The organism is Paraburkholderia sp. BL10I2N1, assembly GCF_004361815.1.
Taxonomy (GTDB): Bacteria; Pseudomonadota; Gammaproteobacteria; order Burkholderiales; family Burkholderiaceae; genus Paraburkholderia.
On record NZ_SNWA01000001.1, the window covers coordinates 2053011 to 2110681 of the forward strand.

52 protein-coding genes and 2 pseudogenes (2 of these 54 cut by a window edge) are annotated in these 57671 nt (G+C 62.7%); 21 read left to right on the forward strand and 33 right to left on the reverse strand.

The features are described 5' to 3' along the window. From B0G77_RS09595 to B0G77_RS09605, 3 genes are all read right to left on the reverse strand, one after another. Window positions 1–1178: the 5' portion of an EAL domain-containing protein gene (locus B0G77_RS09595; RefSeq protein ID WP_133661932.1), read on the reverse strand. It extends 97 nt beyond the left edge of the window; the window shows 1178 of its 1275 coding nt (coding positions 1–1178); its start codon is at window positions 1176–1178; its stop codon lies beyond the left edge, outside the window. A gap of 233 nt (window positions 1179–1411) precedes the next feature. Continuing rightward, window positions 1412–2848, reverse strand: coding sequence for a multidrug transporter subunit MdtD (gene mdtD / locus B0G77_RS09600; RefSeq protein ID WP_133661933.1), 1437 nt, complete (start codon window positions 2846–2848; stop codon window positions 1412–1414). Window positions 2849–2989: 141 nt separating this feature from the next. Then, window positions 2990–4396, reverse strand: coding sequence for a PLP-dependent aminotransferase family protein (locus B0G77_RS09605; RefSeq protein ID WP_133661934.1), 1407 nt, complete (start codon window positions 4394–4396; stop codon window positions 2990–2992). Between the two features lie 144 nt (window positions 4397–4540). Between B0G77_RS09605 and B0G77_RS09610 the strand changes: the two genes are divergently transcribed. Then, entirely contained in the window at window positions 4541–4858 is a 318-nt protein-coding gene (locus tag B0G77_RS09610) for a DUF2917 domain-containing protein (RefSeq protein ID WP_133661935.1), read from the forward strand. A gap of 147 nt (window positions 4859–5005) precedes the next feature. Continuing rightward, complete coding sequence (locus B0G77_RS09615; RefSeq protein ID WP_133661936.1) at window positions 5006–6433, forward strand: CoA transferase; 1428 nt, start codon at window positions 5006–5008, stop codon at window positions 6431–6433. A 16-nt stretch (window positions 6434–6449) separates the two neighbouring features. On the opposite strand, the gene B0G77_RS09620 is transcribed toward B0G77_RS09615, so the two are convergent. Continuing rightward, complete coding sequence (locus B0G77_RS09620; RefSeq protein WP_133661937.1) at window positions 6450–7196, reverse strand: GntR family transcriptional regulator; 747 nt, start codon at window positions 7194–7196, stop codon at window positions 6450–6452. A 250-nt stretch (window positions 7197–7446) separates the two neighbouring features. On the opposite strand from B0G77_RS09620, the gene B0G77_RS09625 reads away from it, so the two are divergent. Next, a complete protein-coding gene (locus B0G77_RS09625) occupies window positions 7447–8292 on the forward strand; it encodes an aldo/keto reductase (protein ID WP_133661938.1) in 846 nt (281 codons plus the stop codon). 27 nt (window positions 8293–8319) lie between these two features. Here B0G77_RS09625 and B0G77_RS09630 read toward each other — a convergent pair whose 3' ends face one another. Both B0G77_RS09630 and B0G77_RS43795 read right to left on the reverse strand, forming a co-directional pair. After that, window positions 8320–8790, reverse strand: coding sequence for a hypothetical protein (locus B0G77_RS09630; protein ID WP_133661939.1), 471 nt, complete (start codon window positions 8788–8790; stop codon window positions 8320–8322). Between the two features lie 10 nt (window positions 8791–8800). Further along, entirely contained in the window at window positions 8801–9466 is a 666-nt protein-coding gene (locus B0G77_RS43795; RefSeq protein WP_208116412.1) for a hypothetical protein, read from the reverse strand. A 275-nt stretch (window positions 9467–9741) separates the two neighbouring features. On the opposite strand from B0G77_RS43795, the gene B0G77_RS09640 reads away from it, so the two are divergent. Further along, a complete protein-coding gene (locus tag B0G77_RS09640) occupies window positions 9742–10086 on the forward strand; it encodes a hypothetical protein (RefSeq protein WP_133661940.1) in 345 nt (114 codons plus the stop codon). Window positions 10087–10712: 626 nt separating this feature from the next. Here B0G77_RS09640 and B0G77_RS09645 read toward each other — a convergent pair. The 10 genes from B0G77_RS09645 to B0G77_RS09690 all read right to left on the reverse strand — a co-directional run bounded on the left by B0G77_RS09645 (window position 10713) and on the right by B0G77_RS09690 (window position 22800). Then, a complete protein-coding gene (locus B0G77_RS09645; protein WP_133661941.1) occupies window positions 10713–12821 on the reverse strand; it encodes an ABC transporter ATP-binding protein in 2109 nt (702 codons plus the stop codon). After that, entirely contained in the window at window positions 12818–13717 is a 900-nt protein-coding gene (locus tag B0G77_RS09650; protein ID WP_243750959.1) for an ABC transporter permease, read from the reverse strand. The genes B0G77_RS09645 and B0G77_RS09650 overlap by 4 nt, the downstream gene beginning before the upstream one ends. Beyond that, the gene (locus B0G77_RS09655) at window positions 13714–14724 is read right to left on the reverse strand and encodes an ABC transporter permease (RefSeq protein WP_133661942.1); all 1011 of its coding nucleotides are present in this window, start codon (window positions 14722–14724) and stop codon (window positions 13714–13716) included. Before B0G77_RS09655 ends, B0G77_RS09650 begins: the two co-directional genes overlap by 4 nt. Window positions 14725–14790: 66 nt before the next feature. After that, window positions 14791–16461 (reverse strand): ABC transporter substrate-binding protein, encoded by a 1671-nt coding sequence (locus tag B0G77_RS09660; RefSeq protein WP_133661943.1) that lies wholly within the window; start codon window positions 16459–16461, stop codon window positions 14791–14793. A 319-nt stretch (window positions 16462–16780) separates the two neighbouring features. Continuing rightward, window positions 16781–17797, reverse strand: a complete 1017-nt coding sequence (locus B0G77_RS09665; protein WP_133661944.1) for a HoxN/HupN/NixA family nickel/cobalt transporter — start codon at window positions 17795–17797, stop codon at window positions 16781–16783. Window positions 17798–17812: 15 nt separating this feature from the next. Then, window positions 17813–18325 (reverse strand): cupin domain-containing protein, encoded by a 513-nt coding sequence (locus B0G77_RS09670; RefSeq protein WP_133661945.1) that lies wholly within the window; start codon window positions 18323–18325, stop codon window positions 17813–17815. A gap of 167 nt (window positions 18326–18492) precedes the next feature. Next, window positions 18493–20598: an elongation factor G gene (gene fusA, locus B0G77_RS09675; protein WP_133661946.1), complete on the reverse strand. Its 2106-nt coding sequence runs from the start codon at window positions 20596–20598 to the stop codon at window positions 18493–18495. A gap of 410 nt (window positions 20599–21008) precedes the next feature. Continuing rightward, window positions 21009–21515 carry a DUF192 domain-containing protein gene (locus tag B0G77_RS09680; protein ID WP_133661947.1) on the reverse strand — a complete coding sequence of 169 codons (507 nt, stop codon included), beginning with the start codon at window positions 21513–21515 and terminating at the stop codon, window positions 21009–21011. A gap of 145 nt (window positions 21516–21660) precedes the next feature. Beyond that, window positions 21661–21855: a hypothetical protein gene (locus B0G77_RS09685; protein WP_133661948.1), complete on the reverse strand. Its 195-nt coding sequence runs from the start codon at window positions 21853–21855 to the stop codon at window positions 21661–21663. Window positions 21856–22230: 375 nt separating this feature from the next. Next, the gene (locus tag B0G77_RS09690) at window positions 22231–22800 is read right to left on the reverse strand and encodes a pseudouridine synthase (RefSeq protein ID WP_133661949.1); all 570 of its coding nucleotides are present in this window, start codon (window positions 22798–22800) and stop codon (window positions 22231–22233) included. Between the two features lie 336 nt (window positions 22801–23136). Here B0G77_RS09690 and icd point away from each other — a divergent pair, with 336 nt between their 5' ends. Continuing rightward, complete coding sequence (icd, locus tag B0G77_RS09695) at window positions 23137–24393, forward strand: NADP-dependent isocitrate dehydrogenase (RefSeq protein WP_133661950.1); 1257 nt, start codon at window positions 23137–23139, stop codon at window positions 24391–24393. Window positions 24394–24694: 301 nt separating this feature from the next. Further along, the gene (locus B0G77_RS09700; RefSeq protein WP_133661951.1) at window positions 24695–26308 is read left to right on the forward strand and encodes a multicopper oxidase family protein; all 1614 of its coding nucleotides are present in this window, start codon (window positions 24695–24697) and stop codon (window positions 26306–26308) included. Between the two features lie 152 nt (window positions 26309–26460). On the opposite strand, the gene cspD is transcribed toward B0G77_RS09700, so the two are convergent. Beyond that, window positions 26461–26667 carry a cold shock domain-containing protein CspD gene (gene cspD / locus B0G77_RS09705; protein WP_017776809.1) on the reverse strand — a complete coding sequence of 69 codons (207 nt, stop codon included), beginning with the start codon at window positions 26665–26667 and terminating at the stop codon, window positions 26461–26463. 547 nt (window positions 26668–27214) lie between these two features. On the opposite strand from cspD, the gene clpS reads away from it, so the two are divergent. Next, window positions 27215–27529 (forward strand): ATP-dependent Clp protease adapter ClpS, encoded by a 315-nt coding sequence (gene clpS / locus B0G77_RS09710; protein ID WP_008919570.1) that lies wholly within the window; start codon window positions 27215–27217, stop codon window positions 27527–27529. Continuing rightward, window positions 27526–29823 carry an ATP-dependent Clp protease ATP-binding subunit ClpA gene (clpA, locus tag B0G77_RS09715; RefSeq protein WP_133661952.1) on the forward strand — a complete coding sequence of 766 codons (2298 nt, stop codon included), beginning with the start codon at window positions 27526–27528 and terminating at the stop codon, window positions 29821–29823. The genes clpS and clpA overlap by 4 nt, the downstream gene beginning before the upstream one ends. 91 nt (window positions 29824–29914) lie before the next feature. Here clpA and dut read toward each other — a convergent pair whose 3' ends face one another. From dut to B0G77_RS09745, 6 genes are all read right to left on the reverse strand, one after another. Beyond that, window positions 29915–30361, reverse strand: coding sequence for a dUTP diphosphatase (gene dut, locus B0G77_RS09720; protein WP_133661953.1), 447 nt, complete (start codon window positions 30359–30361; stop codon window positions 29915–29917). 28 nt (window positions 30362–30389) lie between these two features. Continuing rightward, window positions 30390–31391 (reverse strand): LLM class flavin-dependent oxidoreductase, encoded by a 1002-nt coding sequence (locus B0G77_RS09725; protein WP_133661954.1) that lies wholly within the window; start codon window positions 31389–31391, stop codon window positions 30390–30392. Between the two features lie 48 nt (window positions 31392–31439). Then, window positions 31440–32654, reverse strand: a complete 1215-nt coding sequence (coaBC, locus tag B0G77_RS09730) for a bifunctional phosphopantothenoylcysteine decarboxylase/phosphopantothenate--cysteine ligase CoaBC (RefSeq protein ID WP_133661955.1) — start codon at window positions 32652–32654, stop codon at window positions 31440–31442. A gap of 69 nt (window positions 32655–32723) precedes the next feature. Continuing rightward, window positions 32724–33224: a signal peptidase II gene (gene lspA, locus B0G77_RS09735; RefSeq protein WP_133661956.1), complete on the reverse strand. Its 501-nt coding sequence runs from the start codon at window positions 33222–33224 to the stop codon at window positions 32724–32726. Then, on the reverse strand, window positions 33224–36061 hold the full coding sequence (gene ileS / locus B0G77_RS09740) for an isoleucine--tRNA ligase (protein ID WP_133661957.1): 2838 nt from the start codon (window positions 36059–36061) through the stop codon (window positions 33224–33226). Before ileS ends, lspA begins: the two co-directional genes overlap by 1 nt. A 161-nt stretch (window positions 36062–36222) precedes the next feature. Beyond that, the gene (locus B0G77_RS09745) at window positions 36223–37218 is read right to left on the reverse strand and encodes a bifunctional riboflavin kinase/FAD synthetase (protein WP_133664085.1); all 996 of its coding nucleotides are present in this window, start codon (window positions 37216–37218) and stop codon (window positions 36223–36225) included. A 126-nt stretch (window positions 37219–37344) separates the two neighbouring features. Between B0G77_RS09745 and purN the strand changes: the two genes are divergently transcribed. The 7 genes from purN to B0G77_RS09780 all read left to right on the forward strand — a co-directional run bounded on the left by purN (window position 37345) and on the right by B0G77_RS09780 (window position 44705). Further along, window positions 37345–37998 carry a phosphoribosylglycinamide formyltransferase gene (gene purN / locus B0G77_RS09750; protein ID WP_133661958.1) on the forward strand — a complete coding sequence of 218 codons (654 nt, stop codon included), beginning with the start codon at window positions 37345–37347 and terminating at the stop codon, window positions 37996–37998. Further along, a complete protein-coding gene (locus B0G77_RS09755; RefSeq protein ID WP_133661959.1) occupies window positions 37995–39272 on the forward strand; it encodes an RsmB/NOP family class I SAM-dependent RNA methyltransferase in 1278 nt (425 codons plus the stop codon). Before purN ends, B0G77_RS09755 begins: the two co-directional genes overlap by 4 nt. 61 nt (window positions 39273–39333) lie before the next feature. Then, window positions 39334–40689, forward strand: a complete 1356-nt coding sequence (locus B0G77_RS09760; RefSeq protein WP_133661960.1) for a mechanosensitive ion channel domain-containing protein — start codon at window positions 39334–39336, stop codon at window positions 40687–40689. A gap of 217 nt (window positions 40690–40906) precedes the next feature. After that, the gene (locus B0G77_RS09765) at window positions 40907–42103 is read left to right on the forward strand and encodes a fatty acid desaturase (protein WP_133661961.1); all 1197 of its coding nucleotides are present in this window, start codon (window positions 40907–40909) and stop codon (window positions 42101–42103) included. Window positions 42104–42223: 120 nt separating this feature from the next. After that, window positions 42224–43360, forward strand: a complete 1137-nt coding sequence (nadA, locus tag B0G77_RS09770; RefSeq protein WP_133661962.1) for a quinolinate synthase NadA — start codon at window positions 42224–42226, stop codon at window positions 43358–43360. Beyond that, complete coding sequence (nadC, locus tag B0G77_RS09775) at window positions 43360–44259, forward strand: carboxylating nicotinate-nucleotide diphosphorylase (RefSeq protein ID WP_133661963.1); 900 nt, start codon at window positions 43360–43362, stop codon at window positions 44257–44259. The genes nadA and nadC overlap by 1 nt, the downstream gene beginning before the upstream one ends. 92 nt (window positions 44260–44351) lie before the next feature. Continuing rightward, window positions 44352–44705, forward strand: a complete 354-nt coding sequence (locus B0G77_RS09780; RefSeq protein WP_133661964.1) for a helix-turn-helix domain-containing protein — start codon at window positions 44352–44354, stop codon at window positions 44703–44705. Window positions 44706–44967: 262 nt separating this feature from the next. On the opposite strand, the gene B0G77_RS09785 is transcribed toward B0G77_RS09780, so the two are convergent. Together B0G77_RS09785 and B0G77_RS09790 are read right to left on the reverse strand one after the other, a co-directional pair. After that, window positions 44968–45867: an integrase core domain-containing protein gene (locus B0G77_RS09785; protein WP_133661607.1), complete on the reverse strand. Its 900-nt coding sequence runs from the start codon at window positions 45865–45867 to the stop codon at window positions 44968–44970. Then, complete coding sequence (locus tag B0G77_RS09790) at window positions 45864–46253, reverse strand: transposase (RefSeq protein ID WP_133661608.1); 390 nt, start codon at window positions 46251–46253, stop codon at window positions 45864–45866. Before B0G77_RS09790 ends, B0G77_RS09785 begins: the two co-directional genes overlap by 4 nt. Window positions 46254–46314: 61 nt before the next feature. On the opposite strand from B0G77_RS09790, the pseudogene B0G77_RS44150 reads away from it, so the two are divergent. After that, window positions 46315–46797: pseudogene (locus B0G77_RS44150) on the forward strand (IS3 family transposase); the annotation flags it as partial. Here B0G77_RS44150 and B0G77_RS09800 read toward each other — a convergent pair. From B0G77_RS09800 to B0G77_RS09815, 4 genes are all read right to left on the reverse strand, one after another. Then, window positions 46773–48854: a recombinase family protein gene (locus B0G77_RS09800; protein WP_133660309.1), complete on the reverse strand. Its 2082-nt coding sequence runs from the start codon at window positions 48852–48854 to the stop codon at window positions 46773–46775. The pseudogene B0G77_RS44150 and the gene B0G77_RS09800 overlap by 25 nt on opposite strands. Then, window positions 48851–49144, reverse strand: a complete 294-nt coding sequence (locus B0G77_RS09805; protein ID WP_133660308.1) for a hypothetical protein — start codon at window positions 49142–49144, stop codon at window positions 48851–48853. Before B0G77_RS09805 ends, B0G77_RS09800 begins: the two co-directional genes overlap by 4 nt. Window positions 49145–49155: 11 nt before the next feature. Next, the gene (locus B0G77_RS09810; protein WP_133660307.1) at window positions 49156–49617 is read right to left on the reverse strand and encodes a helix-turn-helix domain-containing protein; all 462 of its coding nucleotides are present in this window, start codon (window positions 49615–49617) and stop codon (window positions 49156–49158) included. 209 nt (window positions 49618–49826) lie between these two features. Beyond that, entirely contained in the window at window positions 49827–50096 is a 270-nt protein-coding gene (locus B0G77_RS09815; protein WP_133660306.1) for a DUF5372 family protein, read from the reverse strand. A 17-nt stretch (window positions 50097–50113) separates the two neighbouring features. On the opposite strand from B0G77_RS09815, the pseudogene B0G77_RS09820 reads away from it, so the two are divergent. Beyond that, a pseudogene (locus tag B0G77_RS09820) lies at window positions 50114–50308 on the forward strand (IS3 family transposase); the annotation flags it as partial. Between the two features lie 63 nt (window positions 50309–50371). On the opposite strand, the gene nadB reads toward B0G77_RS09820, so the two are convergent. The 4 genes from nadB to radC all read right to left on the reverse strand — a co-directional run bounded on the left by nadB (window position 50372) and on the right by radC (window position 53601). Continuing rightward, complete coding sequence (gene nadB / locus B0G77_RS09825) at window positions 50372–51970, reverse strand: L-aspartate oxidase (RefSeq protein ID WP_133661966.1); 1599 nt, start codon at window positions 51968–51970, stop codon at window positions 50372–50374. A 208-nt stretch (window positions 51971–52178) separates the two neighbouring features. Then, window positions 52179–52346, reverse strand: a complete 168-nt coding sequence (gene rpmG, locus B0G77_RS09830) for a 50S ribosomal protein L33 (protein ID WP_121281636.1) — start codon at window positions 52344–52346, stop codon at window positions 52179–52181. A 10-nt stretch (window positions 52347–52356) separates the two neighbouring features. Beyond that, window positions 52357–52590, reverse strand: a complete 234-nt coding sequence (gene rpmB, locus B0G77_RS09835) for a 50S ribosomal protein L28 (RefSeq protein ID WP_007586227.1) — start codon at window positions 52588–52590, stop codon at window positions 52357–52359. A 267-nt stretch (window positions 52591–52857) separates the two neighbouring features. Continuing rightward, the gene (gene radC, locus B0G77_RS09840) at window positions 52858–53601 is read right to left on the reverse strand and encodes a DNA repair protein RadC (protein WP_133661967.1); all 744 of its coding nucleotides are present in this window, start codon (window positions 53599–53601) and stop codon (window positions 52858–52860) included. 180 nt (window positions 53602–53781) lie between these two features. Between radC and B0G77_RS09845 the strand changes: the two genes are divergently transcribed. The 4 genes from B0G77_RS09845 to B0G77_RS09860 form a co-directional block, all read left to right on the forward strand. Further along, complete coding sequence (locus tag B0G77_RS09845; protein WP_133661968.1) at window positions 53782–54237, forward strand: peptidylprolyl isomerase; 456 nt, start codon at window positions 53782–53784, stop codon at window positions 54235–54237. 2 nt (window positions 54238–54239) lie between these two features. After that, window positions 54240–55199 (forward strand): 4-hydroxy-3-methylbut-2-enyl diphosphate reductase, encoded by a 960-nt coding sequence (gene ispH, locus B0G77_RS09850; protein WP_133661969.1) that lies wholly within the window; start codon window positions 54240–54242, stop codon window positions 55197–55199. 553 nt (window positions 55200–55752) lie between these two features. After that, window positions 55753–56952 carry a branched-chain amino acid ABC transporter substrate-binding protein gene (locus B0G77_RS09855; protein ID WP_133661970.1) on the forward strand — a complete coding sequence of 400 codons (1200 nt, stop codon included), beginning with the start codon at window positions 55753–55755 and terminating at the stop codon, window positions 56950–56952. Window positions 56953–57180: 228 nt separating this feature from the next. After that, on the forward strand, window positions 57181–57671 hold the 5' portion of the coding sequence (locus B0G77_RS09860) for a branched-chain amino acid ABC transporter permease (protein WP_133661971.1). Its footprint extends 460 nt past the window's final position; only the first 491 of its 951 coding nucleotides appear in the window; its start codon is at window positions 57181–57183; its stop codon lies off the right edge, out of view.

A 57671-nucleotide genomic window follows, 5' to 3' on the forward strand; every position in this document is an offset into this window, starting at 1 on the left:
TGCGCCTCGTTGATCGACAGATACGGCGGCGTCAGATGTACCCGGCCGGGCGCGCGCATGGCCCCGATGAAATAGGGCCGGCGCTCCCAGCTTGCCCCTTCCGAATGCAGCAGCGGACGGAAACGCTTCGCGCGTTGTGAAGCGCGGCCCGGCGGCAGCACGTTGTCGCCGATCTGACGGCCTGAGCCGTCTAGCAGGAAGCAGCGCGCGGTTTCGCCGAGCGCGAGGAGCGGTGCGGTGGCCTGCGCCACCGTCTGCCCGGAGACGAGTTCGGCGCTTGCCTGCTCGAGCGCCGCTACGTACGGTGCGAGACGCCGCACCTGGGCCCGCTCGCGGGCGGCCACCCGTTCGCGCAACGCGGCCGACAATGCATCCATCAGCCCCGCAGCCACCTGCGGCTTCACCGGTTCGACGCTCGGCCCTGCGAAATAGGCGCCCTGCACGAAATCGACGTTGCATTCGAGCGCGATCAGCGCATCGCGTTCGGTCGACAGGCCGCCCATCAGAACCAGTTGCCCGGATTCATGCAGGAGCGACACGAGGCCAGGCAATACGCGTTCGATATGCGAGTGTTCGCTCGCCTGCGCGAGGATGCATCGATCGAGCGTGACGATGTCGGGACGCAGTTGCCACACGCGGTCGATGTTCGAATGCTTCACGCCGAAACCGTCTAGCGCGATCAGGAACCCCGCTTTACGCAGCGTGTCGATGATCTCGGCAAAGCGCGTGGTCTCGCCGCCTGCCTGCTCCGACACTTCCAGCACCACACGCTGCGGCGGAAGCCCCAGCGCTTTCAGGCCGGCAAGCAGCGCATCGCCGTAAACCGTATCCATCAGGGCAGCCGGGTGCAGGCTCAGGAAGAGCCACTCGTCATGGCTGTCGAATGCATTGAAGTTGCCGAGGTGTAGCGATTCGGCGAGCCGGCCGAGTTCGAGCAGATCCCCGCGCCGCGCCGCCTGCGTGAAAACCTCGTGCGACGGTACCTGGCTGCCATGTTCGTCGCGCGCGCGCAGCGACGCGTGATAGCCGATAGCGCGCCGGTGCGATACCGAGAACACTGGCTGAAACACGCTGAAGACTGTGTAGCCGCCGTACAGGACGGTGCGCCGGGTGCCTTCGTCGCCCGCCATGGGGCGCGGCGGCTGGAAACCGGGAGGATCGAGTTCGAGCATGCTCATCATGTCAGTCGTGTGATGGTCAGCACGCTGCGCGCAGCACGCCGAAAGTTCAAGTTTACAGGATTGATGAGCAAGAAACATGCGCGCGAAAGTGCGCTCATGCTCCCCAACTTCTGACAAAACGGGCGTTGATTCACGCTTTGCGATGGCGCGACGCACATCAATGGTGCGTCCCGCGCCCGGTCGCGGGCAGCGAATCGTGCCGCCGCGCGCGGCCGGCGGGAACGGGGCGCTCAGGTCCGCTCGGAAGGATCGGTCTTTTTGGCGGGGCGTCGGATGTCCGCCGAAAGCTGCGCGAAGATCCACGACGACCCGGCCGTGACGATGCCGACACACAGGAACGTTGCGTGGAAAGCGGGCAGCGAGTTGACCGCGGTGACACGCGGAAGCAGACCGGTGAACGTTGCGAGCAGCGCACCGGCGACGGTCACTCCGAGACTCATCGACAGCATCTGCACGAGCGAAAAGAGGCTGTTGCCGCTGCTTGCGCCGCCGGTGCCGAGGTCCTTGAGCGTGAGCGTATTCATCGCGGTGAACTGCATCGAGTTCACACCGCCGAAGGACGCGAGTTGCACGACACGAAGCCAGAGCGGCTGGCCTGCGCTCGTCAGCGAGAAGCTCGCCATCGCGAGGCCGACCATTACCGTATTCGTCACCAGCACGGGGCGATAGCCGTACTTCATGATCAGTTTCGTCACGAGGCGTTTCGACGACATGCCTGCCGCTGCCACCGGCAGCATCATCAGGCCGGCTTCGAACGCGGTGTAGCCGAGGCTCACCTGCAGCAGGAGCGGAATCAGATAGGGCATGGCGCCGCTGCCGATCCGCGCAAACAGGTTGCCGAGCAGGCCGACGCTGAAGGTGTGGATCTTGAAGAGATCGAGTGAAAAGATCGGTTGCGGCGCGCGCACTGCGTGCAGTCCATAGGCGACGAAGGCGGCCAGGCTCAGGATCAGCAACACCAGAACCGTAGCGTGCCCGATGCCGAATTCGGTGCGGCCGTCGAGCGCGAACGAAATGGCGACCATGCCGACGACCAGCAACAGATAGCCCTTGAGGTCGAATTTCGCGGTATCGGGATTGCGGCTGTCCGGCATGAAGATGAACGTCGCGATGCAGCCGACGATGCCGACCGGCACGTTGATCAGGAAGATCCAGTGCCATGACGCAATCTTGACGAGCCAGCCGCCAAGCGTCGGTCCGATGAGCGGCCCGATGAGTCCAGGGATCGCCACGAACGACAGCGCGGGCAGATACCGTTCGGCCGGAAAGGTGCGCAGCACGGCGAGGCGCCCGACCGGCAGCAACATTGCGCCGCCGACGCCCTGCACGATGCGCCACACGACCAGCTGGTTCAGCGAATGCGCGTTCGCACACAGCAGCGAACCGACGGCGAACACCAGGATCGCGCTGAAGAACACGCGCCGCGTACCGAGCCTGTCCGCGAGCCAGCCTGACACCGGAATCATCACGGCCATCGTCAGCGAGTACGCGATCACGACGGATTGCATCCGCAGCGGCAGTTCGCCGAGACTCCTCGCAATCGCGGGCAACGCGGTGTTGACGATGGTCGAATCGAGCGTTTGCATGAAGAAGCCGGTGGCGACGAGCCACAGCATCACGGTCAGGGACTTCTGGGAGGGGGTGTTCGCAATCTGGGCAGTGGACATGGAGAGCAGGGGCGGCGCGGGCGGTGCGCAGTGGGGCGGGCCGGGCAGCCGCCATTTTAGGGGAAGCAGGCCGCCCATGCGGATCCAGCAGATCCGGCAGCCAATGCCGGTGGCCGGACCGCGTCCAGCCAGCCAGTCTCTTCAAGCGGGAAGGCGCGCTGCGGCGTCGAAAAACGCCCGCGCACGCGGGTCGTTGGTGAAAGCCGCGTTGACGCGGATCCACGGGCTCATTTCCGCGTTGGGCCGGAAATAGCTGCCCGGCGCGACGGTCACGCCGAGCGGCGCTCCGCATTCGACGAGGCGCGCCGCGTCTTCGACGTGCGGCACACGCGCCCAGACGAACTTGCCGCCCAGTGGCTTTTCGAACACTTCCCAGCCGCTGTCTTCGAGGGTCTGGACGGTCAGGCCGAGCGCGTCGCGCATGCGGCGGCGCAGCCGTTCGAGATACTTCCTGTACATGCCGCGTTCGAGCAGCGCAACCGCGACCGCTTCCGCAAACCGCGAGCCGCCGATGCTCGTCAGCATCTTCACGTCGGCAAGGTCCTTGACGATGGCCGGACTCGCGATGAGATAGCCGATCCGTAGCGACGACGATAGCGTCTTCGACAGGCCGCCCACGTACACCACGTGTTCGAGCTGGTCGAGCGTCGCGAGGCGGTCGGTGGGCTCGGCCTGGAAGTCGGCGTAAATGTCGTCTTCGATGATCGTGAACTGGTGTTCGCGGGCGAGTTGCAGGAGCCGGAACGCGACCGGTGGCGCGATCGTCGTGCCGGTCGGATTGTGGAAGACCGTGTTGATGAAGAAGAGCCGTGGCCTGTGCTCCTTCAGTTGCGCCTGCATGGCGTCGAGGTCGGGGCCGTTGCGCGTCCTTGGAATGCCGATGAGACGCACCCCATGCAGTTTCAGCAGGCCGTTCAGGTTGTAGTACCCCGGATCTTCAACGAACACCGTGTCGCCGGCCTTGAGCATGTAGCGCATCAACAGGTCGAGTGCCTGGCTTGCGCCGTTCGTAATCAGGATCTGCGACGCGTCGGCCTCGATGCCGAGCTGCGCGACGCGGCTTTGCAGATGGTCGCGCAAGGTTGCATTGCCGAGCGGCGTCGCGTAATCGATCAGGCTTGAACTGTCGACCCGCGATACATGACGGATCGCCTGGCCGATGCTGTCCATGTCGCGCCACGCTTCGGGGATGAAGCCGCTGCCGAGCTTGAGCGACTCGCCCGGATGGTTGAACTGTTGAAGGATGTGGACCGATTCTTCGTCGGCCCGCCGCGGGTCCGAAGTGCCCTCGCCGGCGAGCGCCCCACGCGGACGTTCGCTCACGTAGAAACCCGAACCGTGGCGCGAATCGATATAGCCGAGCGACACGAGGCGATCGTACGCCTCGATCACCGGAAAACGGCTGATCGCGTAGTCGGCGGCGAACTGGCGGATCGACGGCAGTTTTGCGCCCGGATGGGCCGCCCGGGAACGGATCCACGTCTGCACGCCGGTGACGATCTGCTCGGTTAGGGGGACACCGTTGTCGCGGTTCAGTTCGAGTTTCATACGGCCTCCGTCTTCGGTGTGCCGGTCACTGTCTGGTTTTTCGACTGTACAGTTTCAATGAAACTGTACAGAACTGTGCATGGGTTTCCGGTCCCCGCGCCGCAATAATGACTCAACCATCAAGCCGTTTCAAGGAGCACTGCGATGCGCGAAATCCGTACTTTCGAACTGGAACATGGCGAGCCGGCGGCCGCGTGGCGCGTCGCTCAACCGCTCGTCCTGAAAGTGATGGCCGGCGAGATCTGGCTCACGCTCGATGGCGACTCCGAAGACTACTGGCTGTCTGCGGGCGATACCTTCGAGTTGCCGCGCGGCGCCCGCGCGTGGGTTAGCGCAGGGCAGGGCGCGGCACGGCTCGCGCTGGCCGTTGCCGGCTGCAGGCAGCAGGTGCGGACGATGGCTACGTCGGCTTCGCGGCTCTTCTGGCGCGACTGGCTGCCGCGCTGGCTGACGGCAGCCTGATCGCGCCGGGGCGTGCGTTCAGCGTGCCATCGTGCGCCGCATGCAGGGTGAGAATCGAACGGTTGCAGGGCACCCGTCGATCGTTTTGTGGTCGAATCGGGATACACAGACTCGCCATGGCGTCCGTCGCTGGCGCCTGCCAGGTTCATGACACCTCAACTTGCACTCAGGCATATCTGGTCGATCGCGGGATGCGATCTCGCGGCGCTCGACGCCGTGTCGATCGAAGGATCGGATCCCGCGCTCCCGTCGGTCTATCGCGTCGGCACGCTCGCGGCCTCAACGATCGCAGCGACGGCGCTCGCCGCTGCCGAATGTTTTCGTCTGCGCACAGGTCGTCGGCAACGCGTCGATGTCGCCGTGCGGCGAGCGCTTGTGGCGTTTCGCAGCGAGCGCTACCTGCGTGTAAACGAGGGTCCCGCTCCTGAGTTGCGCAGTCCTGTCACGGGCTTCTATGCGACCCGCGATGGTCGCTGGATACAGCTGCATACGAACTTTCAGCATCATCTCGATGGCGTGCTGAGGGTGCTCGGCTGCGCGAACGATCCCGCAGCCGTCGCCGCAGCGATTCGCGGCTGGGATGGCGCGACGCTCGATCAAACGCTTGCTGATGCGGGCCTGTGTGCCGCGCTGATCCGTGCGCCGCACGAGTGGGGAGCGCTGGATCAGGCGAAGGCTGTCGCGGCGTTGCCGCTCTTCGAGATCGAACGGATCGGCGACGCCCCGCCCGAATCCCCGGGACGTGGCGACGCCGCGCGGCCGCTTGCCGGTACACGGGTGCTCGACCTGTCGCGGATCATCGCGGGACCTGTGGCGGGGCGCGCACTCGCGCAGCATGGTGCGCAGGTACTGCTTGTGAATGGTCCGCATCTGCCGAACATCGCGCCGCTCGTCATCGATAACGGGCGCGGCAAACGCTCCGCGACCCTCGATCTTCGCGACGAAGCCGCGCGCGAGCAACTACGTGCACTGGTGTCGCACGATGCGGACGTGTTTCTGCAGGCCTATCGCCCGGGTTCGCTCGCGGCGCGCGGCTTTGCGCCGGAACAGCTGGCGCGGTTGCGACCCGGCATCGTGTGCGTGTCGATTTCGGCGTACGGACATACCGGACCGTGGGCCATGCGGCGCGGCTTCGACAGCCTCGTGCAGTCGGCGAGCGGGATTGCGTGGACGGAAAGCCGGGCGGCGGCTGCGGGTGATGAATCGGCGGCACAAGGGCAGAGTGACAGGCCAAAGCACCTGCCCTGTCAGGCGCTCGATCACGCCACCGGCTACCTGGCCGCCTTCGGTGCGATGGCGGCCCTCGCGCGCCGGGCGACCGAGGGCGGCAGCTGGCATGTGAGCATGTCGTTAGCGCAGACCGGTCGCTGGTTGCAGTCGTTCGGACAGGTCGACGACGGGTGGCGCACGCCCGACGTCACCTTCGATGACGTGCAGGACTGTCTGGAAACCGTCGAGTCGCCATTCGGCCGGATTCGCGCAGCGACACCCGCAGAACGGATGTCGGAGACGCAGCCGTTTTACGCGAGGCCGCCGGTGCCAATCGGCACCGATGAGGCGCGCTGGGAACCGTGACGCGCCGCACATTTGCCTACTTGCGAAGCTCCGCCACGAAGTCGTAGTAGTCGTTGCGGCAGTAGGTATCAGTGAGTTCGATCGCGCGCTGGTCGGCCGTATAGCCGACGCGCGTGATCAGCAGCAGCGCCTCGTTCCGCGCGATGCTCATCTGCTGGGCGATTTCGTCGCTTGCGTTGACTGCGCGGAAATGCTGCAGCGCCCGCACGATCGACAGTCCGCGCTGGTCGAGATAGCTGTACAGCGAATCACCAATCGCCTGCGGATCGGGAATCACCGAGGACGGAAATGTCGAGTTCTCGACGGCCATCACGATTCCGTCCGCGAGCCGCAGCCGCCGCAGACGTGTCACCGCCGCGGCCGGCGACAATCCCAGCTGGATCACCTCATCGCGATTCGCCGGCTGGATTTCGCGCGACAGCCACTTCGAACTTGGCGTGAAGCCGCGCCGCCTCAGCATTTCGCTAAAGCTTGATAGTCGCGACAGGGGATCCTCATAACGCGGCGTGATAAAGCTGCCCGCGCCTTGCGTGCGCCGGATCAGTCCCTGCTCGACGAGCAGCGCAATGGCTTTGCGTGCGGTGATCCGCGAGACGCCCAGCGCCTCTGACAGGACACGCTCGGACGGCAGGGCTTCGCCCGCGTTCCAGCGGTTTTCGTGGATGGCGTGACCGAGTTTGCGGGCAAGTTGCAGGTAGAGCGGCGTGTCGTTTTCCGGGTCCGGGCGCAGGTCGCGCCAGCGGTCTTCCGAGGCAGAGTTCATGTGACGGACGCAAGAAGGGCAAGCGGCAATTCTATGTCATTGGCGCGTTGCGTTATAGCGGGCTTTTGCCTGGCAGTGAGTAGAAGCGTACGCGAGCGGATAAACTCGATCGTCCATCGCGCGGACTGGCGGTATGTGCGGGGCGGAGCGCCCGCACCGGTTGGTGGGCATTCGTAGACATGCACATACCTGACCGGACGCATCCCATCCACCCGATACGCGATTTGAAACCCAAGCAGAAGGAGTCTTCATGACGACCGATACCGCCAGCGTGAGCCTGCCTGACGGCGAGCGCATTCCGAAACTGGGACAGGGCACATGGGAGATGGGCGAGCAGCCGTCCCGGCGCACCGCCGAGATCGCCGCGCTGCGCGAAGGCATCGAACTCGGCATGACGCTGATCGATACCGCCGAGATGTATGGCGAAGGCGCCACGGAGACGCTTCTGGGCGAAGCCTTGCAAGGCATGCGTGACGACGTGTTTCTCGTCAGCAAGGTCTATCCACACAACGCGAGCCGACGCGGCGTGCAGGCCGCGTGCGAGCAGAGCCTGAAGCGTCTGAAGACCGACCGGCTCGATCTGTATCTGCTGCACTGGCGCGGCTCGGTGCCGCTCGCCGAGACCGTCGAAGGGTTCGAGGCGCTCCGTCGTGCAGGCAAGATCCGTCACTGGGGCGTCAGCAACTTCGACACTGACGATATGGAAGAACTCTTCTCGGTGCCGGGGGGCGACGCATGCGCCACGAACCAGATCCTGTACAACGTCGCGCGGCGCGGACCGGAGTTCGAACTGCTGCCGTGGCTGGCCGCTCGCAACCTGCCTGCGATGGCCTATAGCCCCATCGATCACGCGCGTTTGCCGAGGCGCTCGCCACTTGACGATATCGCCGGCGCCCGGGGCGTCTCCGTGTTTCAGGTGGCGCTTGCATGGGTGCTGCGGCGGCCAGAGGTGTTCGCGATTCCGAAGTCAGGGCGCATCGAGCATGTGCGCGCCAACCGTCGCGCACTCGATCTGCAACTCACCGCCGATGAATACGCCGCCGTCGACGCCCACTTCAGACCGCCACGCAGCAGGCGGCCGCTCGAGATGCTGTGAGCGGCGCGAGTTGACGAGCGATGGGTATCAGCTGCAGGCGTGATGCGAATGAACGGAGCCGAGTACGGCGACTTCCGCAGGCGTGCGCCTGAGCGCATCTTCGCTGACCTGACTGGCATCGCCGAGGAATTGATCGACGATTGTCGCGACCGGCGTGTCGTGCAGACAAAGCGACACGCGTTGCGTTTCGTTGGCGGGCAATGCGGTGCGCTGTCCAAGGAACAGGACGCCGTACTGATAGCCATGAATGATGCCGCGGATCTCGCCGACGCATTGACCTTGCGCGACGTTGTCGGATTTTTGCCGGCAGAGCTGGGTCAGCGAATACGCGGAGAAGGAGGGGTCGACTGGCGCGGCAGCTGACTGTGCGGGTGTCTGGGGCTGCGCTGTGGATTGTGCCGGGTTTTGTGCCTGACTCAGTGAAGCGAAGCCAAGCATGGCGGCCATCAACAGGCCGGACGCAGTACGTGCCGCGAAGTGGGGGACGTGTCGTTGCATAGGGTTGGCCTCATGCCAGATATTGAACTCGATATGAGGCAAATGGCGCAGTTTGGTTCCGGCACGCACGAGGTGCGCCGTCGACCATGGCGATGCTAAAGGAAGAGATAAGTCTGGATGATCCGGGCCCGGCGGTGACGCTCAGACCGGGGGATCTGATCGTCACCGCCCACTCAGGCTCGGACCGATAAGGCTGTTGGATCGTTTCGGAACAGGGAACGGTGCGGGGGCGCCGTTCCCTGGCTGCGGGTCTAACGTCCGCTGCCACCGCCGTGACCACCGCTGCCGGAGCCTCCGCCGAAGCCTCCGCCAAAACCGCCACCGTTCCCGAAACCACCGCCGAAGCCTCCAAAGCCGCCGCCGAAGCCGCCGCCCTTGCCCGCGCCACCGCTCGGGCCGCCGCTGCCGCAGCCGCAACCGCTAGTGCCACCACCACTACCGCCGCTGCTGCCGCTGCTGCCGCTGCTGCCGCTGCTGCCGCTGCTTCCGCCACCACCACCACCACCACCACCGCCACCACCACCGCCACTGCTTCCGCCACCGCCACCACCACCACCGCCACCACCGCCGCCACCACCACCGCCACCACCACCACCACCACCACCACCGCCACCACCACCACCACCACCACCACCACCACCACCACCACCACCACCACCACCACCACCACCACCACCCTTAGCACCGCTGTTACCCGAAGAACCACCGCCCGAGCCGTTCGCAGAGCCACTGCTCGAGTTGGCTGCCGAAGCGCCGCCACCTCCCGTGCTATTTCCGCTTGCGCTATTGCTGCCGCCACCACCGCTCGATGCCGCTCTGCCGCTCCCGCTGCTCCCGCTGCTCCCGCCGCGTCCGCTGTTGGCCAGCTTTCTGTCGCATTCGCCGACCGAATCGCCACGACATTCCTTGATCTGAAAAACGACCGCTGCATCGTCAGCCGCTGTTGTTGTCATGTCTGACGATGACCCCATTGCAGGCGATTCCCCCTGCGCGAGCACCGTGGCAGTTGCGCCGCCGCTTGAAGGCAGCGGCGCATCTGCATTCACGCTGCTTCCCGAAAAGGAAGCGCTGGCTGTTGCGCTATTCACCGGTTGCCGGGCGCCGGACGTGTTCCTGGTCGTCCCGCCTGTTGCCGGTGAAGTCGTCGCCTGCCCGCTGCTCGCCGGTAGCGGCGCATCGGCCGCGATGATCCACGTCGGAATCACGTCGGTCATCGCCGCGCCGTGCGCAGGCACCGCCAGTAAAGCCCCCGCGCCAGCAACACACGCTGCAGCACCCCGTAACAACACATCGTAGTACTTATCGAATTTGGTGTTATTCATTGCTTGTCTCCCGACGAAACGGCGGCTCCTCGTTTGCCGTCATTTCCTCTGGTCACTTCGCGTGCGACGGGCCTGTCATTGCGCGAGCCTCGTCGCTCCCCGGGGTCGGTCTGCACGCCGCACGTCTCGCATCGCTGCCGCGAGATGCGTAGAGCGTTCTCTTTAGCCTTCGTTCGTCGTCCATCGAATGAACGTGGATAACTCCGACCGCGTGCATCCAGTCCATGCGGCGGACCTCCCCGTCCGCCACCTGCGCTGTCTGCCGCATGCGACCGTGAAGGTCGCGCCCGGTTATCAGCGCGTGTCGACTGAGCCTCAAAGTCGCCCTGTCGATCATCGTTGGCCGGATGCCCGCATGATTCTTAGCGATATCCATGCCATTGCCCGCAAACCCATGTCCGAGGCAGGATCTGGCTCGCGTGTCTGACGCAGGCCTGGCGGAATCGGGTAAAAACGTTTCTGAGCTGAAACGCACGCGGTGCGGGCCATCGCGCAACGTGTCATCGATGTATCGCGACGTATCGAAGTTCAGGCGGCGCGGTGTGCATCCGCGATCGAAAAGGGTTCGCCCGAAACGGATCCGCAGGCGAAGATTGCAGCTCAAGCGTCGCGGCGAGGGGCTTGTAGCGCGCGAAGTTCTTCAAGAGGGATGTGGCAGCGGATCCGATGGCCGTTACCCGCGTCCTGCATCGGCGGGTCCTGCTGCTCGCAGATCGCGCCGATCCTGCGCGGGCAGCGGGTATGAAACACACATCCCGATGGCGGCGAGGCGGCGGATGGCATTTCGCCCTCAAGGCGTATGCGTTGCGTGCTGCGGGCCTTCGAATCGAGCGTTGGCACAGAGGAGAGCAGCGCTTCGGTGTAAGGATGATGAGGCACGTCGAAGACGTCCGCGGCGGAGCCGATTTCCATCAGGCGTCCGAGGTAGAGCACGGCGATGCGATCTGACAGGTAGCGCACGACGTGCAGGTCATGTGAGATGAACACATAGCTCACGCCGTGTTCGCGTTGCAGGTCGGCGAGCAGGTTCAGGATCGCAGCCTGCACCGAGACGTCGAGCGCCGACGTCGGCTCATCGCAGACGACGACGCGCGGGTCGCCCGCAAACGCGCGGGCAATGGCGACGCGCTGCTTGAGACCGCCTGACAGTTGCCGCGTGCGTACGCCGAGGTAGCGCTCGGGCAGGCGTACGGCTGCCGTCAGCGCGCTCAGTCGCGCATCGTGAGCCTGGCCGCGCAGCGCACCGAGCCTCGACAGCGCGCGACCGATCAGATGCTTCACCGAATGCGCGCGATTGAGCGCCGAGTCGGGATTCTGGAACACGATCTGCAGCGACTTCACCTGCTCGTCGTTGCGTCGCGTGACGCGTGCCGGCAGCGGTGTGCCGTCGAGTTCGATGACGCTGCCTTCGTCCGGCGTAGTGAGGCCGAGCAGGAGTCGCGCGAGCGTTGTCTTGCCGCTGCCCGATTCACCTACGAGGCCAAGCGTCTCGCCCTTCGCGAGTTCAAGCGAGACGTCGTCGACAGCGCGCAGCGCGGTGCCGGAAACATGAAACGTCTTCGACACGTTTTCCGCCCGCAGCACCCGGATATTGCGCCCGGCGTCGTGCGCACGGTCGTCATCGGTATCGCGCATGGAGGACGGCGCTGCGTCATCCGCGAGACGCGGCAACGTGGCGGCCCGCTCGTGATAGTGACAACGCGACATGTGCTCGCCGGTCGCCCCGCTCAGGCGGAACGGCGGCGGCGCGTCGCGTCGGCAGCGATCGTCGGCGAGACGGCAGCGATCGGCGTAGATGCAGCCCTGCGTCACCGAGCCCGGCAGCGGCAGATGTCCCGCGATCGTATCGAGCCGGTCCGTGTCCTTCCTGCGTCCGGTGGTCGGCAGGCAACGCAGCAGGCCAACCGTATACGGATGACGCGGTTGCGAAAAGACATCGCGCGTAGTGCCTTCTTCAACCAGTTTGCCCGCATAGAGCACGCCCACCCGCTCGCACATCCGGCCGATCACCGCGAGGTTGTGGCTGATGAACAGCACGGAGGTGCCGAGCTCCGCACGCAGTTGCGAGACGAGGTCGAGCACGTCCGCTTCGACGGTCGCATCGAGCCCGGTCGTCGGTTCGTCAAGGATCAACAGCGCGGGATTCGACGCGAGCGCCATCGCGATCACCACGCGCTGCTGCATGCCGCCCGACAGCTGATGCGGATAGCTGTCCATCACCCGCTCGGGCGACGCGATGCGCACACGGCGCAGCATCTCCAAAGTGCGCTGCAGCGCGTCCACGCGCGAAGCGCCCGCTGTCTCGAAGGCTTCGGCGACCTGGCGCGCGATCGTCATCGAAGGATTGAGCGCGCGTGAAGGGTCCTGATAGACCATCGAGATCGACTTCGCGCGCATCATGCGCAGCGCTTCGGCATCGAGCGCGTGCACGTCCTGCCCCGCAATCGTGATGCGCCCGGCCTTCACCTTGCCGTTGCGCGGCAGATAGCGCAGCGCGGCCATCGCGACCGTCGACTTGCCGCAGCCCGATTCGCCGACGAGGCCGTACGCCTCGCCGCGCCGTACGCGAAATGACACGTCCTGCAGCACCTCGCGGTCGCGTCCGCGGATGCGATACGTGACGGTGAGGCCGACCACCGTCAGTGCATCGGTGCGCTCGCTCTTCGACACGTCGAATGCGGGGAACGAGGCGGGCGGCGAGCCGTTCATCGGTCGAGTACTCCTTGCACGCTGTCCGCAATCAGGTTCACGCCGACGACGAGCGAGGCGATCGCCGCCGCATCGAAGACGACCGTCCACCACGCTCCACCCGCCATCAGCGTGTACGACTCCGACAGGGCGAGACCCCAGTCGGCCGAAGGCGGCTGGATACCGAAGCCGAGAAACGACAGCGTCGCCACCGCGAAGATCGCGTAGCCGAGCCGCACGTTCGCTTCGACGATGATCGGCGGCAGCACGTTTGGCAGGATTTCCGCAAACATGATGTACGGTGCGCGTTCGCCGCGCAGCTGCGCCGCGGCGACATAGTCGAGGTGGCGTTCGGCCAGCACGGCGGCGCGCACGGTGCGCGCGGTGATCGGCGTGAAGGTGATGCCGATCACAAGAATCACCGTAAAATTCGACGTGCCGACGGCCGCGAGCGCCAGCAGTGCGACGATCACGAGCGGCAGCGCGAGCACGGCATCGATGGCACGGCCGACGATGTTGTCGACCCAGCCTTCGAAGTAGCCGACGAGAAGACCGAGCACAGTGCCCGCGAATGTGCCGAGCAGGGTGGCGAGCGGCGCGATGGTGAGAATGTCGCGCGCGCCGACGATCACGCGCGAGAACACGTCGCGGCCAAGCTGATCCGTGCCGAACCAGTGCACGTGATCGGGCGACGTCAACGAGTTGAGCGGGTCGGATGCATAGGGATCGTGCGGCGCGATCCACGGCCCGGCGATTGCGCACACGGCCCAGCCCAGCAGGATCAACACGCCGACGATGAACGTCGGCGAGCGCAGCAGCACGCGCAGCTGATCGAAGCGCGGCTCCTGGCTGCGCGGTGGAACAGGTGTCACAGGCGGAACCGGGGGGATCGGCGTATCCGGCGCAACGCTGCTCATTCAGCCCCCTTCACGCGCAGGCGCGGGTTCAGCAGCACATGCAGGGCGTCGGCGACGAGATTCGCAACCGTGTACACGACGCCGACCGTCAACACGCCCGCTTCGAGCATCGGAAAATCCTTGGCCTTCGCGGCGTTATAGATCAGCGAACCGATGCCCTGATAGTGGAACAGCGTCTCGACGACCACGAGACCGCCGATCATGTAGCCGAACTGCGTGGCGGCCACGGTGATCGTCGGCAGCAGCGCGTTGCGCAGCACGTGCCGCCAGATCACGATGTGTCGCGGCAGGCCCTTGAGGATCGCCGTGCGCGTGTAGTCGGCATCGAGCGCCTCGACGGTGCCCGCACGCGCCATCCGTGCGATGTAGCCGAAGAACACCAGCACGAGCGGCAGCACCGGCAGGACTAGATGCTTCAGTTGTTCCAGCGCACCGGCATCGGGGGGATACGAGGCTTCGATCGGCAGCCAGCGCAGCCAGATGCCGAAGATCAGGATCAGCACGATCGACGACACGAATTCCGGGACCACTGTCGCCGACAGGCCCGTGATGCTGATAGTCCGGTCGAGCCAGCGTCCGGCATGCATCGCGGCCCACACGCCGCCAGCGATACCCAGCGGCACCACGACGATGAACGCAAGGAAGCCGAGTTTCGCGGAACGGCCGAGCGCCTCGACGATGAATGGAGCGACGGGTGTGCGAAACGCGTAGGACATGCCCATGTCGCCGCGCATGAAATGCGTGATCCACCCGATGTATTGCGTAAGCAGGGGCCGGTCCGCGCCGAGCTGATGATTGAGCGCGGCGACTGCGCGCGCATCGGCCAGCGGCCCGAGCACGGCGCGGCCGATGTCGCCCGGCAACAGCTGGCCGCCCGCGAACACGATCACCGACAGCAGCCACAGCGTGACCAGCGAAAGCATCACGCGCGTCGCAAGAAAGCGCGTGACCCGGCCTGCGTTGCCGCTGGCGGCGCGGGGGGCGGAAGGGGAAACCATCGTCGACATCGAATGCTCGCGTAAGGTCCTGGCGCCGGATGCGATAGCGGTTCAGCCGGTCAGAGCGTTGGCCGTTCAACCCGTCAGCACCGCGCGATCGAAATATAACTGCGCGATCGCGGTAAAACGGACGCCGCTCAGCACACTGCGCGTGGCGATCAGCTGGTCGTAGAAGTACGGGATGATCAACGGTGTCTCGTCGAGCAGCAGCGTCTGGATCTGTCCGGAGATCCTTTTCTGCGACGCGACGTCGACGGCCGCGACAAAATCCGCGACGAGCTTGTCGTACTGCGGATTCTTGAAGTGCGCGGCGTTCCATGTGCCGCTGCTCGTGAGCGGGGCATTGAGGAACACGTTCGGCACGCCGCGATGGCCGTAGTCGGTGATGCCAAGTGGCGAGTCGAGCCAGTCGGATTTCCCGGGCGTGCCCGCGCCGTAGTAAAGCGACTGGCTTTCGACCTTCAGATTGATCCGCACACCGATCGCCTTCGCCGCGTTCTGCACGACAACGGCGAGATCGGAAATCTCCATGTACTTCTCGGTGGTCAGCGTGACGTCGAAGCCGTTGGCGACGCCCGCCTGCGCGAGCAGTTGCTTCGCCTTCGCGACGTCGATCCTGCGCTGCGGCACGCTCATATCCGACGATGGAAAAACCGGTGCGAACGGACTGTCATTGCCCAGCACGGCACGACCCTTGAAGAGGCCCCGCACCATCACATCGCGATCGAGCGACAGCGCGAGCGCCCGGCGCACGCGCTTGTCCCTGAAAAGCGGATTGTCATTGCGCATGTGGATCTGCCGATGCGCGCTCGACTTCACGCCGATCACCTTGAACTCGGGATTGTTCAGGATGCCGGAGCCTCCCTGCACGGTGAATGTGCCCATCACGTCGGCCTGATGTCCCTGGAGCGCGAGGATCTGGGCCTGTTCGTCGGCATAAAACGAGAACTGCACGCGTTGCGGCAGCGCCTTCTCGCCCCAGTAATCCGGATTGCGCACGAACGAGACGCCGACCTTCGGCTGGAACTGCTCGAGCTTGAACGGACCCGTGCCGATGAAGGTTTTCTCGTAGTTGCCTGCATAGTTCGCAGGCAGGATCACCGCGTTGTAATTGTCCGAGGAAACGTAGTACGGGAAGTTGCCGTTCGGTGCGTCGAGGTGGAACGCGACCGTGTAATCGTCGACGACCTTCGTGCCGCCCTTCGACAGCACGCCCTTTAGCACGGAAAGCGCAGCCGAGCCGCTTGCCGGATCGGCGAGGCGGTCGAAGGTGGCGGCGACGTCTTTTGCGGTGAACGGCTGGCCGTCGCTGAATTTTACGTTCTGGCGCAGCTTGAAGGTCCACACGTCGCCCGTCGGGTTGGGCTGCCAGGACAGCGCGAGAGCGGGTTGCAGCTGCGAATGCGCATCGTCGTTGACGAGGAATTCGCCGGTCTGGTTGAGCAGGGCAAGGCCAGCCGCATCGGTGACGGTGAGCGGGTCGACGGCGCCGCCCGGTGTCAGATGGGCCACGCGGATCGTTGCGTTAGCACCCTTGGTCGCGCCTTGCGCCTGCGCGCGCGGCGCATTCAGGATGCCGCCGCCCGCGAGCGCCAGGCCAATCACGCTCGCGTAGCGCAGCAGCTCGCGGCGCGACAGGCGGCCGGCAAGGAATTCGTCGATGGCGTGATTGCCAAGGCAGTCCGCGCTACGGCGTGCAGTTTCGAGGGCGAGAAGGGTCGATTGGCGATCCGCGGGATTCTTCATCGAGTGGCGTTCCGTTTCGTTCTAATGGGTGATGCGCGAGGGGCGCGGCAGGGCGAGCGGTATTGCGACGACGAATGCGGTTTCAGTGTAAGCGATTGCTTCGGGATTCGGAACGCTGCGCCAGCCGCAAGTGCGTTCCGGGCAAGGAAAATGGGCAAGGTGTGTCGCGACGACAACGCCCGCTGCGCCGTGGCGCCGCAAGCGCTGTTCGCGCGGCCGCCAGGGATGACGCATCAGCGTCGCAAGCGCTGCACGGGCAGCGACTGTCCACCCTTCCTGCGGGCGGGACTGGCACGGCGATCGCTGCTTGCGGCACGGCTCAGCGCGCGGGCGCGGCCGGCCGGCGCCAGCGATGAAACAGCACCGAGCCGATCCAGCACGCCATGAAGAGCGCGACGATTCCGTAGCCCAGCGTGCCGAAACGCTCGTTGATGACGGCTGCGGCGTCCCACGGGCCACCCGTCAGGCCGAATCTGTCCGACAGCAGTCCAAGCGCCTCGACGCCACCGATCACAATCGCCACCACCGCCGATACGAACGTAATGCTCGCGTTGTAGTAGAGCTTGCGGCGTGGATCGTCCATCGCCCACCCGTATGCGTGGACCATCAGCACGTTGTCGGTGGAGTCGACGAGCGTCATGCCCGCCGTGAACAGCGCGGGAAACACAAGAATCGAGTATAGCGGCAGGCCTTTGCCGGCTTCCGCGGCGGCGATGGAGAGGAGGCCGATTTCGGTCGCCGTGTCGAAGCCGAGCCCGAACAGCACGCCGACCGGATACATATGCCAGCTCTTCGTCACGAGCCGGAACAGCGGCCGAAGTGCGCGCGAGAAGAGCCCGGCGGGCGCCGGCGCGGACATTTCGTCCGGCAACGTACCGCCGCGCTGCACATGCCGGTGGTGACGCCAGAGATCACGCAGGATCACGAGGTTGACACCGGCGAGCACGAGCAGAAATACCGCCGACACCACCGTGCCGATTGTGCCGCCGACCGCCTTGAGACTCTCGGAGCGGCCATGCAGCTTGAGCGCCGTCAACGCGATGCCGATGGTCGCGGCGATCACGATGGTCGAGTGCCCGAGCGAAAACGAAAGGCCCACCGTCAGAGGACGTTTGCCTTCCTGCATCAGCTTGCGCGTGACCGTGTCGATTGCCGCGATGTGGTCCGCATCCACCGCATGACGCAAACCGAAGCCATACGCGAGCAACGCCGTGCCGAGCAGCAGCGGATAGTGGCGAAACGCGATCAGCGCCCATGCCCACGCAGCCAGGTTAGCGGCGATGAGCACGATGTAGAGCGAGATGAGGCGAGGGCGCAGGGCAGGGGGCGGCGTCATGGAGAGCGATGGGCGTTAGTGATCGCGCGGATGCTTGTGGATCGGATCGACCCAGTAGACGGTTTCGGGGGCTTCGACTGCATCGATATTCAGGTTCACGACCACGGCTTCGTTATCGCTGCGCACGACCACGCATTCGAGCGGATCGTCGGTGCTCGCGTTGATCTCCTGATGCGGCACATAGGGTGGCACGAAGATGAAGTCGCCGGGACCGGCTTCCGCCGTGAATTCGAGGTGCTCGCCCCAGCGCATGCGCGCGTGTCCACGCACGACATAGATCACGCTTTCGAGTGCGCCATGGTGATGCGCGCCGGTCTTTGCGTTCGGATGGATCGTCACCGTGCCCGCCCAGATCTTCTGCGCACCGACGCGGGCCGCATCGATGGCCGCCGCGCGGTTCATGCCCGGCGTCTGCGCCGTGTTCGTGTCGAGCTGGTCGCCACGGATGACCTTCACGCCGTGTTCGCGCCAGTCCGGGTGTTGACCATCGCGGTCATGCTCGCCGTCCTGGGAATGATCGTGGCTCATGGTTATCTCCTTGCTTCAGGCTTCAGGTTATTCTGGCACGTTCAAAAATCGGCTGTGTCGCAGCGGCGCGGGGCTACCCTACTGGCTCACTGCATCAGGCCGTCCCGACAGAAAAAAGCCCGTCCACAAGGAACGGGCTTCGCGTTACATCACGGTGCTGCGAAACACTACTTGTGCTTCGAGTTGATGATCGCCTCCGACACATTCGACGGCGTTTCGGCGTAGTGCTTGAACTCCATCGTGTACGTGGCGCGACCCTGCGTGAGCGAGCGCAGCGATGTCGAATAGCCGAACATCTCGGCGAGCGGCACTTCGGCGCGCACGAGCTTGCCTCCGCCGCCGGCGATGTCTTCCATCCCCTGCACGATGCCGCGCCGGCCGGAGAGGTCGCCCATCACGTTGCCCATGAAGTCTTCCGGCGTCTCGACTTCAACCGCCATCATCGGTTCGAGCAGCACCGGCTTCGCGCGGCGCATGCCTTCCTTGAACGCCATCGAGCCGGCCATGCGGAATGCGTTTTCATTCGAATCGACGTCGTGGTACGAACCGAAGGTCAGCGTCGCCTTCACATCGACAACCGGATAGCCCGCCAGCACACCGGCCTTGAGCGTTTCCTGAATACCCTTGTCGACCGCCGGAATGAATTCGCGCGGCACGACGCCGCCCTTGATCGCATCGACGAACTCGTAGCCGCCGCCCGGCTTTTGCGGCTCGAGCTTCAGCACGACGTGACCGTACTGGCCACGGCCGCCCGACTGCTTGACGAACTTGCCTTCGACATCCTCAGCCGAGGTGCGGATCGTTTCCCGATACGCGACCTGCGGCTTGCCGACGGTGGCTTCGACGCCGAACTCGCGCTTCATCCGGTCGACCAGAATTTCCAGGTGCAGCTCGCCCATGCCGGAGATGATCGTTTGCCCGGATTCTTCGTCGGTCTGCACGCGGAACGATGGATCTTCCTGCGCGAGACGGTTGAGCGCGATGCCCATCTTCTCCTGGTCGGCTTTCGTCTTCGGCTCGACGGCCTGCGAGATCACCGGTTCAGGGAAGATCATTTTTTCAAGGATGATCACGTGGTTCGGATCGCACAGCGTGTCGCCCGTCGTCGCTTCCTTCAGGCCGACCGCCGCCGCGATGTCGCCGGCGTAGACCTCCTTGATTTCCTTGCGCTCGTTCGCGTGCATCTGCAGGATCCGGCCGAGACGTTCCTTCTTTTCCTTGACCGGGTTGTAGACCGTATCGCCCGAATTCACGACGCCCGAGTACACGCGGAAAAAGATCAGCTGGCCGACGAACGGGTCGGTCATGATCTTGAACGCGAGCGCGGAGAACGGATCTTCATCCTTCGGATGACGTTCCGCTTCGTGGTCGTACTCGTCGTGACCCATGATGGCGGGCACGTCGACCGGCGACGGCAGATAGTCGATCACGGCATCGAGCATCGCCTGCACGCCCTTGTTCTTGAACGCGCTGCCGCACAGCATCGGCACGATCTCGTTCCTGATCGTGCGTGCACGCAGGGCGCCCTTGATTTCGTCTTCGGTCAGCACGCCGCCGTGCAGGTACTTGTCGAGCAGTTCCTCATTGGCTTCCGCCGCGGCTTCGACCATCTTTTCGCGCCACTCGTGGGCGGTCGCCTCGAGTTCGGCGGGAATGTCTTCATAGGTGAACTTGACGCCCTGGCTTTCGTCATCCCAGAGAATCGCCTTCATCTTGACGAGGTCGACCACGCCCAGGAAGTGATCTTCCGCGCCGATCGGAATCTGGATCGGCACGGCGACGCCCTTCAGGCGATCGGCGATCTGACGCTGCACGCGGAAAAAGTCGGCGCCGACGCGGTCCATCTTGTTGACGAAGGCAATGCGCGGCACCTTGTACTTGTTCGCCTGGCGCCATACGGTTTCGGACTGAGGCTGCACGCCGCCGACCGAGTCGTACACCATGCACGCGCCATCGAGCACGCGCATCGAGCGTTCGACTTCGATGGTGAAGTCGACGTGGCCCGGGGTATCGATGATGTTGATCCGGTGTTCCGGATAGTTGCCGGCCATGCCTTTCCAGAAAGCTGTCGTGGCAGCCGACGTGATTGTGATGCCGCGTTCCTGTTCCTGCTCCATCCAGTCCATGGTCGCCGCGCCGTCGTGAACCTCGCCCAGCTTGTGATTCACGCCGGTGTAGAAGAGGATGCGCTCGGTCGTGGTGGTTTTGCCGGCATCGATGTGAGCGCTGATACCAATGTTCCGGTAGCGTTCGATGGGAGTCTTTCGGGGCACGTGAATCTCCTTGGAAATGCGCGCCGGTGGAAGGAGCCGGGCAATCGCGGCGTCGACCCTGCTGCGCCGATCTGCTGGATTCCCGGACGATCGCGGTGCTACGGTGATGAGATCACTAGCATAGCGCTACCGTCGGCCTTTTGCAGGAATCTTGTCTGGCGGGGGCGGGCGTCGCCGGCGCCCGCCCGGGACCCCGCACAGCGCCGTTGGGCAGACGCGGCGAGGCCGGCCGGCGCCATCGCGGCGGCGGCGGCCGGCAACCGGCCTGCAACCGTCCGCAACCTTGGGACGCGCCGCAAAAAAGCCGGTGAACTCCGTCTCGGGCGTTCACCGGCTTTTCGTATCCGGCAGGCTGGCCGCGGCGCAAACGCGGCCGCGCTGCGCCGCGTCGCGGGCGATGCGACTCGCTGTTATTGCGGCGCAGGCAGACCCTGGATCTGCATTCCCGGCTTGATGCCCTTTGACGCAAACCAGCCCTTGCTCATCTCAAGCACATAGACGCCGTTGTTCTTCGGGCAATGATTGTTGGTGGTCTCCGCCTGCATCTCGTCGATGTCGGTGATCGTGCCGTCGGCACGGATGAACGCAACCGAGAGCGGGATCAACGTGTTCTTCATCCAGAAGCAGTGCACGGCGTTTTCGTTGAAGACGAACAGCATGCCTTCGTTCGGCGCGAGCTTCGTGCGATACATGAGGCCCTGTTCTCGGTCCGCATCGTTGGCGGCGACGGCGGCGTCGATCACGAACATGCCTGCCGTGAGCTTCACGCGTGGAAAGTCACCGGGCTGTTTGGCGCCTGGCGGCATCTGCTGCGCATGCGCGTCATTCGAACCAGCGGCCGCGAACGAGAGGGCAGCGATGGGCAATGCAACCGCGAACGCGAAGCGCGCGATGAGTGAGCGCAGGGGAATTCGCACGACGTGACTCCTTGCTTGAAAATAACCCGCGCATGTTACGCGAGCGCGACAAAAACAAAAAGGCAGATCGCCTTGCGGCCATCTGCCTTTCAACGCCGTAAGAACGGCAAATGCTGCTAGTTCTTGACTGCGTTTTTACAAAGACTTATTCCGAAGCGCCCGAAGCTGCTTCAGCTGCTGCTGCCTTCTTGTGCGACTTCTTGTGCGAGTGATGGGTGGTCTTCTTTGCCGACGAAGCTGCTGCCATCGGAGCTGCCGAAGCTGCTGCCGGTGCCGAAGCTTGTGCGAATGCTGCCGTTGCGAAGAGGCCAGCGACCAGAGCGGCGATCAGTTTGTTCATTTTGTAAATCCTCAGCATGAGTTGCAGTAAATTAACCAACGACCCGGTTCTTGAGTCAGATCGGTAAACGTGCCATCCACCTTTCGGTTGACAGGCGCATCGAACAAATTTTTCGACGTGTCTGCCAGCGTCCGGACCGCTTGTGCGACCCGCGACAGCAGCTTGCACAAAGGCCCTTAAGGCTGAATGCCGGATAGCTTCGGGCGGCATCTGAGTCGAATAACGCGTGAGCTTGCAACACGGTTGACGATAATTTTCTGGAATATTTACTCGCTGACCTGAGAAGCGGAACCGCGGGCTTGCACGAGTCCCTTGATGCGGAAAAAATACTTGCTGGTACAACGGCTTAGGTAACCGATGCCGATTGAACGAGCATCACACCGTGCCATCCCACGGCGCCCGTGGTGGTAGTTCGACGTGCTCGCCTGGCAAGAGACCCAGCGCAAAAATATCGAGCGCACCGATTCCGACGCGCACGAGACGCAGCGTTGGAAAACCAACCGCCGCAGTCATGCGCCGTACCTGCCGGTTCTTGCCTTCGGTGATCGAGAGTTCGATCCAGGTCGTGGGAATGGCCGCGCGAAAGCGGACGGGCGGGGTGCGCGCCCAGAGCGTTGCGGGCGGGTCGACGAAATCCACGCGACACGGGCGCGTCACATAATCACCAAGATCGACGCCGCGCGCGAGGGTCTTCAGATCGCTGTTTGCCGGCGCGCCCTCTACCTGGGCCCAGTACCGCTTGACGAGTTTGTGCCGCGGCTCGGCGATGCGCGCCTGCAGCGAGCCGTCGTCTGTCAGGAGCAGCAGGCCTTCGCTATCGGAGTCGAGTCGTCCCGCCGGATAGACACCCGGAGTCTTGACCCAGTCGGCCAGCGAGGCGCGCGTTTCGTGCGGCGAGAACTGGCAGATTGTGCCGAACGGCTTGTTGAGAGCGATCAGGGGCATGCGGTAAGTCCGGCAAAAGTCGGGCCACGTCGGGCGCGGCAAAGCACATCGGCGGGTGATGTGCAGGCCGGGCCTGGTGGAAAATGGCGAGATATTAATGCATAATACGAAACGTCAAGTCTTCTGTCTTATATAAGACAGAAGACAAAGGACGCTGTTCATGCCGCGTCGTCTCGCCGGTTCCCATGGGGTCCGCGTCGATGTCTGCGTGGGCTAGAATAGCCGCCAGGCCGCTTGCGGGCGTCCGGCACTACGCGCGTAACGAGGAGCGCCCGGTTCTGCAGTCCCCAACCTGCTTTTACCCTGCTTCCACCAGCACATCACTGGAGTTCGATCATGCCGTATCAGCACATCAAGGTTCCGACGGGCGGTGACAAGATCACTGTCAACGCGGATTACTCGCTCAACGTATCCGACCAGCCGATCATTCCGTACATCGAAGGCGATGGCACGGGCTTCGACATCACGCCGGTGATGATCAAGGTGGTGGACGCTGCTGTCGAAAAGGCGTATGCGGGCAAGAAGAAAATTCACTGGATGGAAATCTATGCAGGGGAGAAGGCCACCAAGGTGTATGGCCCGGACGTGTGGCTGCCGGAAGAAACGCTTGAGGTACTGAAGGAATACGTGGTCTCGATCAAGGGACCGCTGACGACGCCCGTGGGCGGTGGTATTCGCTCGCTGAACGTTGCGCTGCGTCAGGATCTCGACCTGTACGTCTGCCTGCGCCCGGTGCAGTACTTCAAGGGCGTGCCTTCGCCGGTGCGTGAACCGGAGAAGACCAACATGGTGATCTTCCGCGAAAACTCGGAAGACATCTACGCCGGCATCGAATGGGCCGCGGAATCGGAGCAGGCGAAGAAGGTCATCAAGTTCCTGCAGGAAGAAATGGGCGTGAAGAAGATCCGCTTCCCGGAAACATCGGGTATCGGTATCAAGCCGGTCTCGCGCGAAGGCACGGAGCGCCTGGTTCGCAAGGCGATCCAGTACGCGATCGACAACGATCGCCGCTCGGTGACGCTGGTTCACAAGGGCAACATCATGAAGTTCACGGAAGGCGCATTCCGTGACTACGGCTACGCACTGGCGCAGAAGGAATTCGGCGCAGAGCTGGTCGACGGCGGCCCGTGGATGAAGTTCAAGAACCCGAAGACGGGCAGCGACATCGTCGTCAAGGACGTGATTGCCGATGCGTTCCTGCAGCAGATCCTGCTGCGTCCGGCCGAATACGATGTGATCGCCACGCTGAACCTGAACGGCGACTACATTTCGGACGCGCTGGCAGCACAGGTCGGCGGTATAGGCATCGCGCCGGGCGCGAACCTGTCGGATTCCGTCGCGATGTTCGAAGCGACGCACGGTACGGCGCCGAAGTACGCAGGCAAGGATTACGTGAACCCGGGTTCGGAGATCCTGTCGGCGGAGATGATGCTGCGCCACATGGGCTGGACTGAAGCAGCAGATGTGATCATTGCTGCAATGGAAACGTCGATTCTGCAGAAGCGTGTCACATATGACTTCGCGCGTCTGATGGAAGGCGCGACGCAGGTGTCGTGCTCGGGCTTCGGCCAGGTGTTGATTGAAAATATGTAAGCGCGTCTGATACGTTCAGGAGCGATCGGGCAAGCCCTGGTGCGCACGATGTGTCGCCAGGGTTTTTTGTTTTACCAAGTTGGGTATCGCAATGCATTGCGCGTGCGGCGGCATTGCATAGATGTGCCTGGCGTCTGTCGCGCTCATCGTTCGAGTGAGTCCGTGCCGGCACCGCGCACCCACTGTGCGATGCATGCAGCCGACAGCGATGTCGCCAGTCGCTTGCGCAAAGTGCGCGGGTCATCGCACGATCACGCGCGAACGTGTCTTGCCCACGTTCGCCCGTAACAAGGAAACGATCATGAGTCGCAGGCAATTTCTCGCGCGCTCGCTGAGCGCCGTTCTCGCGTCGCTGTTTGCGCGCGGCGTCTTTGCGCAGCACGCAGGCCATTCGATGCCGGACATGCCCGATATGGACGACATGCCGGGCATGTCCGGCACGCAGCATGCTGAACCATCAGTCAAAAAAACGTCACCGGTCACACTCGCGTCCCCCGACGCGCTTCCTAAAGGCGCACCGCTTGCGGACCTGCGCAAGCTGCCAAACGAAAGCCGCGAACGCGGCTTCTTCCGCGCGACACTCATCGCGGAGCCGGTGTCGCGCGAGGTGCTCCCAGGCCTTCCGACGACCTTCTGGCAATACAACCCGGCGAACGGCGATACGACCCACGGTCCGTTCACGGGTCCGCTGATTGACGTCCGCGAAGGCGATACCGTCGAGATCCGCTTCGTCAACCGCCTGCCGCAGCCGTCAACGATCCACTGGCATGGCCTGCCCGTTCCGCCCGATCAGGACGGCAACCCCGCCAACATGGTCGCACCGGGCGCCACGCATGTTTACCGGTTCACCTTGCCGGCGGGCAGCGCCGGGACGTACTGGTATCACCCGCATCCGCACATGATGTCGGCGGAACAGGTGTTTCGCGGGCTGGCCGGACCGATCATCGTGCGTGCCGCCGATGATCCGCTCGCTGGGTGGCCCGAACGCACGCTGTTCTTTTCCGATCTCAGGCTCGCCAGCGACGGCTCGATTCCGCCGAACGACCTGATGGACTGGATGAACGGTCGCGAAGGGCAGTTCGTGCTGGTGAATGGCGCGCTTCGGCCGCGAATCACCGTGGTGGAAGATGAGCGCTGGCGTCTCTGGAATGCTTGCAGTGCCCGCTATTTGAGATTCTCCTTGGGTGATAAGCAGCGCTTCGCTCAGGTCGGCACGGACGGCGGTCTGCTGGAAAAGCCGCGGGATGGGCTGACGGAACTCCTGCTCGCGCCCGGCGAGCGGGCGGAAGTGATCGTGCGGGCAGGTGACGCACCGTCTGAGGCGACGCTGACTGCTGAGGTCTACGATCGCCGCAAGATGGCGATGTCGCACGGCAGTCTGCCGCCCGACCCGGCGCGTGCGCTCGCCGCTGTCAACTACCAGCCGTTGGCCGGCGCCAGCGAACGTGCAATTCCTGCAACGCTCAGGACGATCATGTCGCTGGGTGCACCAGTCGCCCGGAAGTCGGTTGTTTTTTCCGAGTCGATGGACATGGCCGCCATGCACCGTCCCGGCGCATCCGCACGCGGGATGCCGGCCGGCATGAAGTTCATGATCAATGGCGCGACCTTCGATCCAGAACGCGTGACGCTCACTAGCCGCCGCAACGAAGTCGAGTTATGGTCGATCGAAAATCGCACCGACATGGATCATCCGTTCCATTTGCACGGCACGCAGTTTCAGGTGATAGAACGGGAGCGGGGCGGCGCAAAAATACCCGAGCCCTATCTCGCGTGGCGGGATACGGTCAATGTTCAGCCGGACGAAATCGTCCGCATTGCCACTGTGCAAAACACAGCGGGCGAGCGGATGTTCCATTGCCATATTCTGGAGCACGAGGATCTCGGCATGATGGGCACTCTAAAGGTGATCTGAGCTGGATAACCGGGTAATCGGGTGATCGGGTAACCGCATCGAATCCAGTTGATTCCAGCTCATTGCTTCGAAAGTCGAACTCGAAATCTGGCGGCCTGAAATGAAGAAACCCGGCACGAGGCCGGGTTTCCAGGGTACGGGTATCGAACGGATCAGGCAGCAGCCTGGATGTTCGATGCCTGTTTGCCTTTGGGGCCTTGCACGACCTCGAAGCTTACCTTCTGGCCTTCCTTGAGGGTTTTGAACCCGTTCATCTGGATAGCCGAAAAGTGCGCAAACAGATCCTCACCGCCTTCGTCGGGCGTAATGAATCCGAAACCTTTCGCGTCATTGAACCATTTGACCGTACCAGTTGCCATTCCAACTTCCCCTGTAACTCATGTCACTACCACGAGCCCTCGAAAAGCTTGACGACCACGGAATGCAGCCGCCCCTCCTCCAAGCTCACCATCGGCATTTTTTCGTATGTCCGGCTGGGTTGAAAAAAGTGCCAGCTTGATTGTTGAGGCTCTTAATTCGACTGTCAAGAAAATTTTGAGACTGCCGTAGACGCGTTGTAAAGATCCAATTTCCAGGGTTTTTCCTTCTTTTCTTATGTGCGCTGGCGCAAGCGGGGCGCCTTGAAAAGTCGCATAATCGACTCACATGAGGTCTCCAGGGGGCGCGCGTCGAGCGAGCCTCCGGCCTGTTCCGGTGGGTTGTGCGATACTCGTTTCGACTGCAGTTTTCCGGAGCGGGCCGCAATGACATTCCGGAGAGCCGGATCCGCAATAGGCTCGGCGCAGATCACACGCCCGGTGGGGCAGGAGAGTGGCGGGGCGGTTGGACGGTACAAACCGGCCACCGGCCGGCCGGTCGGGTTTTGGCAGGGATTGCGGGCCTGTCCGAGTTGTTTAGAATGGGTGTATGGCGATTATTCCGGACAAGCAGGACGGCACCGTACTGGAGCGGCAGGAACAAAAGCTGAAACCGCCATCCATGTATAAGGTGGTGCTGTTGAATGACGACTTCACGCCAATGGAATTTGTCGTGATGATCGTGCAGGAGTATTTCAATAAAGATCGCGAGACGGCAACGCAGGTAATGTTGAAGGTACATCGCGAAGGTCGGGGGGTTTGTGGGGTCTACACGCGGGACATCGCGTCGACCAAAGTCGAGCAAGTCGTTACCCACGCACGGCAGGCCGGGCATCCGCTGCAGTGTGTGATGGAGGAAGCATGATTGCCCAGGAACTGGAAGTCAGCCTGCACATGGCGTTCATGGAAGCACGCCAGGCGCGGCATGAGTTCATAACGGTCGAACATCTTTTACTGGCCCTGTTGGACAATCCGACGGCAGCAGAAGTGTTGCGCGCGTGTGCGGCCAACATCGAAGATCTGCGCCAGAACCTGCGCAACTTCATTCATGACAACACGCCGACCGTGCCTGGCACGGACGACGTCGATACGCAGCCGACACTCGGCTTCCAGCGCGTGATTCAACGCGCGATCATGCATGTTCAGTCGACTTCGAACGGCAAGAAGGAAGTTACCGGCGCGAACGTCCTTGTCGCCATTTTTGGCGAGAAGGATTCGCACGCGGTCTACTACCTGCAGCAGCAGGGCGTGACACGTCTCGATGTGGTGAACTTCATTTCGCATGGCATCGCCAAGACGAACAGCGCGGACGCCGCGAAAGCGAGCGATTCGAATGCCGAGTCCGACGAAGCTGCTGCGCAGAAGGAAACACCGCTCGCGCAATTCACGCAGAACCTGAACCAGATGGCGAAAGACGGCCGCATCGATCCGCTGATTGGACGCGAGTCGGAAGTCGAGCGCGTGGTGCAGGTGCTGTGCCGTCGACGCAAGAACAATCCGCTGCTGGTCGGTGAGGCTGGCGTCGGCAAGACGGCGATCGCCGAAGGGCTCGCCTGGCGCATCACGCGCGGCGAAGTGCCGGACATTCTTGCCGACGCGCAGGTGTACTCGCTCGACATGGGGGCGCTGCTGGCGGGCACCAAGTATCGGGGCGACTTCGAGCAGCGTCTGAAGACGGTTCTCAAGGAATTGAAGGAGCGTCCGCACGCGATTCTCTTCATCGACGAAATCCACACGCTGATCGGCGCAGGCGCTGCGTCGGGCGGCACGCTGGATGCGTCGAACCTGCTGAAGCCGGCGTTGTCGTCGGGCACGCTGAAGTGCATCGGTGCAACTACCTTCACGGAATATCGCGGCATTTTCGAAAAGGACGCGGCGTTGTCGCGTCGTTTCCAGAAGATCGACGTAACCGAGCCGACCGTCGAGCAGACGGTGGCGATTCTGCGCGGCCTCAAGTCGCGTTTCGAAGAGCACCACGGCGTGAAGTATTCGTCGGGCGCGCTGTCGGCGGCGGCTGAGCTGTCGGCGCGCTTCATCACCGATCGTCATCTGCCGGACAAGGCCATCGACGTGATCGACGAAGCGGGTGCCGCGCAACGCATCCTGCCGAAGTCGAAGCAGAAGAAGACGATCGGCAAGGGCGAGATCGAGGAAATCATCTCGAAGATTGCGCGTGTGCCGGCGCAAAGCGTGTCGCAGGACGACCGCAGCAAGCTGCAGACGCTCGATCGAGATCTGAAGAGTGTCGTGTTCGGGCAGGACCCGGCCATCGACGCGCTGTCGGCGGCCATCAAGATGGCGCGTGCTGGCCTCGGCAAGACGGACAAGCCGATTGGCGCGTTCCTGTTCTCCGGTCCGACCGGTGTCGGCAAGACCGAAGTTGCGCGGCAACTCGCGTTCACGCTCGGCATCGAGCTGATCCGTTTCGACATGTCGGAATACATGGAACGTCACGCGGTGAGCCGGTTGATCGGCGCGCCGCCAGGCTATGTCGGTTTCGACCAGGGCGGACTGCTCACCGAAGCTGTCACGAAGAAGCCACATTGCGTGCTGTTGCTCGACGAAATCGAGAAGGCGCATCCGGACATCTACAACGTGCTGCTGCAGGTGATGGATCACGGCACGTTGACGGACAACAACGGTCGCAAGGCTGACTTCCGCAACGTCATTATCATCATGACGACGAATGCGGGCGCTGAGTCGATGAACAAGTCGACGATCGGCTTCACGTCGCGCCGCGAGACCGGCGACGAGATGGTCGAGATCAAGCGCATGTTCACGCCGGAGTTCCGTAACCGTCTGGACGCGACGATCAGCTTCCGCTCGCTCGATGAAGAAATCATCATGCGTGTGGTCGACAAGTTCCTGATGCAGCTCGAAGACCAGCTGCATGAGAAGAAGGTCGATGCGCTCTTCACCGACGCGCTGCGCAAGCATCTCGCGAAGCACGGTTTCGATCCGCTGATGGGCGCGCGTCCGATGCAGCGTCTGATCCAGGACACGATCCGTCGTGCACTGGCTGATGAACTGCTGTTCGGCAAGCTGATGAGCGGTGGCCGCGTCACGGTGGACGTCGATGCCGACGACAAGGTGCAGTTGACCTTCGACGAGCAGCCGGCTCCGCGCAATCCGAATCCGGAAGCGGTCGAAGTCGAATAAGCTTTTCGCTGTACCCTGGAAGCTGTACCCAAAAGCAGAACGGCGCGGGCAAAAACCCGCGCCGTTCTGCTTTTTGCTTAACCGGTGCCGGTCAGTGCTTGCCGGTGCTGCCAAACCCCCCGGCACCGCGCTCGCTTTCCGCAAAATCATCGACGATGTTGAACTCGGCCTGCACGACCGGAACGATCACGAGCTGCGCGAGACGCTCCATCGGATTGAGCGTGAATTCGGTTTGTCCACGATTCCACGTCGAGATCATCAGTTGCCCCTGATAATCCGAGTCGATCAAACCGACCAGATTCCCCAGCACGATGCCATGCTTGTGGCCGAGACCCGAGCGCGGCAAGATCACCGCGGCATAGCCCGGATCGCCGACGTGAATCGCAAGCCCCGTCGGCACGAGCGCCGTTTCACCCGGCTTCAGTGTCAACGGTTCGTTGAGGCACGCGCGCAGGTCGAGGCCCGCGCTGCCGGTTGTCGCGTATGCGGGTAGCTGGTCGCGCATGCGCGCATCGAGAATCTTCAGGTCGAGTTTCATGCAGGTTGGAAGTAAGTGGAATGAGGCCTCAGCGTGCCAGCTGGAACGCGTCGGCGAGAAGTTCGTAAGAGCGAAGCCGTGCGCGGTAGCTGCCGGCCACCGTTAGCACGATCAGTTCGTCAGCCTGGAATTGTTCCTCCAGCGCGTGCAACCGTTCGGTGACAGCCTCCGGCGTACCGATGATGCTGCGTGGTTTTTCGCGGTCGATCACCAGCTGCTCGCGTTCGCCGTATTCCTGCGCAAGCCCCTGTTCGATCGACGGGATCGGCGTGTTCAATCCGTGCGCCATCTGCACGCGACGCAGGTCGACGGCTTTCTCCAGATCGGCGGCTTCCTGTTCGGTGTCGGCGCAGATCACGAACACGGCGGCGGCGAGATACGCTTTGGCTTCGTTGCCGGGCTTGAAGCGTTCCCGATACGTCTGCGCGACCTGATGCCCGAAATGCGCGTTGATGAAATGAGCGAACGAGAAGCGGATACCGAGTTGGGCCGCAAGCATCCCGCCGAAGTCGCTCGAGCCGAGCACCCACAGCTGCGGGCGGGTGTCGATCTGCGGTTGCAGCAGCACGCCACGCGCGATGTGCTCGGGCGGCAATGTGCCGTTCACCAGTCCGACGAGATCGGCGACCTGCTGCGGGAAAATGTCGCCGCGGTTGTAGCTGCCGGCCGCGACGGCCTGCGCAGTGCGCATGTCCCCACCCGGCGCGCGGCCGACACCCAGATCGATCCGGTTCGGGAAGAGCGCTTCGAGCATCAGGAACTGCTCGGCGACCTTGAATGGGCTGTAGTACGGCAGCATGACGCCGCCAGAGCCGAGCCTTATGCGCGTGGTCACGCTGCCGAGGCGCGCCAGCATCACCTCTGGACAGGGATTCGACACGCCGCGCAGGCCATGATGCTCGGCGCACCAGTAGCGCGTGTAGCCGAGATCGTCAGCGAGTTGCGCGAGTTCGATGGTGGCGGCGATCGCGTCCGCCACTGAGTGCCCGTCGATCACGGGCGTTTGATCGAGCACGGAAAGTAGCGTCATGACAGTACCGCTCCGATATGAAACAAGGTTACAGCAATGCGCGCAGCGTCAGGATATCAGGCTCGCGTCCGGCAGCCGCTTTGCAATTTCGGCGATCAGGGCACGAGCGAGCGTGTGTTTGTCCGCGCGTGGCAGCCTGGTCGCGCCTTCGGCTTCGAACAGAATCACTTCATTGTCGTCGAGGCCGAAGGTTTGCGGGCCAAGATTGCCGATCAGCAGCGGCACGCTTTTGCGCACGCGTTTTTCCTCGCCATGTACTTCGAGGTCGCCGCTTTCTGCCGCAAAGCCGACGCAGAAGGGCGGATGCGGCAGCTTCGCTACCGCGGCCAGGATATCGGGATTCTCGACGAAGGTAAATGTCGGCAGCGCCTTGTCGGCGGTCTTCTTGATCTTGTGATCGCTCACCTGATCGACGCGCCAGTCGGCAACCGCCGCAACACCAATGAAGATGTCGTGGTCCGGCACCGCGCGCATGACCGCGTCGTGCATCTGCTGCGCGGTCTGGACGTCTTCGCGGAACACGCCCCACGGCGTGTCGAGCGCGACAGGGCCCGCGACCAGATGGACAGCGGCGCCGGCCTGTTGCGCGGCGCGTGCCAGCGCGAAACCCATCTTGCCGCTCGAGCGATTCGTGATGCCGCGCACGGGGTCCAGCGGTTCGAACGTCGGACCCGCGGTGAGCAGCACGCGCCTTCCGGCGAGTATTTTCGGCTGGAAAAACGACGCGATTGCCTCGTAGGTGGCTTCGGGCTCCAGCATCCGGCCGTCGCCCACTTCGCCGCAGGCCTGCGCGCCCGAGTCGGGGCCGAGCACTTCGATGCCGTCGGCGCGCAGTTGCGCGACATTGCGCTGCGTCGCCGGATTCATCCACATCTGGCGATTCATCGCGGGCACGACGAGCAGCGGGCAATCCCGCGCTACGCATAGTGTCGACAGAAGATCGTCGGCCATGCCGTGCGCCAGCTTCGCCAGAAAATCGGTCGAAGCCGGCGCGATCACAATCGCATCGGCTTCGCGCGACAGGTCGATGTGCGCCATGTTGTTGGGAATGCGCGTGTCCCACTGGCTTGTGTACACGGGCCGGCCTGACAGCGCCTGCATCGTGACGGGCGTGATGAACTGCGTCGCCGCTTCGGTCATCGCGACCTGCACGGTCGCGCCGGCCTTCGTCAACAGACGCGTCAGTTCAGCGATCTTGTAGCAGGCGATCCCGCCCGTCATGCCGAGGATGAGATGCTTTCCTGCGAGTTCTGCGGTTGCCAACGCTAGCCTCCGACAAAGCCTGATGGCCGGCGCGATACACCGCCGGCCTTGAAACAACCCGTGCGGCGTTTAACGCGAGCCGCGCACGCGTCGCAATTCGTCGAACACGAGCAGCGCCGCGCCAATCGTGATCGCGCTGTCGGCGAGATTGAACGCGGGCCAGTGCCAGCCGCGCACGTGAAAATCGAGGAAGTCGATCACGTGGCCGTACACCAGCCGGTCGATCACATTGCCCAGCGCGCCGCCCAGAATCAGCGCCAGCGCCGTGCAGAAGAGCCGCTGCGTGCCATGGCGCTTCAGCAGGTAGCAGATCACCAGCGCCGCGACGACGCCGAGACCCGTGAACGCCCAGCGCTGCCAGCCGCCGGCAGCCGCGAGGAAGCTGAACGCCGCACCGCGGTTGTACACGAGCACGAGGTTGAAAAACGGCGCGATGGCAACCGACTCGCCATACGCGAACACCTTCGAGATCGCGATTTTCGACAGCTGATCGAACAGGATGACGATCAGCGCGACGCCCAGCCACGGCGCCAGAGATCCGCCAGCGGGTTTCGACATCGTTCTGGCCATTATGCCGCGCTCCTCGTTTCGCCGCTGCCGAACAGGTTGCTGAAGCAACGGCCGCACAGCGCCGGATGTTCGGCGTTCGCGCCGACATCCGCGCGATAGTGCCAGCAGCGTTCGCATTTCAGATACTTCGACGTGGTCACTTCCACTGCTTCGTCCTCTGCACTGTCGACCTTCACGACGGTCGCCGCCGAGGTGATCAGCACGAATTTCAGGTCGTCACCGAGGCTCGCAAGCGCGTCGTAACGTGCGCAGCTCGCGCGGAGTTCGACTTCGGCCTGCAGCGACGAACCGATCAGGTTCGCCACACGCGCCTCTTCCAGCGCCTTGGTGACGTCACTGCGAACGGTGCGCAGCAGCGTCCATTTGTCGAGCAGCCCGGCGGCTTCCGGCACGTCCGGGTACGCATGATACGTTTCCGTGAAAATCGTATCGCTGGCCGGCTGGACCACCTTCCACGCTTCTTCCGCCGTGAACGACAGGAACGGCGCCATCATGCGCAGGAGGCCCTGTGCGATGTGATACAGCGCGGTCTGCGCACAGCGACGCGCGACCGAATCCGGCGCGGTCGTATACAGACGGTCCTTCAGCACGTCGAGATAGAAGCCGCCGAGGTCTTCCGAGCAGAACGTCTGCAGCTTGGCGACGACCGGGTGGAACTCATACTTCTCGTAGTGCGCAAGCACGTCTGCCTGCAGGCCGGCCGTCAGAGCGACCGCATAGCGATCAATTTCGAGCCAGTCGCCGACCGGGCGCGCGTCTTTCGCGAAGTCGAAGTCAGACAGGTTCGCGAGCAGGAAGCGCAGCGTGTTGCGGATGCGGCGATACCCTTCGGTCACGCGCTTCAGGATTTCCTCGGAGATCGCCAGTTCGCCGGAATAGTCGGTCGACGCGATCCACAGACGAATAATTTCTGCGCCCAGCCGGTTCGCGACCTCGTGCGGATCGATGCCGTTGCCAAGCGACTTGCTCATCTTGCGCCCTTCGCCGTCGACGGTGAAGCCGTGCGTCAGGAGCGCGTTGTACGGCGGCCGGCCGTCGAGCATCGAAGCGGTTAGCAGCGACGAGTGGAACCAGCCGCGATGCTGGTCCGAGCCTTCCAGATAGAGATCGGCCGGGAACTGCAGTTCGTCCTTGTGCGAGCCGCGCAGCACGTGCCAGTGGGTCGTGCCGGAATCGAACCACACGTCGAGCGTGTCGCGGTTCTTTTCGTACAGGTTGGCGTCATCGCCGAGCAGTTCGCGCGGGTCGAGGGTCTGCCACGTTTCGATGCCGCCCTTTTCGACGCGTTGCGCAACCTGCTCGAGCAGTTCCAGCGTGCGCGGATGCAGTTCGCCGGTTTCCTTGTGCACGAAGAACGCCATCGGCACGCCCCACTGGCGCTGACGCGACAGCGTCCAGTCCGGGCGGTTGGCGATCATGCTGAAGAGGCGCTGCTTGCCCCACGACGGATAGAACGCCGTCGCCTCGATGCCTTCGAGCGCGGTTTCGCGCAGCGTCCTGTGGGTGTCGTTCGGCTTCACGTCCATGCCGGCAAACCATTGCGAAGTCGCACGGTAGATGATCGGCGTCTTGTGGCGCCAGCAGTGCATGTAGCTGTGCTCGAACTTCTCGGTGCGCAGCAGCGAGCCGGCGGCTTCCAGCGCTTCGACGATCTGCGGATTCGCGGCCCAGATCGACAGCCCGCCGAAGAGCGCCAGCGATTCGATATAGCGGCCGTCGCCCATCACCGGATTGATGATGTCCGAGTCGGCCATGCCGTGCGACTTGCACGACACAAAGTCCTCCACGCCATAGGCCGGCGACGAGTGGACGATGCCCGTGCCCGTTTCGGTCGTCACGTAGTCGCCGAGATAAACCGGAGCGGTGCGCTTGTAGCCCGGATGCGCGGACGCGAGCGGGTGATGGAAGCGAACGTTCACGAGCTTCGCACCGGCGGTTGTCGCGATCACGTGGCCTTCGAGACCGTATTGCTTCAGGCACGCCTCGACGCGCTCTTCGGCGAGGATCAGCAGACCGCGCGGCGTATCGACCAGCGCGTAGGTGATTTCCGGATGGAGGTTGAGCGCCTGGTTGGCGGGGATCGTCCACGGCGTGGTCGTCCAGATGACGATGCCGCCTTCGCTGCGCGGCAGCGACGCGAGGCCGAACGCGTGCGCTGTTTTCTCAGGCTCGGCGAAGCCGAACAGCACGTCGATGGTCGGATCGGTCTTGTCCTTGTATTCGACTTCCGCTTCGGCGAGCGCCGAGCCGCAGTCGAAACACCAGTTCACCGGCTTCAGGCCTCGGAACACGTAGCCCTTTTCCATGATTTTCGCGAGCGCGCGGATTTCGCCGGCCTCGTTCGCGAAGTTCATCGTTTTGTACGGATTATCCCAGTCGCCCAGCACGCCCAGACGCCGGAAACCGGCCTTCTGCTTCTCGATCTGCTCGGTCGCGTAGGTGCGCGCCTTCTGCATCACTTCGGCGGCGGGCAGCGATTTGCCGAACTGCTTTTCGATCTGGATTTCGATCGGCATGCCGTGACAATCCCAGCCTGGCACGTAGACGGCGTCGAAGCCCGCGAGATTGCGCGCCTTGACGATCATGTCCTTCAGGATCTTGTTGACCGCGTGGCCGAGGTGGATGTCGCCGTTCGCGTACGGCGGGCCGTCGTGCAGGATGAACTTCTTGCGACCCTTGCTGGCGGCGCGGATCTTTTCGTAGATCTTGCGCTCTTGCCAGTCCTTGACCCATTGTGGCTCGCGCTTGGGCAGGTCGCCCCGCATCGGGAACGGCGTGTCGAGCAGGTTGACCGGGTAGCGGGACGGCGGTTTCGATTCGGCTTTCTTGTTGCTCATGGTCAGATCGGTTGAATTCGGTGTATCGCGGTGGTCGCGGGGCGGGGCACAAGTCCGGCGCGTCCGGCAGGCGGGTCGCAACTGCGACAGGCGCCCTTCGATGCGCTCGGCGAGAGGTACGTGCGATGCGCTTTGACGAAGCCTCTCACGTACCGCGGCGATTATCTAATTCGGTCGGTGGCCGAAGTGGCGAAGCCGGTCGACCGGCTACCCGGCGCATCGGCGCCGACGGCGGCAAACCACGCCCGCGCGTTGGCAACGTCGCGAGAGATGGCGGCGCCCAGCGTTTCGAGGTCGACGTATTTTTCCTCGTCGCGCAGCTTCTTCAGGAATTCGACGCGCACGAGTTTGCCATACGCGTCGCCGTGCCAGTCGAGCAGGTGCACTTCAAGCAGCACACGGCCGGAATCGTCGACGGTCGGCCGCAGGCCGAGGCTTGCGACGCCCGGCAGCGGTTGCGCCGCGACACCATGCACACGGACGATGAAAATGCCCGAGAGCGCCGGCCGCTTGTGCGCGATCGGCAGGTTGAGGGTCGGGAAGCCAAGATCGCGGCCCAGCTTCATGCCATGTACGACGTGGCCGCTGATCAGGTAATCCCGGCCGAGCGCGCCACGCGCCGAATCGAGATCGCCCGCGACCAGCGCCGTGCGCACGCCCGAGCTGGAAATACGCGCACCCGACGGGTCGGCGACGGTCGCCATCTGCTCGACCTCGAAGCCGTACTGCTCGCCCGCGGCCTTCAGCGACGCGAAGTCGCCGGCGCGCTTCGCGCCATAGCGGAAATCATCGCCGATCATCACCCAGCGCGCGTGCAGGCCATTCACAATGATCCGTTCGACGAACGCATCCGGCGACTGGCTCGCAAAGGTCTGATTGAAATGCTCGACGACTACCCGGTCGACACCGTTCATACGCAGCGCTTCCAGCTTGTCGCGCAGCATCGCGATACGCGGCGGCGCGCCGGCCGGATTGAAGAATTCGCGGGGGTGCGGCTCGAAGGTCATCACGCAGACGGGCAGGCCGCGCGCATCGGCCGCCGCGCGCACGTGCGCGAGCAAAGCCTGATGGCCGCGGTGGACACCGTCGAAGTTGCCGATCGTCAGTGCGCAGGGCGCACGGCTCTCGGCGTTGGGAAGACCGCGGAAGACTCTCACGATAGCGGGTGTGGCGGGTTTAAATAGAGTGGGCCAAATGCCGCAAAACACACGATTATAAACGCTCGGGCGCCGCCACGGCGGCGCGGCCCGGTTTGGGTGCCCCCCGGATGATAAAATCCGCGGATGAAAAAACTCGTCATCCTGATTTCCGGGCGGGGAAGCAACATGGAAGCCATCGTTCGCGCGTGTTCACGCGAACGATGGCCGGCAGAGGTCGCCGCCGTGATTGCCAACCGTCCAGACGCCGCGGGCCTTGCGTTCGCGGCGTCGCAAGGCATCGCCACGACGGTCGTCGACCACCGCCAGTTTCCTGACCGGGACAGCTTCGATGCCGCGCTCGCGCGCGAAATCGACGGCTTTTCGCCCGATCTGCTCGTTCTCGCCGGCTTCATGCGCGTGCTGACGCCTGGTTTCGTCGACCGTTATGCGGGGCGCATGCTGAACGTTCATCCGTCGCTGCTGCCCAGCTTTGCGGGCCTGAAAACTCATCAGCAGGCGTTGGATGCAGGCGTGCGCCTGCACGGCGCGTCTGTGCATTTTGTCACGTCGCAGCTCGATCATGGGCCGATCGTCATCCAGTCGGCCGTGCCAGTACTGTCCGGCGACGACGCCGCGGCGCTGGCCGCGCGCGTGCTTGTCACTGAACATGTTATTTACCCGCGTGCCGTGCGCTGGTTCGTCGAAGGGCGTCTCGCGCTCGACGGACTGCGCGTCACGCTTACGCCGCCGGAGCCACAATGGCTCTTTGCCGACCACACCGCCGGGGAGGGCGTATGAGGCTGCATGGTTTTCTGATTGGACAAACTGAAACGCTGCTCGCGGACGTACTGAAGTTCACCGGCCCGGCCGATGCATCCACCAGCCGTTTTTTCCGCGCTCATCCGAAGCTCGGACACGGTGAACGCGGTGTGATCGCCGAGGCTGTTTTCGCGGTACTGCGACGCCGGATGGAATTCGCGCATCTAGCCGAAAGTGGCACGGGCAGCCCGGCGCGGCGCCTTGCGCTACTCGGGCTGATGCAGACGGCGGGGCGCACGGCGCTCAAGCCGTTTGTGTCGGAACCCGAGTCGACGTGGCTCGAACACGTTGCGAAGATCGATCCGGAGAGCCTGCCGCTGCGGATCCGCATGAATCTGCCCGACTGGATCTATCAGGCACTGTCGACGCGCTTCGAGCCGGAAGAACTGGCGCAACTGGCGGCGGCGCTGAACTATCCGGCACCGCTCGATCTTCGCGCAAATCCGATCAAGGCGAGCCGCGACGAACTGCTCACCGCGCTCAGCAAGGCCGGCATCGAAGCCGGCGCGACGCCGTTCGCGCCGTTCGGCGTGCGCGTGATCGGCAAGCCGCCGCTCACCAGGCTAGATGCGTTCCAGAACGGCTGGGTCGAAGTACAGGATGAGGGCAGCCAGTTGCTATGCTCGCTCGTTGCGCCGAAGCGCGGCGAGATGATCGTCGACTTCTGCGCCGGCGCCGGCGGCAAAACGCTCGCGCTAGGCGCGGCGATGCGCTCGACGGGTCGTCTGTATGCATTCGACATCTCCGAGCGGCGTCTCGCAAAGCTCAAGCCGCGTCTCGCGCGCAGCGGTCTGTCGAACGTGAATCCGGTGCTGATCGACAGCGAACACGATGCGAAGATCAAGCGCCTCGCGGGCAAGATCGACCGTGTGCTGGTCGACGCGCCTTGCAGCGGGCTCGGCACGCTGCGCCGCAACCCCGACCTGAAGTGGCGGCAGTCGCCGGAATCGGTCGCCGAACTGACGCCTAAGCAGGCGTTGATTCTGGCCAGCGCCGCGCGTCTGGTGAAGAAGGGTGGGCGACTCGTCTACGCGACCTGCAGCATCCTGGAGGCCGAAAACGAGGCGATCGTGAAGCAGTTCCTCGCTGATCATCCTGATTTCGTGCTTGTGCCGGCCCGTGATGTCCTCGCGGAACAGCGCATCGATCTGGAAATGGGCGACTACCTGTCGCTGTGGCCGCACCGCCACGCGACCGATGGTTTCTTCGCAGCGGTGCTGGAACGCCGCGCAGGCGTCGCCGCGGCGGAATAACCCCTAGGGCAGCTGTTCGCGCGTGGAACGCGCGGCGGTTGCCCGGCAGACAACGACAATCATGGAAAGCCGTCTGTTCTCCCACATGTTCGGCAATGCCGCTCGCGATTTCGGTCAGCCAGTCATGCTATGGCAGGTCGCGATCCTGTTCGTCACGCTGGCGATCGCGTGGCTTCTCGCCCGGCTGCTGCGCCGCACGCTCGACACGCGAAGCGAATCGCGCTACCAGACGGTGCGCTTCGGCGCGGAAAGTCTGAGGAAGGCGCTCTTTCCGCTTCTGGGCGGCATACTTGTCTGGATTGCGCAGGCGATTACGGCGCAGTTCATGCGCACGTCGCTGCTCGATCTGGCGCTCGTGCCACTGTTTGGCATCGGCCTCATCTACATCGTCTTCTACGTCGCGCGCAGGGTGCTCAGCCGCGACGGCCAGGCGCACACCCTGCTGTTCCTCGTCGAGAAGGTGGTGTCGATCGTCGTCTGGATCGGTATGGTGCTGACCGTGATGGACATCCAGGACGACGTAATCTCGTGGATGGGCAGCGTCCGGTTCCGCGTCGCGAATGCGCACATGACGCTGCTGTCGATGACGACCGGCCTGCTGTGGGTTTGCGTCACCATGATCGTCGCGATGTGGCTCGGAGCCGCTCTCGAAGACCGGCTGATGCGCTCGGCCACGCTCGATGGGAACCTGAAGGTCGTGCTGGCCCGTATCGGTCGGGCACTCCTGATACTGGCGGCGATTCTCATCAGCCTTTCACTGGTCGGCATCGATGTGACCGTGCTGGGTGTATTTGGCGGCGCGCTCGGTGTCGGGCTCGGCTTCGGGATGCAGAAAATCGCGAGCAACTATGTGTCGGGTTTCATCATCCTGATCGACCGGTCGCTCCGGATCGGCGACACCATCAACGTGACCGGCCTGCAGGGCAGGGTCACGCAGATCCGGACGCGCTATACGGTGGTGCGCGGACTCGACGGCATCGAAACGCTGATTCCGAACGAAAAGCTGATCACCGATGTCGTGCAGAACCAGTCGTCTTACCTGACGCGCGGCTATTCGAAGGCGGCGGTGCAGATCGCCTACACGTCCGATCTCGACAAGGCGATGGCGCTGCTGGTCGAGGCCGCGCGGGATGTGCCGCGTGTGCTGCAGGAGCCGGCGCCGACACCTTATCTGGTCGGCTTCGGCCAGGACGGTATCAATCTCGAGCTTGGTTTCTGGATTGAGAATGCGGCGCAGGGAACGTCTGGGGTCCGCTCGACTATCAATCTGAACATCTGGCGGTTGTTTGTCGCGAATGACATTTCGATCCCGTTCGCACAGCGCGAAGTGCGGATCGTCGGCGGCGCCAGCGACATACTGCCGCAGTCGGTAACTGTGACCGGACGACCGGCCGCCGGAGTGGACGGCGGCGCCTGAAGCGGCTGGGTGGTGTCGCCGCCCTTCAATGGCCTTCCGATTTCCCTTCAAACTTGACCCGCCACGCACCAGCTTTCTTGATGTGCTACAAAAAAATCCTTATTTGTTACAAACACTTGGAACGGTTCTAGTAAAATGCCGTCGGACTCTTAAATTTGCTTTCACTTTCTTGACATCCCCCTCGCGCGGATGTCGCACGTCTCACAGGTAAATTGACTTGTTGAATTCCCTGCTCGACTTTCTTGCCCACGGACTGCTGCGTCTTTCGTGGTGGCAACTCGTGCTGTACACGCTGGCCGTGACGCACGTCACGATCATTGGCGTGACGGTTTATCTGCATCGCTGCCAGGCGCACCGCGCGCTCGATCTGCATCCGGTCGTCAGTCACTTCTTCCGTTTCTGGTTGTGGATGACCACTGGCATGCTGACCGCTCAGTGGGCTGCGATTCACCGCAAGCATCACGCGAAGTGCGAGACAGAAGAAGATCCGCACAGCCCGCAGACGCGCGGCATCTGGAAGGTGCTGCTCGAAGGCGCGGAACTGTATCGCGCCGAGGCAAAGAATGAAGAAACGCTGCGCAAGTTCAGTCATGGCACGCCTAACGACTGGATGGAGCGCAACGTCTACACGAAGTACCCGATCCTCGGCATCAGCCTGATGATGGTGATGAACGTTGGCCTGTTCGGCATCGTCGGCCTCACGATCTGGGCCGTCCAGATGATCTGGATCCCGTTCTGGGCAGCAGGCGTTGTCAATGGCCTGGCTCACTGGTGGGGTTACCGTAACTTCAACTCGTCGGACGCGAGCACGAACATTTTCCCGTGGGGCATCCTGATCGGTGGCGAAGAACTGCATAACAACCACCACACCTACGCGACGTCGGCAAAGCTGTCGAACAAGTGGTACGAGTTCGATATCGGCTGGATGTACATCCGCATCATGTCGGCGTTCAGGCTCGCCAAGGTGAAGAAGGTCGCGCCGACGCCGCGACTTACCACGGGCAAGCTCGTGCTCGACCAGGACACGCTGCAAGCTGTGCTCGCGAACCGCTATGAAGTCATGGCTCGTTACGGCAAGGCGCTCAAGCGCGCGTATCGTCAGGAACTGGCGCATCTGAAGGAAGTGGGCGCGCGTGAGAAGTATCAACTGATGCGCGGCGCGCGCAAGTGGTTCCACAAAGAAGAGGATGGCCTCGACGAGCCGCAGAAGCGTCAGTTGCCGCAGATTTTCGCGGATAGTCAGAAGCTGCGCACTTACATCGAGTTGCGCGCCGAACTGGCAGCGATGTGGGAGCGTTCGAATGCTTCGCGCGAACAGTTGCTGGTCCAGTTGCAGGACTGGTGTCATCGTGCCGAACAAAGTGGCATCAAGGCCCTGCAGGAATTCGCGATGCGACTGCGTCGTTATGCCTGATCCCGAAATACTTTAAAATTTCGGTACGTCACAAAACCCCGCGTTGGCGGGGTTTTGCTTTTTGGGCCGTCCAAACGCACACAGCGTGCGCGGCGGCAGATCAGCAGGGCAGAGGAGATCATGAATCAGGCGATCAGGAGCGTCGAGTATGACCGGCCGCAGACCCAGGGTTTGACCTGCGGCGTAGGTCAGGCGTGGGCGAAGGTGCCCGAGGTGCCGTCGGCGGAAGAGAAGCTCGCGCTGAAAGCACGCATTCGCGCGTTGCTGGCGCGCGAAAAGGCGGTGCTCGTGGCGCACTATTATGTCGACGCCGAGCTGCAGGAACTTGCAGACGAAACCGGCGGTTGTGTTGCTGATTCTCTGGAAATGGCGCGTTTCGGCCGCGATCATGAAGCGCAGACGCTGGTGGTCGCTGGTGTGCGCTTCATGGGTGAGACATCGAAGATTCTAAGCCCGAACAAACGGGTTCTGATGCCAGACCTCGACGCCACCTGTTCGCTCGATCTGGGTTGTCCGGTTGATGAATTTTCGGCGTTCTGCGATGCGCATCCGGATCGCACGGTGGTCGTCTATGCGAATACCAGCGCGGCGGTGAAAGCGCGGGCGGACTGGATGGTCACGTCGTCGATCGGGCTGGAGATCGTCGCTGACCTGCATGCGCGCGGCGAAAAAATCATCTGGGCGCCGGACCGTCACCTGGGTGGCTATATCCAGAAGAAGACCGGCGCAGACATGTTGCTTTGGCAGGGTTCGTGCCTCGTTCACGACGAGTTCAAAGGCATTGAACTCGATCTGTTGCGTGCCGAATATCCGGATGCGAGGGTGCTCGTGCATCCTGAGTCGCCGGAAGGTGTGATCGCGCAGGCGGACGTCGTCGGGTCGACGACGCAACTGATCGACGCGGCGCAGCGTCTCGACGCGACGCATTTCATTGTCGCCACCGACCTCGGCATTCTTCACAAGATGCGGCTCGCGGCGCCTGGCAAGATCTTTATCGACGCGCCCACGGCCGGCAACAGCGCGACCTGCAAGAGTTGCGCGCACTGCCCGTGGATGGCGATGAACGGCCTCGCCAATCTTGCCGAAGTGCTGGAGCGTGGTCACAACGAGATCTTCGTCGATCCCGCGATTGGCGAACTTGCGCGTCTGCCGATCGACCGGATGCTCGACTTTGCCGCGCAACACAAGAAGCGCGTGCAGGCTAGCGGTGATCTCGCGCGCGACACGGCGTTGTTTTCGAATGTGGGAGCGGCGTGATGGGCGGTGTCGAATTCGCTCGGGCGGAGGCGGTTTCGCTGCTTTTCGCCGAAGTTCGGGCGCAGTATGGCGAGGCGTTCGACGCGGCTATCGCACGTAATGTGGCCGACGCGCTTGATGAAGATATCGGCCCGGGCGATCAAACGGGCCGTCTTGTACCGGCCGACGACCTGCGTGATGCCCGGATCATCGTGCGCGAGGAAGCACTGCTATGCGGGGTGCCGTGGTTCAACGAGGTCTTGCATCGCGTCGATCCGCGCATCGATGTGCGGTGGCGCTATCGCGAAGGTGACAGGATGGCGGCCGACACGGTAGTGTGCGAGCTGCGCGGTCCGGCGCGCGCACTGTTGACGGCAGAGCGGAACGCGATGAATTTCCTGCAATTGTTGTCCGGCGTAGCAACTACAACGCGGCGTTATGTCGACGCCGTCGCTCACACACAGATGCGCATTGTGGACACTCGCAAGACCTTGCCGGGCCTGCGGCTAGCGCAGAAGTACGCGGTGCGCGTCGGCGGTGGCGCGAACCAGCGGCTCGCGCTGTATGACGGCATTCTTATCAAGGAAAATCACATCGCTGCGGCAGGCGGTGTTGGCGCGGCAATAGACGCTGCGTTCGCGCTGAACGCAGGCGTGCCGATCCAGATTGAGGTCGAGACGCTCGAGCAACTCGAAACAGCGCTCGTGCATCGAGCGCAGTCCATACTGCTCGACAATTTCTCGTTCGACGCGATGCGCGACGCCGTACGTATTACGGCGGGGCGCGCAGTGCTCGAAGTATCGGGCGGCGTGAATTTCGACACCGTGCGCAAGATCGCCGAAACCGGCGTCGACCGCGTGTCGATCGGCGCATTGACGAAGGACGTGCGTGCAACCGACTATTCGATGCGGCTTGTCTGATTCCGTCGCGTTCGATTGCCAAAGAAAAACCCGCATCGCTGAACTGCACCCCAAAAGTTGGACATCTGTCCAACGATTTGGGGTGTTTTTTCATGAGCAGGCACAACGCGCGGTTCAAGCGGTCTGTTGTCAGAGATTTTCTGTCAGGCAAAGGCTGCAGTAGCAGGGAAGTGGCGGATCGGCATGGTGTGGACCACGGCACGGTGCGCAAATGGGTAGCCGCCTGGCAGGCGCACGGCGAAGCGGCGTTCAGGAAGAAGTCCAGTCATTACGACGCCCGCTTCAGGCTGAAGGTGCTGCAGTTCATGCAGACAAAGACGCTGTCGTACCGGGAAACGGCTGCGGTCTTCGATATCCGGAATCCGACATTATCGGTATCAGGAAACGCCGGTATGATTCGGGCGGAATCCAGGCACTGGAGCGTCGCCGCCGAGGACGACCCGTGAAGCAACCCAGATCATCTCCGCCGTCCGGTTCAACGAGGTCCGATGAGGCCCGCACGAAAGAAGAGCTCCTTGAAGAGCTGAATTATCTGCGCATGGAGACCGCATACCTAAAAAAACTCGATGCCTTGATCAGCTTGGAAAGCCCCAAAGCGCATCGCAAAAAGCGCAAATAGTGGCCGGGTTAAGGCATCAGTTTCCAGTCGACGGCCTGCTGAAGGTGGCAGGTGTACCGGCTCCGGTTGTCTGGACACGCTTTTGCAGCTCAGGCGGCCAGCTTCATCAGCCGTTCCTGACGGGCTTCGAGGGGTGATTTGAAGCCCAACTTTTCAAGACGCCAGTCGCGATTGTATCGATCCTTGAACGCGATGGCGGCGGCACGAACTTCCTCCAGGTTTTTGAAGATGCGTCCATGAATAGCCTGTTCCTTCATTGTCCGGTTGAATCGCTCGGCGACGCCGTTGGTCTGGGGTTCGGCGACGAAGGCATAGCTCGGCGCGATGCCCCAGAACCGGATCTGGTTACGGAAGTCGTCCGACGTGTACTGCGAACCGTGATCCATACGCAGCGACAGCCCGCGGCCCGCATCGGCGAGCACGGAACCGAATTCGTCCAGCAGCCCCTGGGAGATCGGCTCGAGGGCAGCAAAGCGGTCGCCAATCTTCGCGGCATGAATGCCGGTACACATGCCGTCGCAATGATCAACGGCCGAGAAGATCCACACCATGCCGTCGTCCACGGTCGCGATGCGCACGCCGTCGGTGCCCCACATCTCATTCGGGCAATCGGTTGTGATCCGGCCATCGTGAAGGTTGGGTTCGCCTCGCGCTTGCCGGTGCGGCGACAGCAGGCTGTGCTCGCGCATCAGTCGCAGCACGCGGGTCCGGGAGACCCGGATGTCGTGCAGGATACGCAAGCGCGCCCAGACCTTGCGATGCCCCTCGCCGATGAAGGGGGAAGCCACCAGATCGTCGCGGATGGCCTTCAGCAGGTCAGCATCGGGCATCTTCGGTTTCGGGCCGCGGCGGCCCGGGATGATCGGCACCACGTTGTCCGCTGTCCTCGCGCGGACAGCATAGATCGTCGAGCGGGGGAATCCGAGCACCTGGCAAACCCGTTGCAATCCAAAGGGCTTGTTCGCACTAACGGAGATCGCGCGGCTCATGTCGACGATCTCCGAGCGGTCAAAGGGCGACGGGCCTGCAGTTCACGTTCCTTGCGCAGGATCTCGTTTTCCATAGACAACTCGCCGACGCGCCGCACGGCGTCATTGAGCCGGGCTTCCAGGGGATCGCTGGTGCGTGCCTTCAGGCCGGCCTCCATGCCGGCCAGTGCCAGCTCACGCCATTGCTTGAGCACGGCGATCGTCACACCGACTTCACGGGACACGGCGTCGACGGGTTCGCCACGCAGCAACCGAAGCACCACGCCGCGTTTGCGACCGGTCGACCAACGCTTGACTTCGGCGGCGCCAGAGGCGCTTCCAGTCGCGCTACGCGCTCCTTCCAGCGCCTCTGGCGCAACCCCGTTTACATCTGTTTTCTTCAACATCAACAACTCCAGTTTGGGACCCACGTTTTACCCCAAATCTGTGTCCAGAAAAACAGGAGGCGCGGCACTGAAGGTGGCAGGCCTGGCGCGCAGTACTTTCTATTACCAGTGCAAGGCATCGCAGATGGCGGACAAACACGCGCAGCTCAAGGCGCGTATCCGTTCGGTATTTGAGCAGCACCAGGGGCGTATGGCTATCGGCGCATCACCAGCGCGATCCGGCGTCTGGGTACCGTTGTGAATCACAAGACTGTCCAGCGCCTGGTGCAGCTCATGAAACGGAAGTCTCCGCTGCGCCCGAAGAGATACCGGGCCTTCCGTAGGACGGTGGGACGCATTGCGCCGAACGTGCTGCAAAGGCAGTTCGATGCCGACGCGCCGAACCAGAAGTGGGTCACCGATATCACCGAGTTCCGGGTGGGCGAGCAGAAGCTCTTACCAGGCGCTGCTCTCGAAGCGCGCCTTGACGCAGAGCATGTCGCGCAAAGGCAACTGCCACGATAAGGCTTGCGTTTCACACTACACCTCCTCGCGGCGATCAGAAACGACGTCGGGATGGCGACGCCGGCAGGACAGCTTGACGCCCATCGCCTTTCTGGGCGCGTTATTGCCCGGCGGGTCGTACAGGCACTCGTTCTTGTCGCTGTAGGCGTGACCGCGGATGAGTCCGCGACGGTTCCATATCTTCACGCTCGTCGGCGTGACGTGCAGCGCGTCGGCCATCTCCTGCAGCGTCAGGAGACCCGCTTCGCGCAACCGGTCATAGCGCGGCTTCAGACAGTAGTTGCGCTGCAGGCGCGCGACCATTTTTGCATTGAAGGGCCTACCCGTGCCCGAGGGCGCACCACGTGCGTTCAGAATATTCGCGATCTGCAGGACAGTATGGTGATTGAGCAGTGCGTCAATCTCCTCGATCACCGCGGCGGGGGTGACCCATCGCTGCCACGATTTCAGCGGCAACGGCAGCCTGAGGGTCCGGTGAGCGCCGCCCTTGAAGCGGATGTGTGCGGTAACCTGCTGGTCGCGGTTCAGGGTGACGTCTTCCAGAAGCAGCCTCATCATGCGTTTGCGTTCCCGGTCGGGCGTGGCGGGATCGCGCCATAGCCGGGGGAAGTTGGACGCCAGCGAGACGATGACGGCGCGCTGCTCGTCCGTCAGGATGCGCGCGTCCTGTTCGCGGCGACGCTGATATTCCTCGTTAGCCTCAGTCAGCGCTCGAAGCTTATGGTTCCAGTCCGCTTCGAGCGAGTCGGCAACCAGCCGGTTCTCGGGGTCGACGCGCATGTAGCGACGCTGCGCCAGATCGGCTTCATACCGGGCGCGCTCCACCTGCTTGTGACGCAGACGGTCGGCTTCTTCGATGCGGGACTGGAGTTCGCGCTGAACCGCCAGGCTCACCTCAATGGCAAGCGGATTGAGCGCTTCGACGAGCAGTTCGCCAATGGCCTCATCGATGGCCGCGCCGTGGATGCGCTGGCAGACCGGTTCGGCCTGCTCGATGCCTTCGCGCTGGCAGATGTACTCGGGACACAAGCCGCCCTGGCGGCTGTGATAACGGACCGTCATGCGGTTCCCGCATCGACCACAGACCACGAGTCCCTGAAGAAGTGCTGGACCCTCACGCGGCGCGCCACGGCGCCGGTCGGCTCCGATCACCTGTGCGCTCTCATGCAAACGCTTCTGGTTGTGCTCGTACTCTTCCCAGGACAGATAACCGGCATGGGCACCCGGAATCAGCGTATCCCACTGGTCTCGCGGGGCGCGAATCACACGCGTGCGTCCATCGACTGTCCTGCGCGTATGAGTGCGACCGTAGACGAACGCGCCGGCATACCTCGGGTTGTGCAGAATGCGCACCACCTGGCTGTGACCGAGACTGCCCCACAGCAGTTCGCCTTTGTGCGGACCTTTGCAGCACCGTCGCGGAAACGCCAGCTCGAGGTGATGCGCAGCGCGTGCGGTGGCCATCGCCGATCCCGTACCGCGGAAGGTGTCGAACAGCCACCGCAGGCAGTGCTGGACCTGCTGGTCCGGATCGAGAACGACCGCGCCCGCGGCGTTATACACGAAGCCGACAGGCAGACGCATCTGCAGCTCACCACGCCTCGCCTTGCTTAGGATTCCTCCTTGCAGTCGTGCGCGCAGCACATGCAATTCGGCCTCGCTCATGGTGCCCTTCAGCCCCAGTAACAGCCGGTCGTTGAAGTGAGCAGGATCGTATACGCCATCCTCGTCAAGGATCAAGGTGTCGGTGATTGCGCAGATCTCGAGCAGCCGGTGCCAGTCGGTGGAGTTGCGCGCCAGGCGCGATACTTCCAGTCCAAGCACGATGCCGGCGTGACCCACGCCGACTTCGGCAACCAGGCGCTGGAAGCCTTCGCGATCCGCCGATGAAGCGCCGGACTGGCCGAGATCGCTGTCGATCACAATAATCCGGTCCTCGCACCACCCCAGGGCAACGGCCCGCTGGCGCAGCGCGTATTGGCGTTTGGTGCTCTCGGTGTTCTCGAACACCTGACGCAGCGTCGATTGCCGGATATACAGATAGGCGTTGCGCTTCAGATGGCTCGCCTGGACCTTCTGGTGAGGATCGCTCTTCATGCTGTTGCCTCCTGACGCCCATGTAGAAGCATTGAAGCCAGAATCATCGTCGCCTCCTGATGCAGCGTGAAGGGGACGATCCCTGTCTCACCAGGCGGCGGCTGCCGCCGTACAACCGTGGTCGCGCACTGCGCCCATGCCTGCATCCACGCTCTCATGCCGCTGCGCATCAACAGCACGAGGCCCTGGCCGCGAGGAATCTCGCACGGCAGTCCAAGTGCCTGCTGTCTCAGATCTTCATAACGCGAGATCAGTCCGTCATTGCACAGCGCACGGTCCGGCAATGACACGGACGGTTTCGTTACGGTTTTTTTTGGCGCAGAAACTGCCGTTCGATACTGCGCGGATGAACCTGTACGCCGAAGTTCTGGTGCACCAGGCTGGCCAGTCGCTCCGCTCGCACAGCCGGCTCGGCAACCCGCGCCCGGTTCAGAAACTCCATCACCGCCGGCGTCAATTTATGGCCGCTGCGCGGCCCGGTCTTCTGCGGAATCAAGGCCGCCAGTCCGCCCTGTTCGAAGGCCGCCTGAGCCTGATAGAACGACGGGCGGGAGAAACCGAATGACCTGGCCGCTTCGCTGATCGGCCGCTTGTCCACGCGCACCGCGCGCAGCATCTCGTACTTGACCTGCAGCAGATCGTGGGGATCGAAGAACTCTCCGTCCCGAAACAGCGGATGCGTCACGGCATCGGGGCGCGGATTGAGGCTCGCCTGCTCCCGCAGCGCGCGGTGCTTGTCCTCGTTGCGTCGGTCTGTCGCCATGCACGAACTCCAGAGAGGGCGGCCAAGTCAGTGTAAATATAATTATGTACCATAGTTCTGAATATGCAAGTCCAATTTCTGGAATATATGCGCGAATATGGCCGAATAAATGGACCAATACTGGAACACAGGATCGCCATAGAAGGCGACATCGGGCATGATTGACTTTACATATTCGGCGTATTTGGCTTTACACGTGCTTGCGCTGTTCATGGCTCCAGCGTCGCGATCAAACGCCCCAGTTCAAGCAGTTCTTCCACACGAAACAAGGCGCGTCCGGCAGCGACCACGTTGAATGGGTCCTCGCCGACGACGCTCGTCCAGCTGGCGGGCAACGCCCGCAGTCGGCCATTCGCGTCGTGAAACCAGACCCTGTCCTCATGCCAGTTCTGGGCGTGAAGGACCAGTTCGAATTCCTGCAAATGAAGGGGATGGTACGGATGAGTTACCTGAAAACGTCGGCTTCCAGCGTTACTCACGGGCGCAGTTGTCTGCGGACTCCAAGGCCACCACGGAAAGCTTCTTTGGCACCCTGAAGTCAGAGTCCTTTTACCCGAATCGCTTCGAGAGCATTGAAGCACTTCAGGCCGGAATCAAGCACTACATTCACTACTACGATCACAAACGCATCAAGCTAAAGCTAAAAGGGCTGAGTCCTGTGATGTACAGAACCCAGCCCTCGCGGCCCTAGCCAAACACTGTCCAACTTTGCGGGGTCAGTTCATCAACTGCGGGTTTTTCTTTTCTGGGTATTTCAGATGTTGCGGTTCGGCACGCGTTCTGGCGACAGCACGGTCGGCAGCGCTTTCGGGAGCGCTGCAGGCCAGTCGCGACTGAAATGAAGTCCCCGGCTTTCACGTCTCGAGCGCGCACTATCGACGATCAACGAGGCCACGTCCACCAGATTCCGCAGTTCGAGCAGGTCGCGGCTTACCTTGAAGTTCGCGTAATACTCGTGGATTTCGTCGCGCAGGAGTGCCAGACGATGCTTTGCTCGCGCGAGCCGTTTGTCGGTACGCACGATGCCAACGTAATTCCACATCAAGCGACGCAACTCATCCCAGTTGTGCGCGACGACAACTTCTTCGTCCGGGTCGGACACGCGGCTTTCGTCCCAATCCGGTAGCGGGGCATGTACGGCCGCGCTGAACCCTTCTTCCTCGATTGCAGCCGCCGCCGACCGGCCGATCACCAGACATTCGAGCAGCGAGTTGCTCGCAAGACGGTTCGCGCCGTGCAGGCCTGTGCAGGACGTCTCGCCGACCGCGTATAGACCGGCGAGATCCGTGCGGCCGGCCAGGTCCGTGACGACACCGCCGCATGTGTAGTGCGCAGCAGGTACGACCGGGATCGGCTCTTTCGTGATGTCGATGCCGAACTCGAGGCAGCGAGCGAGGATCGTCGGAAAGTGTTCGTGCAGGAAAGCGGATGGCTGGTGGCTGATGTCGAGGTAGACGCAATCGATGCCGCGCTTCTTGATCTCAAAGTCGATCGCCCGCGCGACGATGTCGCGCGGCGCGAGTTCGGCGCGCTCGTCGTGATTCGGCATGAAGCGGGTGCCATCTGGCAGCTTCAATATGCCGCCTTCGCCGCGTACGGCTTCCGAAATCAGGAACGACTTCGCATATGGATGGAACAGGCACGTCGGATGAAACTGGATGAACTCCATGTTCGACACGCGGCAGCCCGCGCGCCACGCCATCGCAATGCCGTCGCCGGTGGCCGTGTCGGGGTTTGTGGTGTACAGGTAGACCTTGCCTGCCCCGCCCGTCGCCAGCACCGTGTGGGGCGCCTCGATCGTCACCGTGCGGCCGCTCGCGACGTCGAGCGCATAGAGACCATGGCAGCGCCTGCCTGGCAGCCCCAGACGGTCCGATGTGATCAGGTCGATTGCGTAGTGATCTTCGAACAGCGTGATATTGGGATGCCGCCGCACGCGCTCGCTGAGCGTCGCGACGACAGCATGACCGGTTGCGTCGGCGGCATGGATGATCCGGCGGTGGCTATGACCGCCTTCGCGCGTCAGGTGAAAGCCGAGTTCCGCGGCGTGGTCCCTGGTGAACGGCACACCTTGGGCGATCAACCAGTCGATCGCTGCGCGCCCGTGCTCGACGATGAATCGTGTTGCCGCCTCGTCACACAGGCCACCGCCTGCGATCAGCGTATCGCTGACATGATTATCGACGCTGTCCGCCGAATCGAGCACGGCCGCGATGCCGCCTTGTGCCCAGTCGCTGGCGCCTTCCGTCATCGAGCGCTTGGCAATCACCGCGACGCGTCGCGTCTCGGCGAGATTCAGCGCGACGCTCAAACCAGCGAGGCCGCTGCCGACAATCGCCACATCGAAATTCATGTCCTGCTTCTCCGTATCTTTCTACTGCTGTCACTGCGGCAGCGCGCGCCGATAAGCGGTAGAGGATACCGCGTCGAGCGACTCGAGGGAAAGGCGGCTAAACGTCTGACGATGGCAGGTGCGAAGAATAAGGAGCCAGGAAAACAAAAAACCCCGCTGGAAAGCGAGGTTCATTTCGTCGAACAGGCCAAAAAAGGCCGAAACCAGATTATTTGATCTTGGTTTCTTTGTACTCAACGTGCTTACGGACGACGGGATCGAACTTCATGATCGCCATCTTTTCCGGCATGTTGCGCTTGTTCTTCGTCGTGGTGTAGAAGTGACCCGTACCAGCGGTCGACTCCAGCTTGATCTTGTCGCGTGCGCCTTTTGCCATGATTTACTCCTTAGGCTTCACCGCGTGCGCGCAAGTCTGCGAGCACGGTGTCGATACCGTTCTTGTCGATCAGGCGCAGACCGGCGTTCGAAACGCGCAGACGCACCCAACGGTTTTCGCTTTCAACCCAGAAACGGCGGTTTTGCAGATTCGGGAGAAAACGACGCTTGGTTTTGTTGTTCGCGTGGGAAACGTTGTTGCCGCTCATCGGCGCTTTCCCAGTTACTTGGCATACGCGTGCCATGAGAGCACTCCTAATACGCTTAAATTCTGAGTTCGAACGCCGAGAAAGTTTTCCCGGAAGGGGGCCGATTGCGCTGATTACAGGAATCAGCAGAAATCGATCACTACTTCCCGGTAGGCCTTGATGGCTTCGGAACAGGGTTGGAAACAGGAAAAGCGTAATTTTAGCAGGAAAAAACCCGATAAATCAAACCTTATTTGCGGCTAGCGGCTGTGGCTGCAGGCTCGCAAAACGTGGCGAGGCCTGCGTGGTCTTGCGAAAGCGCTGCTACGCCCATCCGGCGGCGGCGAATGAAAACGTCTCGTGCGCGCCGATGACGAGGTGATCGATCAACTGCACATCGATCAGCGCCAGCGTGTCGCGCAGCACGCGTGTCAGGCGGCGGTCACTTGCACTCGGCTTGACGGCGCCAGAGGGGTGATTATGCGCCACGATCAGGCTGGCTGCATTCAATGTGAGTGCGCGGCGGACTATTTCCCGCGGATAGACTGCGAGACGGGTGAGGGATCCGCGCGAACTTTCTTCTGAGCGGATCAGCCGGTGGCGGGCATCCATATATAGGCAGACGAACACTTCATACGGACGGGTGCCGATCAGAAGCCGCAGGTAGTCCTCCACGGCGCCCGGTGAATCGATCAGCGGACGTTCGCGCATCTTTTCCGCCAGCGCGCGGCGCGCCATTTCGACGATCGCGAGTAGCTGCGCCGTCTTCGCCGGGCCGATGCCGCGCAGACCGTTGAAATCGGCGGGCGTGGCGTCGAGCATGGCCCAGAGCGAGCCGAAGCGTGAAAGTAGCATGCGCGCGAGGTCGAAGACGTTGTGGCCAGGCAACCCGGAGCCAAGTATCAGCACGATCAGGTCCGTGTCCGACAGTGAGCCTGGGCCCGCATCGAGAAGCCGCTCGCGAGGCATGTCGTGGGCCGGCCAGGCGCGCCGGCGACGTGTGACCGCCTCGGGCGTTGTTTCGTTCGTCGGGGCGGCGGGCGGCGTGATGCAGTCGCTGTGTTGCATGTCATGGTCTCTCTGTGGGAAGGGGCGCTGGCGCCGCGGGCAGCAGCGTGTGGGGACCTGCACGACCGACGCTGGATATGTGGCTTACAATAGAACCTTTGCGCACGGCATTTTCGCTGCCACTCGCGCGTAAGAGCCCCTGGGATTACGCGTAGCGCGCTCCGACCGAACGAGTACTGCATGAGCATCATCGACATTTCCGAAGTGAAACGGGGTTCGCACGTCACGCTTCACTACCGGCTTTCGCTTGCCGATGGCTCGGAGATCATCAATACCTTCAATGAGAAGCCCGCTACGCTGCTGCTCGGCGCGGGTCAGCTGGCGCCGCCGCTGGAAGACATTCTGCTGGGGCTGAAGGTCGGGCACCATTCGACCTTTCAGCTAGCATCAGGTGAGGCGTTCGGGCCACGCAATCCGGAACTGATCCAGCGTGTGTCGCTCACGACGCTGCGCGAAAGCAGCATGATCGGTGAGGACTTTTCTCCGGGCGATCTCGTCGAATTCAACGCGCCTGGCGGTGGACGCTACGCGGGCGTGCTAAAGGAAGTCGGCGAAACGTCAGCCCTGTTCGATTTCAATCATCCGCTCGCTGGCCAGGCGCTGGCGTTCGAAGTGAAAATCATCGGGATTCTGTAACTATGGTTACCACGGATACGACTCTCGCCGAAGCCGAAATCCTGCTGGCGCAGCCACGTGGGTTTTGTGCAGGCGTCGATCGTGCGATCGAAATCGTCGAGCGTGCCATCAAGCTGCACGGCTCGCCTATCTATGTGCGGCACGAAATCGTCCATAACGCCTATGTCGTCGAGGATCTGCGCAAAAAGGGCGCAATCTTTATCGAGCAGCTGGAGGAAGTTCCGGCAGGCAATACGGTGATTTTCAGTGCACACGGCGTGTCGAAGGCTGTACGTGCGGAAGCCGAGTCGCGCGGCCTGCGCGTGTACGACGCCACCTGTCCGCTCGTGACCAAGGTGCATATCGAAGTCGCGAAAATGCGTCAGGACGGCTTCGATATTGTGATGATCGGCCACAAGGGACACCCGGAAGTCGAAGGCACGATGGGTCAGGCCGGAGAAGGCATGCATCTCGTCGAAGATATCGAGGACGTGCAGGCGCTGGCGCTGGCCGATCCCGAGCGGATCGCCTTCGTCACGCAGACCACGCTGTCGGTTGACGACGCGGCCGAAATCATCGGCGCGCTGAAGGCGAAATATCCGCTAATCCGCGAGCCGAAGAAGCAGGACATCTGCTATGCAACGCAAAACCGTCAGGACGCGGTCAAGTTCATGGCGCCCCAGTGCGACGTGGTGATCGTCGTCGGCAGCCCGAACAGTTCGAACTCGAACCGGCTGCGTGAAGTGGCCGAAAAGCGCGGTATTCCGTCCTACATGGTGGATTCGCCGGACCAGATCAATCCGGGCTGGATCGCCGGCAAGCGCCGCATCGGCGTTACGGCAGGTGCATCGGCACCGGAAGCGCTGGCTCAGGCCGTCATCGGTCGCCTGCACGAGCTGGGCGTGCGCAACGTGCGCGCGCTCGATGGCATCGAGGAAAACATCGCGTTTCCGTTGCCGCGCGGGCTGGGGTTGCCGGCCTGAAACTGACGCAGAGCGAGGCTCTCATTGCACGATAAAAAGCGCGCCTTCGTGGCGCGTTTTTTTCGCGTCGAGGCGGAAGGGCTTCCTGAAATAAAAGGTGTCACATCATACAAAAACGGTTGTCCAATCCGTTCCCGCGGCAGATTTTTCGACTTTTCCGGGGAAATATCCGGGGTTATTTTTATGATCGCGCCCCGTTTGTTTTCGCAATATCAATCTGATTGTAATCATATGCACCATATTTGTGCATCAGCTCCGCCGATTATAGAAAACAGATTGAATCGCTCGAACCACGGTGGAATCGGGTCTTAAGCGCGATTCCCGCAACACTTGATGCCCGGGGCGTCGAAGCTGGTGCAACTGATGCACGAAAAACAATCGCAACCAGGTTGCGCCCATGCCCATCTATTGCTCTCAAAATACGGTTGCAATGCAGGAAAACCCTGCCGGTTCAACAATATTGCCCGTCGCATAATTGGAGTTACAATGCGCGCGTTCTCAAGGCCTGAGGGCCACGAACATTGGATTTTGCAAGGCGTGGGAGACCTATTTAATGCGAGTCAAGTTTGCTCACGCCGTGACCATCGCGGCCGCGGTTGCGCTGCTGGCCGCGTGCAGCAAGAAAGGTGATGGCGAGGCGGGCGCAGGCGCGTCGGCAGCGACCGCTGCGGCGGCGCCGGCAAGCGACGCGACTATCGTCAAGATCGGTCATGCCGCTCCGTTGACGGGCGAGATCGCGCATCTGGGCAAGGACAATGAGAACGGTGCACGTCTGGCAGTCGAAGAAATCAATGTACAGGGTCTGACCATCGACGGCCACAAGATACAACTGGAACTCGACGCGCAGGATGACGGGGCGGATCCCAAAACGGGGACGCAAGTGGCGCAGAAACTGGTCGATGATCATGTCGTCGCGGTGGTCGGGCACCTGAATTCAGGGGTGTCGATTCCGGCGTCGAAGATATATAGCGATGCGGATATCGTGGAGATCTCGCCGTCGTCGACGAATCCCGCGTATACGCAGCAGGGATTCAAGACGACCTACCGCGTGGTCGCGACCGATGCGCAGCAGGGTCCGGCGCTGGCCAACTATGCGACGAAAGCGCTGAACGCGAAGCGTATCGCCGTGGTGGACGATGCGACCGCCTACGGCAAGGGGCTCGCCGACGAGTTCGCGAAGACGGCGGAGGCGAGCGGAGCGACGATCGTCGCGCGCGAGGCGACGAATGACAAGGCTACGGACTTCCGGGCCATTCTCACCAGGATCAAGAGTTTTCAGCCGGACGTCATCATGTTCGGCGGGATGGACGCGACGGGCGGGCCGTTTACGAAGCAGGCGGCAGCGCTCGGTATCAGGGCAAAAATCCTTGGCGGCGACGGCGTATGTACCGACAAGGTAGGGGAGCTGGCGGGAACCGCCGTGCAGAACCTGGTCTGTTCAGAAGCGGGACTTGCGCTTTCGAAGATGGACAAGGGAGCGGACTTCGAAAAGAAGTACGAAGACCGTTTCCACACGCCGGTGCAGATTTACGCGCCGTTCACGTATGACGCTGTGTACGTGATCGTCGATGCAATGAAGCGCGCCAATTCGATCGACGCGCCCAAGGTGCTGGCTGCGATGCCCTCCACCGATTACAACGGTGTAATTGGCCACATCGCATTCGACAACAAGGGTGATTTGAAAGAAGGCGCCATTACGCTTTACGACTTCAAGGACGGCAAAAAAGCGGTCCTCGACGTCGTGAAGATGTGATGACGGGATAGTCTGGCCTGACGGCACCGAACCACCCAAACGGTGCCGTTTTTGCATCCGCATCCGGTGAGCCGGCCGCTGCAACACGGCGGTCATGCAGTCTGAAGCGGATAACCCTTACCGGTCTTTTACATCAGTACCCGCAGTGCCGTTGCGATTCCGTGATTCATCCCCGCCAACCGGCCGATGACGAGCGCGAATCCAGTCGCACGGGCTAAGGAGCATTAAATGGATATCTTCATCCAGCAGATCCTCAACGGACTGGTGCTTGGCAGCGTTTACGCCATCATTGCACTGGGCTATACGATGGTTTACGGCATTCTGGGCATCATCAACTTCGCGCACGGCGATGTGTTGATGGTGGGCGCGATGGTTGCGCTCTCAGCCATCGGGGTGTTGCAGAACCACTTCCCCGGCCTCGGCAATGCGCCGACGCTGGTCATTGCGCTGATCATCGCCGCCTGCGTGTGTTCGCTGGTCGGCTACACGATCGAACGGGTCGCTTACCGTCCGCTGCGCAAGGCCCCGCGCCTCGCCCCGCTGATCACCGCGATCGGGGTGTCGATCCTGCTGCAGACGCTCGCGATGATGATCTGGTCGCGCAACCCGCTGCCGTTCCCGCAACTGCTGCCCACCGACCCGATCAATGTGATCAAGGCCACCGACACGACGCCTGGCGCCGTGATCTCGATGACTGAAATCGTGATCATCGTGGTCGC

Excerpts from the sequence above, each read along its gene's own strand:
- B0G77_RS09690 (WP_133661949.1), bottom strand. The coding sequence starts at position 22,800 with ATGCCCCTGATCGCTCTCAACAAGCCGTTCGGCACAATCTGCCAGTTC.
- nadC (WP_133661963.1), top strand. The coding sequence starts at position 43,360 with ATGGGCGGTGTCGAATTCGCTCGGGCGGAGGCGGTTTCGCTGCTTTTC.
- nadA (WP_133661962.1), top strand. The coding sequence starts at position 42,224 with ATGAATCAGGCGATCAGGAGCGTCGAGTATGACCGGCCGCAGACCCAG.
- B0G77_RS09755 (WP_133661959.1), top strand. The coding sequence starts at position 37,995 with ATGAGGCTGCATGGTTTTCTGATTGGACAAACTGAAACGCTGCTCGCG.
- mdtD (WP_133661933.1), bottom strand. The coding sequence starts at position 2,848 with ATGTCCACTGCCCAGATTGCGAACACCCCCTCCCAGAAGTCCCTGACC.
- rpmG (WP_121281636.1), bottom strand. The coding sequence starts at position 52,346 with ATGGCAAAAGGCGCACGCGACAAGATCAAGCTGGAGTCGACCGCTGGT.
- radC (WP_133661967.1), bottom strand. The coding sequence starts at position 53,601 with ATGCAACACAGCGACTGCATCACGCCGCCCGCCGCCCCGACGAACGAA.
- ispH (WP_133661969.1), top strand. The coding sequence starts at position 54,240 with ATGGTTACCACGGATACGACTCTCGCCGAAGCCGAAATCCTGCTGGCG.
- B0G77_RS09845 (WP_133661968.1), top strand. The coding sequence starts at position 53,782 with ATGAGCATCATCGACATTTCCGAAGTGAAACGGGGTTCGCACGTCACG.
- B0G77_RS09655 (WP_133661942.1), bottom strand. The coding sequence starts at position 14,724 with ATGTCGACGATGGTTTCCCCTTCCGCCCCCCGCGCCGCCAGCGGCAAC.
- B0G77_RS09605 (WP_133661934.1), bottom strand. The coding sequence starts at position 4,396 with ATGAAACTCGAACTGAACCGCGACAACGGTGTCCCCCTAACCGAGCAG.
- B0G77_RS09800 (WP_133660309.1), bottom strand. The coding sequence starts at position 48,854 with ATGAAGAGCGATCCTCACCAGAAGGTCCAGGCGAGCCATCTGAAGCGC.
- rpmB (WP_007586227.1), bottom strand. The coding sequence starts at position 52,590 with ATGGCACGCGTATGCCAAGTAACTGGGAAAGCGCCGATGAGCGGCAAC.
- B0G77_RS09645 (WP_133661941.1), bottom strand. The coding sequence starts at position 12,821 with ATGAACGGCTCGCCGCCCGCCTCGTTCCCCGCATTCGACGTGTCGAAG.
- lspA (WP_133661956.1), bottom strand. The coding sequence starts at position 33,224 with ATGGCCAGAACGATGTCGAAACCCGCTGGCGGATCTCTGGCGCCGTGG.
- B0G77_RS09725 (WP_133661954.1), bottom strand. The coding sequence starts at position 31,391 with ATGACGCTACTTTCCGTGCTCGATCAAACGCCCGTGATCGACGGGCAC.
- icd (WP_133661950.1), top strand. The coding sequence starts at position 23,137 with ATGCCGTATCAGCACATCAAGGTTCCGACGGGCGGTGACAAGATCACT.
- B0G77_RS09630 (WP_133661939.1), bottom strand. The coding sequence starts at position 8,790 with ATGCAACGACACGTCCCCCACTTCGCGGCACGTACTGCGTCCGGCCTG.
- B0G77_RS09620 (WP_133661937.1), bottom strand. The coding sequence starts at position 7,196 with ATGAACTCTGCCTCGGAAGACCGCTGGCGCGACCTGCGCCCGGACCCG.
- B0G77_RS09650 (WP_243750959.1), bottom strand. The coding sequence starts at position 13,717 with ATGAGCAGCGTTGCGCCGGATACGCCGATCCCCCCGGTTCCGCCTGTG.
- B0G77_RS09685 (WP_133661948.1), bottom strand. The coding sequence starts at position 21,855 with ATGAACAAACTGATCGCCGCTCTGGTCGCTGGCCTCTTCGCAACGGCA.
- B0G77_RS09640 (WP_133661940.1), top strand. The coding sequence starts at position 9,742 with ATGTCTGACGATGACCCCATTGCAGGCGATTCCCCCTGCGCGAGCACC.
- B0G77_RS09665 (WP_133661944.1), bottom strand. The coding sequence starts at position 17,797 with ATGACGCCGCCCCCTGCCCTGCGCCCTCGCCTCATCTCGCTCTACATC.
- B0G77_RS09610 (WP_133661935.1), top strand. The coding sequence starts at position 4,541 with ATGCGCGAAATCCGTACTTTCGAACTGGAACATGGCGAGCCGGCGGCC.
- B0G77_RS09780 (WP_133661964.1), top strand. The coding sequence starts at position 44,352 with ATGAGCAGGCACAACGCGCGGTTCAAGCGGTCTGTTGTCAGAGATTTT.
- B0G77_RS09660 (WP_133661943.1), bottom strand. The coding sequence starts at position 16,461 with ATGAAGAATCCCGCGGATCGCCAATCGACCCTTCTCGCCCTCGAAACT.
- clpA (WP_133661952.1), top strand. The coding sequence starts at position 27,526 with ATGATTGCCCAGGAACTGGAAGTCAGCCTGCACATGGCGTTCATGGAA.
- B0G77_RS09810 (WP_133660307.1), bottom strand. The coding sequence starts at position 49,617 with ATGGCGACAGACCGACGCAACGAGGACAAGCACCGCGCGCTGCGGGAG.
- nadB (WP_133661966.1), bottom strand. The coding sequence starts at position 51,970 with ATGAATTTCGATGTGGCGATTGTCGGCAGCGGCCTCGCTGGTTTGAGC.
- B0G77_RS09670 (WP_133661945.1), bottom strand. The coding sequence starts at position 18,325 with ATGAGCCACGATCATTCCCAGGACGGCGAGCATGACCGCGATGGTCAA.
- ileS (WP_133661957.1), bottom strand. The coding sequence starts at position 36,061 with ATGAGCAACAAGAAAGCCGAATCGAAACCGCCGTCCCGCTACCCGGTC.
- cspD (WP_017776809.1), bottom strand. The coding sequence starts at position 26,667 with ATGGCAACTGGTACGGTCAAATGGTTCAATGACGCGAAAGGTTTCGGA.
- clpS (WP_008919570.1), top strand. The coding sequence starts at position 27,215 with ATGGCGATTATTCCGGACAAGCAGGACGGCACCGTACTGGAGCGGCAG.
- B0G77_RS09785 (WP_133661607.1), bottom strand. The coding sequence starts at position 45,867 with ATGAGCCGCGCGATCTCCGTTAGTGCGAACAAGCCCTTTGGATTGCAA.
- B0G77_RS09855 (WP_133661970.1), top strand. The coding sequence starts at position 55,753 with ATGCGAGTCAAGTTTGCTCACGCCGTGACCATCGCGGCCGCGGTTGCG.
- B0G77_RS09615 (WP_133661936.1), top strand. The coding sequence starts at position 5,006 with ATGACACCTCAACTTGCACTCAGGCATATCTGGTCGATCGCGGGATGC.
- B0G77_RS09790 (WP_133661608.1), bottom strand. The coding sequence starts at position 46,253 with ATGTTGAAGAAAACAGATGTAAACGGGGTTGCGCCAGAGGCGCTGGAA.
- B0G77_RS09760 (WP_133661960.1), top strand. The coding sequence starts at position 39,334 with ATGGAAAGCCGTCTGTTCTCCCACATGTTCGGCAATGCCGCTCGCGAT.
- purN (WP_133661958.1), top strand. The coding sequence starts at position 37,345 with ATGAAAAAACTCGTCATCCTGATTTCCGGGCGGGGAAGCAACATGGAA.
- B0G77_RS09625 (WP_133661938.1), top strand. The coding sequence starts at position 7,447 with ATGACGACCGATACCGCCAGCGTGAGCCTGCCTGACGGCGAGCGCATT.
- dut (WP_133661953.1), bottom strand. The coding sequence starts at position 30,361 with ATGAAACTCGACCTGAAGATTCTCGATGCGCGCATGCGCGACCAGCTA.
- B0G77_RS09700 (WP_133661951.1), top strand. The coding sequence starts at position 24,695 with ATGAGTCGCAGGCAATTTCTCGCGCGCTCGCTGAGCGCCGTTCTCGCG.